Source organism: Rossellomorea sp. YZS02 (assembly GCF_033963925.1).
GTDB lineage: Bacteria > Bacillota > Bacilli > Bacillales > Bacillaceae_B > Rossellomorea.
The window spans coordinates 226,327-283,232 of record NZ_JAXBLY010000002.1 but is presented as its reverse complement, the minus strand read 5'-3'; the positions used below and the strand labels follow the sequence as shown (position 1 = coordinate 283,232).

Annotated in this window: 61 protein-coding genes and 1 pseudogene (2 of these 62 only partly in view); 44 read left to right on the top strand and 18 right to left on the bottom strand. The window is 46.5% G+C overall.

The window, feature by feature from the left end; all coding sequences use genetic code 11:
* Together SLH55_RS03810 and SLH55_RS03805 are read right to left on the bottom strand one after the other, a co-directional pair.
* Window positions 1-638, bottom strand: partial view of a Gfo/Idh/MocA family oxidoreductase gene (locus tag SLH55_RS03810; protein ID WP_320322696.1) — the 5' portion only. The gene continues 355 nt to the left of window position 1, outside the view; the window shows 638 of its 993 coding nt (coding positions 1-638); its start codon is at window positions 636-638; its stop codon lies beyond the left edge, outside the window.
* 96 nt (window positions 639-734) lie between these two features.
* Window positions 735-2,387, bottom strand: a complete 1,653-nt coding sequence (locus tag SLH55_RS03805; RefSeq protein ID WP_320322695.1) for an ABC transporter substrate-binding protein — start codon at window positions 2,385-2,387, stop codon at window positions 735-737.
* 100 nt (window positions 2,388-2,487) lie between these two features.
* On the opposite strand from SLH55_RS03805, the gene SLH55_RS03800 reads away from it, so the two are divergent.
* Complete coding sequence (locus SLH55_RS03800) at window positions 2,488-3,732, top strand: MDR family MFS transporter (RefSeq protein ID WP_219167392.1); 1,245 nt, start codon at window positions 2,488-2,490, stop codon at window positions 3,730-3,732.
* Window positions 3,733-4,049: 317 nt separating this feature from the next.
* On the opposite strand, the gene SLH55_RS03795 is transcribed toward SLH55_RS03800, so the two are convergent.
* The 4 genes from SLH55_RS03795 to SLH55_RS03780 form a co-directional block, all read right to left on the bottom strand.
* Complete coding sequence (locus SLH55_RS03795) at window positions 4,050-5,624, bottom strand: SagB family peptide dehydrogenase (RefSeq protein WP_320322694.1); 1,575 nt, start codon at window positions 5,622-5,624, stop codon at window positions 4,050-4,052.
* A gap of 20 nt (window positions 5,625-5,644) precedes the next feature.
* Window positions 5,645-7,591: a TOMM precursor leader peptide-binding protein gene (locus SLH55_RS03790; RefSeq protein ID WP_320322693.1), complete on the bottom strand. Its 1,947-nt coding sequence runs from the start codon at window positions 7,589-7,591 to the stop codon at window positions 5,645-5,647.
* Window positions 7,588-9,480, bottom strand: coding sequence for a putative thiazole-containing bacteriocin maturation protein (locus tag SLH55_RS03785; RefSeq protein WP_320322692.1), 1,893 nt, complete (start codon window positions 9,478-9,480; stop codon window positions 7,588-7,590). Before SLH55_RS03785 ends, SLH55_RS03790 begins: the two co-directional genes overlap by 4 nt.
* Before the next feature lie 129 nt (window positions 9,481-9,609).
* Window positions 9,610-9,879, bottom strand: a complete 270-nt coding sequence (locus SLH55_RS03780; protein WP_320322691.1) for a heterocycloanthracin/sonorensin family bacteriocin — start codon at window positions 9,877-9,879, stop codon at window positions 9,610-9,612.
* A 290-nt stretch (window positions 9,880-10,169) separates the two neighbouring features.
* Here SLH55_RS03780 and SLH55_RS03775 point away from each other — a divergent pair, with 290 nt between their 5' ends.
* A complete protein-coding gene (locus SLH55_RS03775; protein ID WP_320322690.1) occupies window positions 10,170-10,367 on the top strand; it encodes a hypothetical protein in 198 nt (65 codons plus the stop codon).
* Between the two features lie 106 nt (window positions 10,368-10,473).
* Here the strand turns inward: SLH55_RS03775 and SLH55_RS03770 are convergent, their stop codons facing one another.
* Window positions 10,474-10,947 carry a GNAT family protein gene (locus tag SLH55_RS03770; RefSeq protein ID WP_320322689.1) on the bottom strand — a complete coding sequence of 158 codons (474 nt, stop codon included), beginning with the start codon at window positions 10,945-10,947 and terminating at the stop codon, window positions 10,474-10,476.
* 131 nt (window positions 10,948-11,078) lie between these two features.
* Here SLH55_RS03770 and SLH55_RS03765 point away from each other — a divergent pair, with 131 nt between their 5' ends.
* From SLH55_RS03765 to SLH55_RS03720, 10 genes are all read left to right on the top strand, one after another.
* A complete protein-coding gene (locus SLH55_RS03765) occupies window positions 11,079-11,570 on the top strand; it encodes a GNAT family N-acetyltransferase (RefSeq protein WP_320322688.1) in 492 nt (163 codons plus the stop codon).
* Window positions 11,560-12,099: a GrpB family protein gene (locus tag SLH55_RS03760; protein ID WP_320322687.1), complete on the top strand. Its 540-nt coding sequence runs from the start codon at window positions 11,560-11,562 to the stop codon at window positions 12,097-12,099. Before SLH55_RS03765 ends, SLH55_RS03760 begins: the two co-directional genes overlap by 11 nt.
* On the top strand, window positions 12,096-12,701 hold the full coding sequence (locus SLH55_RS03755) for a hypothetical protein (RefSeq protein WP_320322686.1): 606 nt from the start codon (window positions 12,096-12,098) through the stop codon (window positions 12,699-12,701). The genes SLH55_RS03760 and SLH55_RS03755 overlap by 4 nt, the downstream gene beginning before the upstream one ends.
* A gap of 14 nt (window positions 12,702-12,715) precedes the next feature.
* Complete coding sequence (locus SLH55_RS03750) at window positions 12,716-12,895, top strand: hypothetical protein (RefSeq protein WP_320322685.1); 180 nt, start codon at window positions 12,716-12,718, stop codon at window positions 12,893-12,895.
* 36 nt (window positions 12,896-12,931) lie between these two features.
* Window positions 12,932-13,522: a VanZ family protein gene (locus SLH55_RS03745; RefSeq protein ID WP_320322684.1), complete on the top strand. Its 591-nt coding sequence runs from the start codon at window positions 12,932-12,934 to the stop codon at window positions 13,520-13,522.
* 95 nt (window positions 13,523-13,617) lie between these two features.
* A complete protein-coding gene (locus tag SLH55_RS03740) occupies window positions 13,618-13,893 on the top strand; it encodes a hypothetical protein (RefSeq protein WP_320322683.1) in 276 nt (91 codons plus the stop codon).
* Between the two features lie 121 nt (window positions 13,894-14,014).
* Window positions 14,015-14,218, top strand: a complete 204-nt coding sequence (locus SLH55_RS03735) for a hypothetical protein (protein ID WP_219167379.1) — start codon at window positions 14,015-14,017, stop codon at window positions 14,216-14,218.
* A gap of 54 nt (window positions 14,219-14,272) precedes the next feature.
* Window positions 14,273-14,620: a hypothetical protein gene (locus SLH55_RS03730; RefSeq protein ID WP_320322682.1), complete on the top strand. Its 348-nt coding sequence runs from the start codon at window positions 14,273-14,275 to the stop codon at window positions 14,618-14,620.
* 145 nt (window positions 14,621-14,765) lie between these two features.
* On the top strand, window positions 14,766-15,554 hold the full coding sequence (locus tag SLH55_RS03725; protein ID WP_219167377.1) for a hypothetical protein: 789 nt from the start codon (window positions 14,766-14,768) through the stop codon (window positions 15,552-15,554).
* A 3-nt stretch (window positions 15,555-15,557) separates the two neighbouring features.
* Window positions 15,558-16,049, top strand: a complete 492-nt coding sequence (locus tag SLH55_RS03720) for a hypothetical protein (protein WP_320322681.1) — start codon at window positions 15,558-15,560, stop codon at window positions 16,047-16,049.
* A gap of 119 nt (window positions 16,050-16,168) precedes the next feature.
* On the opposite strand, the gene SLH55_RS03715 is transcribed toward SLH55_RS03720, so the two are convergent.
* Complete coding sequence (locus SLH55_RS03715) at window positions 16,169-16,444, bottom strand: DUF4190 domain-containing protein (RefSeq protein ID WP_219167375.1); 276 nt, start codon at window positions 16,442-16,444, stop codon at window positions 16,169-16,171.
* Window positions 16,445-16,627: 183 nt separating this feature from the next.
* On the opposite strand from SLH55_RS03715, the gene SLH55_RS03710 reads away from it, so the two are divergent.
* From SLH55_RS03710 to SLH55_RS03655, 13 genes and pseudogenes are all read left to right on the top strand, one after another.
* Window positions 16,628-17,098 carry a MarR family winged helix-turn-helix transcriptional regulator gene (locus SLH55_RS03710; protein WP_320322680.1) on the top strand — a complete coding sequence of 157 codons (471 nt, stop codon included), beginning with the start codon at window positions 16,628-16,630 and terminating at the stop codon, window positions 17,096-17,098.
* Window positions 17,095-18,819, top strand: a complete 1,725-nt coding sequence (locus SLH55_RS03705) for an ABC transporter ATP-binding protein (protein ID WP_320322679.1) — start codon at window positions 17,095-17,097, stop codon at window positions 18,817-18,819. The genes SLH55_RS03710 and SLH55_RS03705 overlap by 4 nt, the downstream gene beginning before the upstream one ends.
* Entirely contained in the window at window positions 18,816-20,675 is a 1,860-nt protein-coding gene (locus tag SLH55_RS03700) for an ABC transporter ATP-binding protein (protein WP_219167373.1), read from the top strand. The genes SLH55_RS03705 and SLH55_RS03700 overlap by 4 nt, the downstream gene beginning before the upstream one ends.
* A 445-nt stretch (window positions 20,676-21,120) precedes the next feature.
* A pseudogene (locus SLH55_RS23220) lies at window positions 21,121-21,258 on the top strand (DUF1648 domain-containing protein); the annotation flags it as partial.
* A gap of 60 nt (window positions 21,259-21,318) precedes the next feature.
* Complete coding sequence (locus SLH55_RS03695) at window positions 21,319-21,558, top strand: hypothetical protein (protein WP_257474976.1); 240 nt, start codon at window positions 21,319-21,321, stop codon at window positions 21,556-21,558.
* 24 nt (window positions 21,559-21,582) lie between these two features.
* Window positions 21,583-21,972 carry a DUF3021 family protein gene (locus SLH55_RS03690; RefSeq protein WP_320322678.1) on the top strand — a complete coding sequence of 130 codons (390 nt, stop codon included), beginning with the start codon at window positions 21,583-21,585 and terminating at the stop codon, window positions 21,970-21,972.
* A 139-nt stretch (window positions 21,973-22,111) separates the two neighbouring features.
* A complete protein-coding gene (locus SLH55_RS03685; protein WP_307513836.1) occupies window positions 22,112-22,291 on the top strand; it encodes a VOC family protein in 180 nt (59 codons plus the stop codon).
* Between the two features lie 87 nt (window positions 22,292-22,378).
* Window positions 22,379-22,573, top strand: coding sequence for a hypothetical protein (locus SLH55_RS03680; protein ID WP_307513835.1), 195 nt, complete (start codon window positions 22,379-22,381; stop codon window positions 22,571-22,573).
* Between the two features lie 226 nt (window positions 22,574-22,799).
* Window positions 22,800-24,173 carry an MDR family MFS transporter gene (locus SLH55_RS03675; RefSeq protein ID WP_320322677.1) on the top strand — a complete coding sequence of 458 codons (1,374 nt, stop codon included), beginning with the start codon at window positions 22,800-22,802 and terminating at the stop codon, window positions 24,171-24,173.
* Window positions 24,174-24,621: 448 nt separating this feature from the next.
* Window positions 24,622-25,863 (top strand): ATP-binding protein, encoded by a 1,242-nt coding sequence (locus SLH55_RS03670; protein WP_219167370.1) that lies wholly within the window; start codon window positions 24,622-24,624, stop codon window positions 25,861-25,863.
* A gap of 379 nt (window positions 25,864-26,242) precedes the next feature.
* A complete protein-coding gene (locus SLH55_RS03665; protein WP_219167369.1) occupies window positions 26,243-27,739 on the top strand; it encodes a spore germination protein in 1,497 nt (498 codons plus the stop codon).
* 27 nt (window positions 27,740-27,766) lie between these two features.
* Window positions 27,767-28,882, top strand: a complete 1,116-nt coding sequence (locus tag SLH55_RS03660) for a GerAB/ArcD/ProY family transporter (protein ID WP_219167368.1) — start codon at window positions 27,767-27,769, stop codon at window positions 28,880-28,882.
* Window positions 28,879-30,006: a Ger(x)C family spore germination protein gene (locus SLH55_RS03655; RefSeq protein ID WP_320322676.1), complete on the top strand. Its 1,128-nt coding sequence runs from the start codon at window positions 28,879-28,881 to the stop codon at window positions 30,004-30,006. The genes SLH55_RS03660 and SLH55_RS03655 overlap by 4 nt, the downstream gene beginning before the upstream one ends.
* A gap of 40 nt (window positions 30,007-30,046) precedes the next feature.
* Here SLH55_RS03655 and SLH55_RS03650 read toward each other — a convergent pair whose 3' ends face one another.
* Together SLH55_RS03650 and SLH55_RS03645 are read right to left on the bottom strand one after the other, a co-directional pair.
* Window positions 30,047-30,253: a capping complex subunit for YIEGIA gene (locus SLH55_RS03650; RefSeq protein WP_219167366.1), complete on the bottom strand. Its 207-nt coding sequence runs from the start codon at window positions 30,251-30,253 to the stop codon at window positions 30,047-30,049.
* Window positions 30,254-30,259: 6 nt separating this feature from the next.
* The gene (locus tag SLH55_RS03645) at window positions 30,260-31,177 is read right to left on the bottom strand and encodes a YIEGIA family protein (protein WP_219167365.1); all 918 of its coding nucleotides are present in this window, start codon (window positions 31,175-31,177) and stop codon (window positions 30,260-30,262) included.
* A 459-nt stretch (window positions 31,178-31,636) separates the two neighbouring features.
* Here SLH55_RS03645 and SLH55_RS03640 point away from each other — a divergent pair, with 459 nt between their 5' ends.
* Both SLH55_RS03640 and SLH55_RS03635 read left to right on the top strand, forming a co-directional pair.
* Entirely contained in the window at window positions 31,637-32,260 is a 624-nt protein-coding gene (locus tag SLH55_RS03640) for a DUF421 domain-containing protein (RefSeq protein WP_219167364.1), read from the top strand.
* A gap of 17 nt (window positions 32,261-32,277) precedes the next feature.
* Window positions 32,278-33,411 (top strand): zinc-dependent alcohol dehydrogenase, encoded by a 1,134-nt coding sequence (locus SLH55_RS03635; protein WP_219167363.1) that lies wholly within the window; start codon window positions 32,278-32,280, stop codon window positions 33,409-33,411.
* Between the two features lie 125 nt (window positions 33,412-33,536).
* Here the strand turns inward: SLH55_RS03635 and SLH55_RS03630 are convergent, their stop codons facing one another.
* Window positions 33,537-34,052 (bottom strand): DUF3231 family protein, encoded by a 516-nt coding sequence (locus SLH55_RS03630; RefSeq protein WP_219167362.1) that lies wholly within the window; start codon window positions 34,050-34,052, stop codon window positions 33,537-33,539.
* 393 nt (window positions 34,053-34,445) lie between these two features.
* Complete coding sequence (locus tag SLH55_RS03625; RefSeq protein ID WP_320322675.1) at window positions 34,446-34,721, bottom strand: hypothetical protein; 276 nt, start codon at window positions 34,719-34,721, stop codon at window positions 34,446-34,448.
* A 329-nt stretch (window positions 34,722-35,050) separates the two neighbouring features.
* On the opposite strand from SLH55_RS03625, the gene SLH55_RS03620 reads away from it, so the two are divergent.
* The 4 genes from SLH55_RS03620 (at window position 35,051) to SLH55_RS03605 (ending at window position 36,983) form a co-directional block, all read left to right on the top strand.
* Entirely contained in the window at window positions 35,051-35,284 is a 234-nt protein-coding gene (locus SLH55_RS03620; protein WP_219167361.1) for a spore coat associated protein CotJA, read from the top strand.
* Complete coding sequence (locus SLH55_RS03615) at window positions 35,281-35,541, top strand: spore coat protein CotJB (protein ID WP_219167360.1); 261 nt, start codon at window positions 35,281-35,283, stop codon at window positions 35,539-35,541. Before SLH55_RS03620 ends, SLH55_RS03615 begins: the two co-directional genes overlap by 4 nt.
* A 27-nt stretch (window positions 35,542-35,568) precedes the next feature.
* Window positions 35,569-36,138 (top strand): manganese catalase family protein, encoded by a 570-nt coding sequence (locus SLH55_RS03610; protein ID WP_320322674.1) that lies wholly within the window; start codon window positions 35,569-35,571, stop codon window positions 36,136-36,138.
* Window positions 36,139-36,257: 119 nt separating this feature from the next.
* The gene (locus SLH55_RS03605) at window positions 36,258-36,983 is read left to right on the top strand and encodes a DUF421 domain-containing protein (RefSeq protein WP_320322673.1); all 726 of its coding nucleotides are present in this window, start codon (window positions 36,258-36,260) and stop codon (window positions 36,981-36,983) included.
* Window positions 36,984-37,202: 219 nt separating this feature from the next.
* Here the strand turns inward: SLH55_RS03605 and SLH55_RS03600 are convergent, their stop codons facing one another.
* Entirely contained in the window at window positions 37,203-37,763 is a 561-nt protein-coding gene (locus tag SLH55_RS03600) for an XRE family transcriptional regulator (protein ID WP_320322672.1), read from the bottom strand.
* Between the two features lie 120 nt (window positions 37,764-37,883).
* Between SLH55_RS03600 and SLH55_RS03595 the strand changes: the two genes are divergently transcribed.
* The gene (locus tag SLH55_RS03595; RefSeq protein ID WP_219167356.1) at window positions 37,884-39,167 is read left to right on the top strand and encodes an MFS transporter; all 1,284 of its coding nucleotides are present in this window, start codon (window positions 37,884-37,886) and stop codon (window positions 39,165-39,167) included.
* A 174-nt stretch (window positions 39,168-39,341) separates the two neighbouring features.
* On the opposite strand, the gene SLH55_RS03590 is transcribed toward SLH55_RS03595, so the two are convergent.
* A complete protein-coding gene (locus tag SLH55_RS03590; RefSeq protein ID WP_219167355.1) occupies window positions 39,342-39,539 on the bottom strand; it encodes a hypothetical protein in 198 nt (65 codons plus the stop codon).
* Window positions 39,540-39,640: 101 nt separating this feature from the next.
* Window positions 39,641-40,246: a lysozyme inhibitor LprI family protein gene (locus SLH55_RS03585; protein WP_219167354.1), complete on the bottom strand. Its 606-nt coding sequence runs from the start codon at window positions 40,244-40,246 to the stop codon at window positions 39,641-39,643.
* A 141-nt stretch (window positions 40,247-40,387) separates the two neighbouring features.
* Here SLH55_RS03585 and SLH55_RS03580 point away from each other — a divergent pair, with 141 nt between their 5' ends.
* Window positions 40,388-41,299 (top strand): phosphotransferase family protein, encoded by a 912-nt coding sequence (locus SLH55_RS03580; protein WP_320322671.1) that lies wholly within the window; start codon window positions 40,388-40,390, stop codon window positions 41,297-41,299.
* Window positions 41,296-41,754: a DIP1984 family protein gene (locus SLH55_RS03575; protein ID WP_320322670.1), complete on the top strand. Its 459-nt coding sequence runs from the start codon at window positions 41,296-41,298 to the stop codon at window positions 41,752-41,754. The genes SLH55_RS03580 and SLH55_RS03575 overlap by 4 nt, the downstream gene beginning before the upstream one ends.
* Before the next feature lie 534 nt (window positions 41,755-42,288).
* Here the strand turns inward: SLH55_RS03575 and SLH55_RS03570 are convergent.
* Genes SLH55_RS03570 through SLH55_RS03560 form a run of 3 tightly spaced genes read right to left on the bottom strand, consistent with a single transcriptional unit; the run spans window position 42,289 to window position 45,663 of the window.
* On the bottom strand, window positions 42,289-43,686 hold the full coding sequence (locus tag SLH55_RS03570; protein ID WP_320322669.1) for a sensor histidine kinase: 1,398 nt from the start codon (window positions 43,684-43,686) through the stop codon (window positions 42,289-42,291).
* Window positions 43,676-44,380 carry a response regulator transcription factor gene (locus SLH55_RS03565; protein WP_320322668.1) on the bottom strand — a complete coding sequence of 235 codons (705 nt, stop codon included), beginning with the start codon at window positions 44,378-44,380 and terminating at the stop codon, window positions 43,676-43,678. Before SLH55_RS03565 ends, SLH55_RS03570 begins: the two co-directional genes overlap by 11 nt.
* A 44-nt stretch (window positions 44,381-44,424) precedes the next feature.
* Entirely contained in the window at window positions 44,425-45,663 is a 1,239-nt protein-coding gene (locus tag SLH55_RS03560) for a hypothetical protein (RefSeq protein ID WP_320322667.1), read from the bottom strand.
* Between the two features lie 174 nt (window positions 45,664-45,837).
* Here SLH55_RS03560 and SLH55_RS03555 point away from each other — a divergent pair, with 174 nt between their 5' ends.
* The 10 genes from SLH55_RS03555 to SLH55_RS03510 form a co-directional block, all read left to right on the top strand.
* The gene (locus tag SLH55_RS03555; RefSeq protein WP_320322666.1) at window positions 45,838-46,797 is read left to right on the top strand and encodes a polysaccharide deacetylase family protein; all 960 of its coding nucleotides are present in this window, start codon (window positions 45,838-45,840) and stop codon (window positions 46,795-46,797) included.
* A gap of 20 nt (window positions 46,798-46,817) precedes the next feature.
* Window positions 46,818-47,708 (top strand): LCP family protein, encoded by an 891-nt coding sequence (locus tag SLH55_RS03550; RefSeq protein ID WP_320322665.1) that lies wholly within the window; start codon window positions 46,818-46,820, stop codon window positions 47,706-47,708.
* A gap of 172 nt (window positions 47,709-47,880) precedes the next feature.
* The gene (locus SLH55_RS03545; RefSeq protein ID WP_320322664.1) at window positions 47,881-49,146 is read left to right on the top strand and encodes a S1C family serine protease; all 1,266 of its coding nucleotides are present in this window, start codon (window positions 47,881-47,883) and stop codon (window positions 49,144-49,146) included.
* A gap of 141 nt (window positions 49,147-49,287) precedes the next feature.
* The gene (locus SLH55_RS03540; protein ID WP_320322663.1) at window positions 49,288-50,175 is read left to right on the top strand and encodes a peptidylprolyl isomerase; all 888 of its coding nucleotides are present in this window, start codon (window positions 49,288-49,290) and stop codon (window positions 50,173-50,175) included.
* 85 nt (window positions 50,176-50,260) lie between these two features.
* Window positions 50,261-51,124 carry a hypothetical protein gene (locus SLH55_RS03535; RefSeq protein ID WP_320322662.1) on the top strand — a complete coding sequence of 288 codons (864 nt, stop codon included), beginning with the start codon at window positions 50,261-50,263 and terminating at the stop codon, window positions 51,122-51,124.
* Window positions 51,125-51,279: 155 nt separating this feature from the next.
* The gene (locus SLH55_RS03530; RefSeq protein ID WP_219167845.1) at window positions 51,280-51,981 is read left to right on the top strand and encodes a response regulator transcription factor; all 702 of its coding nucleotides are present in this window, start codon (window positions 51,280-51,282) and stop codon (window positions 51,979-51,981) included.
* A complete protein-coding gene (locus SLH55_RS03525; RefSeq protein WP_320322661.1) occupies window positions 51,971-53,374 on the top strand; it encodes a HAMP domain-containing sensor histidine kinase in 1,404 nt (467 codons plus the stop codon). Before SLH55_RS03530 ends, SLH55_RS03525 begins: the two co-directional genes overlap by 11 nt.
* 157 nt (window positions 53,375-53,531) lie before the next feature.
* Window positions 53,532-54,653, top strand: a complete 1,122-nt coding sequence (locus tag SLH55_RS03520; RefSeq protein ID WP_320322660.1) for an NAD(P)/FAD-dependent oxidoreductase — start codon at window positions 53,532-53,534, stop codon at window positions 54,651-54,653.
* Window positions 54,654-54,667: 14 nt separating this feature from the next.
* Window positions 54,668-55,543, top strand: a complete 876-nt coding sequence (locus tag SLH55_RS03515) for a sigma-70 family RNA polymerase sigma factor (protein WP_320322659.1) — start codon at window positions 54,668-54,670, stop codon at window positions 55,541-55,543.
* A 347-nt stretch (window positions 55,544-55,890) separates the two neighbouring features.
* A protein-coding gene (locus tag SLH55_RS03510) for a HAMP domain-containing sensor histidine kinase (RefSeq protein WP_320322658.1) crosses the window boundary here: on the top strand, window positions 55,891-56,906 show its 5' portion. The gene runs 307 nt beyond the window's last position; the window shows 1,016 of its 1,323 coding nt (coding positions 1-1,016); the start codon lies at window positions 55,891-55,893; its stop codon lies off the right edge, out of view.

The window sequence follows — 56,906 nt, the reverse complement described above, 5'->3', positions numbered from 1 at the left end:
ACTCCGTTTTGAAACTCGAGGGTGAGACATTGTGAGATATGTGGTCCCTCACTATTCTTGAACCCTTTCACATTCCTTACTTCACCGAACAAATAACGGGTAAGGTCGACTAGGTGGATCGCCGCAAATTTCAGATACTCCTCATCGTTTTTACAAAACGGCGTGCTGTCGACGGCGAAGCGGGCGTCGAATGACCGAACCGACCCCAGCTCTTCTTCCTGGATAAGGGTATGAAGGGTTTCGTAGACCGGTGCATATCGTTTCATAAAGCCGACCATGACCTGAACCCCTGCTTCTTCTGCCGCATCTGCGATGACCTGAGCTTCGTCCTTTGTCATTCCCAGTGGTTTCTCTACAAACACGTGCTTTCGGAATTTGATGCAATCCATGACGAGTCGGGCTTGATCTTGGGGCTGAGCGACAACGATCACTCCATCGCACTCTTCTTCTTCAAGCATCGTGATGTGATGATCATAGGCATTCCCTGTACTGCCAAATCGAAGCAATGCTCTTTTGGAATTATCCTTGTTCCTGGTTGCTACAGCCTTGATGGTCGCGCCTGCTTCTATCAAAGATGGATATATATTGGTAGTGGCGTGAAATCCTGCTCCTATCATACAGATAGATGGTGGTGTCATCATGATCTCCTCTTTCATTCAGCAATGGTTTCTTCTTTCTTACGATACCCGTTTTTACGTTAGGAATTAAAGGACATATGTCCGATTCAGTTCACTCTATACCTCGGGCCGCACCCACAGCCTCGAAAAGTCCACATACCCAAAATGCTTGAATTCGATATTCATAATATCCGTCGAAAACGGGATGTAGCGTTTCTCATAATATAGAGGAATCATGATTGACTCTTCCATGAGCTTCTTCTCCAGGGTCATGTTTAGTTCGTTCCATTTTTCAAAAGGAGTATGGCAGTACTTGTCCAGGTATGCCTTCCAGGGGCTGCCTTTCTCAAAGAGTCCTTGAAGAGGTGAATATCCATTTTTCAAAAAGTGATAAAACGAAAAATCCTGGTTGGATTCAAAGATTTCCCCGTGAACGAAGAGATCCACATGAAAGGTCTCCGGCTGCCTTGTCAGCGTGTCGGCAAACGAAAACCACTGGACGTCGACGGGGATTTCCTCTTTTTTAAAGATCTCCACGAGCCACTCGGTGGTCTTCGCTGTATGGTTGGCGCAGCGGATCACGAGGGGTTCGGTGAACAGGGGACGGTCCACTTCGGTGATCGTCATGCCTTGATCCTGACCGACGATAATGCTTTTCCCATTCGGTGTCAGGCGGGGATCGAGGTCACGGAGGGTATGGCGGTATTTCGCAATGACCCAGTGCAGATAATCCCGGACTTCTTTTCGTTGAATCTGGGAGTCTCGTCCCGGAAGTGCATTCATGACGATAATCCCGAACCCTGAGTCACTCTCAACCTCAACGGAAGTAGATTGATTATCATCTATATGAGAATGATAGATTCCTTTGAAATCCTTTGGGACTTGGACAAATTCCACGGCATCAAGGAGTGGCCTCTCCTGAAAATGTTCCTTGAAGGCGGTGAGGGTCGTCTTTGAATCGGTATTTTCCTCAAGAGAGAAACAGCCTGTTCCGAAGGTCCGTCCCTTGGTTTCTTTATAGATGCTCGCACACATCATCGTGAGCATGGGAAGGATGTAACTGCAGCCCCCGGGATGGTGGATGTCGATGATGAGAGGGCCTTTGACCTCGATTTCTTCGATCGGTTCCCATAGCTCCTGATAGTGATGGCAGTTCTTTAGCTGTTCGAGACAGTGGACAACATCTCTGGCGGTCAGGATGGAGCCGTCGTGGAACCGGACATCCTTTTTTAAATAGAACCGAAGTTTACTTGTAGAAGAATCCCAGCTGTGAGCAAGTTCCGGTAAGATGTCCCCGTCTACTGTAATGGAAACGAGGCGGTTGAAGACGTTTGCCACCAGATGAGCGCTCATGACGTCGGCCGCCTCGAGTGGGTGGATGGAGAAAAAGGGATAGCGCTTCGGCACGATTAGCTTATCTTTGGACTCCTTCACGAACCCGAGCTTACTGTGGAAATGCGTCATGAGCCTCATCTTGCTGTCTGTAGACCAGTTGTACATGAGATACTTGCTGCTCTCGTCGATCGGATCTTCATCCATCCGCCTCACGACTTCTTCTTCGAACTCTTCCTCCACATCTTTCTTCCATTTCAGGGTCGATACATTCCCACGTCCGCGGCCTGGGGTGAAAGCGATCCAACCTTCTTCATTCCATTTTTTTAAGTAGCGGGAGGTCTGCTTATGGCTTAATTGCAGGGTTTCAGAGATTTCCTCGACGCGGATGCTGCCGGAGGGATAGTACCTCCAAAGGGTGAGTAATTTGTTCTCCATGCGGGTTCTCCTCCTAAAAGGGGACATCAATTTGAAAAGTGTCTATTTTTAAATTTTTCCGTCTAGTTTACTATACAGTAAATAGAGGAGGGGGAACAACATGAAGTGGAAGGAATTACCTCAAAATATTAAAGTACGGATGATCACGTCATTCTTCAATCGTGCCGTCTCATCCGCCGTCATGCCATTCATGGCGCTGTTCTTTGCACAGGAACTGAATAAAATCTGGGCAGGGATCTTCCTGATCGGGACTGTCGTGATCGGATTTTGCGTCAACCTAGTCGGGGGATACATATCAGACCGTTTTCCCCGGAAAAAAGTTTTGCTGACGACGTCGTGGCTGAATGCCTTGTTTTTCTTGGTGATGACGGCAAGTTTATTTCCAGAAGATAATCTGATCCTGCTGTTTGCAGGTGCTTATATCGGGTTCATCATCACGAGCAGCCTCGGCCGTCCTGCGATGCATGCGATCATTATCGACTCGACGACGCCGGAGAACCGGAAAGCCGTCTATGCTTTGGATTACTGGTTGATTAACTTGTCCATGGCGATCGGTGCCGCCCTTGGGGGACTGCTGTACCTGAACCATCAGACAGAGCTATTCATGATGCTGACCTTCACATCGACAACGATTCCCGTTGCGTATGGGATTTGGCTTCAGGACAACTTTAAGGACCAGCTTCAGAAAAAGCATGCGAATGTGTTCGTCGATCTTGTGAACAACTACAGGGTCGCCTTTAAGGATTCGGCCTTCGTGAAAGTGGTGGCAGGATCGACTTTCATCTTCGCGGCGGAATTTTCCTTGAACAGCTATATCGGGATCCGCCTGGCGGAAACGTTTGAGGCTGTGAGTATAGGGAGTTTCGAGATCGTCGGGGTGAGGATGCTCAGTATCTTGAACATCGAGAATATGCTCTTAGTTGTTTGTCTTACTTTTATCATCAATCGCTATACCGATACGTTGAATAAAAAGCATGCTTTGTTGATCGGGTTGATCCTGTATGGCATCGGCTATGCGACGGTCACATCCGCCAATACGTGGTATCTCCTGATCGCTTTCAACCTGATTGCGACGATGGGGGAACTGATTTACTCGCCGATCCGGAATGCAGAACAGGCGAATATGATTCCGAGCGACAAGCGTGGCTCATATTCTGCTTTTTCCAACCTGTCCTTCAGCGGAGCGGACCTCGTCGCACGATCAACGATCATCATTGGTGCCTTTTTGATGCCAACGATGATGAGCGTCTACATCGGTTTCATCGTCATGATCGGAACAGTCCTCGTCTATACCGGTTTATTCGGCCGTAGCTGGGTCAAGACGAAAGTGCTGGAAGTGAAGTGAGGGACGGACCTCCAAATGAAGCATACGTTTCATTGAAAGTGTGGTGTTGGAGGTCCGTCCCTCTCAAAAAGGGAAGCACGGGAGCGATCCCGTGCTTTTGATGTAAAGAAAATTCGATCAAACCGGATCAATTCCAAATCCACGCGGATATTCCGCGGCACCTCTCTCACCACCCCTCACATCTACTATCAAGCCAGGAACACTCCCCAGCTAAAATAGACAATCTACCGACTCTTTCCTGCGTGAAAAAAGGGAGGGACGGACCTCCAAATTCCCCCAGCCTCAAAATCAAAACGGGAAAATAAAGGTCCGTCCCTCTAATTCATTAAACTACCTTTGAGCCAGGCGCGCTGACGGGAGGGGCCGATGGGTAGTTGGATGAGGGTGGTTTGGTTTTCTGAGTTTAGTTTGTAGATGTGGTCGGTCCGTTTGGTGTCGAATCCAAGGAGTGGATGGCCGCCGAAGCCGAGGGCGGATGATGCGAGGAGGAGGCGCTGGACGAGCATGCCTGCTTCCATTTGCATGATCCGGTAGCCTCTGTATCCTAAGGTGTCCTGATAGGATTTTCGGTTCCCGGTGATATGAAGGCATAGTGGCACCTGAAGCAGGTTGACGTTGTCGAGTGAGAGCCCCTTCTGCAGCTCCAGGCGGAAATCCCCTGTCTGGATTTCCCGCAGGGCATGACGGCTGCTTTCATAGGCGTATGCTCCGTCAGGTACACCTTCTACGTTATAGAAACACCCGACAATCGAAACTCCGTCCCCATTATCATAAGGCACCTCGTCAAGATCACTCCGGTAAGAATAGCATTGAAGGGCTGTTTTCAATAATACCGAAAGCTTCTCCAGGCTGACCTTTCCCATGACAAAATCCATTTCCGGGGAATGGCGATTCCTGCACGCCTCCGCGAAATCATATGCAAAGGACTCCACTTCAGGTAAGAGGATTTCGGTTCCTCTGCTCTTATCATCACCGCACGGTTTTCCACGTTTATGAAATTCCCCGGTTGACCGGATTTGAGAAGCCTCATTCACCGCCAACAACTTGGGGAACTCTCTCACTCTTTCAGATTTTTCATAGACTTCGAGATCGACTAGGGGAAGCTCCCGACACAACTCTTGAGACATGACTACCCGATCGCTCCCGCTTCTCCCCACTGCCCAATTCGTTGCCCCAACCGAAAGGGGAATGACGGCATAGACACTTTCTTCTTCATCAGACACCCCGACCAAACGGTTGATGCTAGCATCCAGAAATTGAGCATACACCCCCGACTCGAATCCGAACTGTTTGGACGTTTCCAGCAGCTGCCCCATAAGGACGCCGGCATCGAGTCCCTGCAGCCGGTAGGAGAAATTATTGTATTTGAAATAATTTTTCCAAAATCTCGTTGAAATTAAGGCGGTGGCAAAGCAGGATGATATGTCACAGCGGTTGCCGAGTGCCCGTTCCACATAGGAATCGACATTGCCTTCCCGGAGGAGGACAAGCTGATGGTGGAGAGGATTATAATGATAGATTCCATGGGGCAGATCATCGAGCTTTAAGTAGATGTACAGCTCATTCGGATACAGGGCCCCTCCCGATGGAGCGAACCGCCGGCTGGAGTGGATGGGGGAGGATTCTTCGTCCCCGGTATCATCGGGATACAGCGACTCGCTCACCCCGCTGATGCCATACACATACCAGAGGAAGTGACCGATTCGTTCCAGGCTAACAGGTCCCGGTCTTCCAGAAAGCGACAAGGGTACTTCCAGGGACAGTGGGACAGCCGGCAATCCCCTATACAGCTTGTAGGGGAGAGGGGCATCCTCCCAGTCCACTTCAAAACCAGGAAGATTCGCCCGGTTGATATCAAATTGCAGATTGTGCAGAAAGGATTCGAGACTCATCCTTTTCACCTCTTCCTCCGTTAAGGAAACGGATGGGGTTTCTGGTTAAGCTCATCAAACGTCAGCGGCCGGTCGGCATATCCAAGTTCCGCCGGTACGTTCAGGACCCGATCCAGACCGGTCAGGCGGGTGAGATGGTGCCCGAACGTCATGGGGAGCATGCCGGGAATTAAGACTTTCACACAGTGCAGTCCGTTCTTGGTAAGTTCCGGTGCGGTCTGGTCGACGACGATCACATCAAGGTCACGATTCCGGAATGTATCGAGAATCTCCTCCAGATCCTCCGTTAGGTCGATATGGGCAGACGGCTCTTTGAAGGCATCTTGGAAACTCTGCAAGGGACGCTCCTCATTCTGTAAAAAACCGAATCGCTTCTCAGCCTGAGGCAGACCGTACAGCATGCCGTGGTCATCCATCTGCCTGACAAGGGAATCATCATCCAGCATTTTTTCATAATCAGCTTTGTTTTTCTCCAATTTTTCATCAAGATTCAGCATCATCCCGGCGAGCTCCTGGATCGCACTTTTCGCCGCTCTGACGGGATCCAGGTGGGCACCGGCCGCGAGGATCAGATTCAATCCCGTGTCTTTCCTGTTTTTCGCCATGGCAAAAATGCTTGGAATGCCGTGCTCCATCGTGGAGTTATACAAATACAGATCGTACCCGGCAACCGCCCTCATCCGCTCGATCATGAGCTGAAGCTCTTCATCCTCCGCCGTAACGGGGTCTAGACGCGGCAGACTGAGTTCGGCATACCAGGTCATGAGGAAGGAATCCCGTTCGACGACCTCCATGATGCCGTAGAAGATCGCTTCCTCCCGGCTGCCGCCGAGGGCACAGCCATTGGACGTTTCGTACACAAAACCGGATGAGCTGCAGCCTAGGCTGTAATAGGAAAGAAGCTCAGGGACGAGAATCGGTCGCTCATCGATGAGGGAATAGCCCCACACCCAGTCGATGGCACGGTCAGGATCAAACTTTTCAAAAGGAAAACCTTCCATCCTGTACTGTTCATCGCTGTGAACCCCGACCTTGAGGGGATTCAGGGCATGTTCCTCCACGTTCCGGTAGCTCTCACGGACGACGGTCCGTTTGCCGCGGGGCTGCAACCCACAGTGCCGCTCCAACCCTTCAAGGATGGCCGTCAGTTCACTATCCGAGTATACCTGTGTCCGGCCAGCCGTCCCTTCATCACCCGAGAGCATCGGCATGTTCACGCTCGCATCGGCAAAGGGGGTGACAAGGTCATACATTTTGTTGTTAAAAAGGCCGGTCCGGTTATCCAGGTAGTCGCTGACAAGGACCTGCTTCAACTCATCGAGGGGAGTGCACCGGAAACTGTCTGACCGGATCTTCCGACTGGGCTGAAGGGTGATTCGTGCGTGTTCCGGTGCATCGTCCGGGATCCCACTGCACACCGGACAGAGGGAATCGGGAACGAATGAGTGCCACGAGGTGTTCAATGTTTTTAAATCGGTGAAGCATACCCGTCCCTCGGCGGATGCCTTTTTCCCTTGGAGGATCCGGGAGGCTTCTGCTGACACGATATGAGTCAAGTGAAGGAAACCGATCCCGGATGCCCATGGATCTCTCGTCATACCGCCTTCTTCCGCGAGCTTTTCCTGAACCTGCCGCATCTCATGCCGTTCCTTGCCGCCAAGGAGACGCCTTAGATCGGCACATTGGGAGCAGCCTGGTTTGTCCGGCAGAACCAGTGGTCCGATGATTCCTTCTCCAAACGCCACGAAGCCTCTCAGCCATGGGATTGAAAGCTGCCTCATCACTTCTTCGGTCCGTTGGTGAACAGCCGGATTCCACGCGTCATCCAGGACGAGGGCCAACTCCGTATTGGCCGGGAATGTTGCTTCCACATTTTTTTGCCGGAAAACGGGGTAGCGGACCGATAATTCGGAGCAAACCGAGTCCGCCAGCATCCCGTCCCCGACGATTACGACGAAAGAGCTCATGTCGTTCCCTCCTCTCGCAGCATTACACCGAACACCCCTGTAAGCTCCTGTTTTAAAATGGGTTCGATATTCAGTTCATACATGACGAGTCTTAAGTCATTCCGTTTCAGGGTGTTGATTGCTTCTCTCACAGACTCGTCGCTCGGCGGTATGCTGATTCTCTCCGCATTTCCTTCTGCCAGAGTAACGGCAACAAGCTGTGTGTCGCGGGCATCATTTTGAAGCTGAAAGAGTGCATGCTGAAGAGCGTTCCTCAGGGCGAGGGTAACGTTTAACCCCGTATGGCCATACCAGCCATTTTTTCCACGAACATAAAGGACAGGGAAACCAGAAACCTCTTCCCCCAATCCGATTTCCGGGGGCTTTCCACCAAGTGTGGTCAAGGCCTTCAGATAAAATTGGCATTTCTCATCCTCGACATGATCAAGCTCAAGACGGCACACCTTATTGCTCCGAGCAGATTCCCTCTTTCTCAATCGATCCGTCAGGCACGTCTGAACACCGCGTCCGACACATTCTGAAAACGTCGCTCCGGCAGCAGTGGCCATGAATTCCCCGTTCTCATGGGGAACGAGTAATCTGCCGAGACCCGATGCATACATTTCAATGCCCCTTAACCCGGCTTCCCGTCGCGCCTCTTCATGAGTGAAGCCGCTGCAGATCACGTCATCGAGGAGCTCTGCTGGTCCAGGGGACATGACGTCCACCGCCTGGACGCGGCATTGGGCGAGGGGAAGCTGCTTCGTGTCTCCTTCTTCCCAAACATGAAGAATCCCCGTTTCTTTTGACGAGAGGCGTGTAAAGAGATACAGCACTTTTTCTGGATCGGTTCTTTCAGATGTTTGTTCCAGACGCGCTTCCGGACTGTGAATCGCTTCGGCTTCCATCAATCCCGTTTCAAGGGGATGGGGGAGGAAGGTATGCCAGCTGCCTTCAAGGGTTTCGGTATCGAGCAGATAGATTCGATTTCTCTGTGTGGATGTTGAAACGCCTGTTAGCTCCTTGAACAACTCAAAGACAATCATGTTCGCAAGCATAGCTCCAGGAACCGCCGATTCAACCTGCGTATGGTGCTCGTTCCGCAACGCAGAGGAATGGAGCCGTCTCCATGCAGATTCCCATCCGGCCTCAGAGTCAGCATGGATGATGGGTCCAGCGATTCCTTTCTCCCGGTGGCAAAGTGCCGGAATAAGCAGCTTCTTATCTGTTCTGCACAGGGCATGGATGAGGTCGAGTTCTTCCTGGTCTTTCTTTTGACTGACATACAAAATTGAATCGAATGGTTTCAGTGTCTCTCGCCATCCCCCTTGGCTGAAGGGGATTTCGAGGAGGTCGACGTCTGGATCTGATTTACGGGCATGTTTCACAAGCTCTGTCAGCCGGCGTCTATTCGTCGGACATTCATCGGTTATCAGCACCTGTACCTTCGGGATCCCCGATTCCAACAGGGAGGAAACAAGAGAAGTCAGGAATGGGCCGGATCCGACTGCAAGGGCATTGGCCCCGCGGTACGCTTCGAATCGTGAAGCACCTGAGCCCGCCAGACTGTCGACAAACTCGATTTGTGAAGCAAACTTCTGCACAATATGGGGAGGCAGCTCATGAGGCTGATCCCGGCTTACGTCCCGAACAAATCCGTTCTCGAGCAACACCTCCGCGATTTCCATGACTCTATTTTGATAAGGCTCGGGCAGTCCGTTGGTTAAATACTCAAGAGAATATTCTCCGTTGAACATCGGCAGCAGCTTCTCCACCCACTGATCAATCCCGCTTCCCTGCATCCGGAAAGAGCATTGGTTATTCCTGAAGTAAACACCGCTGTTTGGTTCAGGGAGGTAAAACGTGTCCCTTTTCACTTTTAACATCATAGAAGGGTCCAATTTCGTCATAGTGCTCCTCCTTACCTCCACAAATGTGACTATCATTATCATCGTATGACAGCCAATTTGTCCCTTATGTATAAAGAAAGACCCCTGCATGGACTCATGCAGGGATCTCTTTGAAGTATTAACCACTGACTAACGACCGCAGCGTCCGCATCTGCCGCATCCGCCACATCGGCCACAGCCACCACATCTGCCGCACCCTCCGCAACGGAAGCATCCACCACAGCCACCGCATCCGAAACAGCTGAAGAAGCAAGCAAACCCAAATCCGAAACAGCCCCCAAATCCAAGGAATAGCCGCTCATCATTCGGGTCATACATATTCTGATCCCAGGAAACCGGCTGTGTCGCCTGGAAATCACCTATATTCAGACTTTGAAGTTCATTATGAAAATTATTCATTCTCTCCATTACCTCCCACGCAAAATACCCAATGGCTCTCAACACAAAAGCAATACAAAACTAGGTAAATGCACCAAAAACGTGAACACTCATCATCAACTTATGTCACGAGAGTGGGGAGTGTGAATGATAAATGAGAGGGACGGACCTCCAAATCAGGAAATCAAACTATTAAAAACGGGATGCAGGAGGTCCGTCCCTCTAAGTTGGGTTGAAAAATATGGGGAATGAGTTTATTCCGTTCAACAAAGGGAATGGGAAGGTAAATGAGGTGGAAGAGGGTGGAGGATATGAACACGAGTCCTTCGTTATGGATGACTTTAATGATGACGATCTTCATGTTTGCTCTTTGCGTATATGGAGTATTCAATCCCCGTAATCAGGGGAAATACAAAGAGGTGATTCATTTTCTCTTTGTGTTGGCATCTATATCCTCGTTACTTCCTATTGGCGTTCTCGTCTTCATCATTGTGACGACAAAAAATTAACCGTGCATAATTCCCTTCTAGAGGAGCAGCCGATCAGTAGACACAAAAGGATGGATAGAATGAATAGTACGTTTTTCATGCGTAGAGGTCTTCCTTTCCTTTTCCACTAGTTCCAATCCTTCGCCATAATCACAAAACGATACTCCTGCCCCCTGATTTCATTCATAAATTCGTCCCTCACCCGGAATCCCTCTTTCTCATACGTCCGGATTGCCCGCTCATTGAAATCCGCGACGGCGAGTTCCAGATGAGTGAATTTCAGCCGTTCCCGACCCTGCTCGATGATGGCTTTCTCAAAGGCCGATCCATGTCCTTTGCCTGTCAGGGAAGGCTTCATTTGGACCCCGAGGACCAGGATATCTTTCCCGTCTTCTTCCACATCATAAAACTCACAGTTTCCGATCAGACTCCCGTTTTCGTCCACGACGGAAAAGGCTCTTTCCAGATGAACGCTCTGTTTTAGTCCTTCGATCTTTTCTATTTGACTATTATTATCGTAAAACGAATAGATTCCGTCATACGTCCAGGTAAGAAATTCATTGATATCCTCTTCGGTTCTTCTTCTAATGGTCAGTTGCATGCTGGTTTCTCCTTTTATAGGTGTTATAGACTTTTTTCTAGTTTATCATATGAATTTCTTTATTTTTCCTTTTTTTACAATTTGATCTGTGGTATCTTCCAGTAGAGTACCAGAAAAAGGGGAGAACACGGATGAACGTCGTGTCACTGAAAGAAATACGGAAAGAGAATTTGATTGCATTTTTCCAAGAGCATTGGGGAAGTCCTGAGATGGTCATTTCAAGCGGAATCTATAACTGTACTACTCTAGACGGTTTTGCCGTTTTAAATGAAGATACCGTGATCACAGGTTTGATTACATATGTACGTAAAGACGAGGGATGCGAGATCATTTCTCTTGATAGTTTAGAAGAAAAAAAGGGAATCGGCACGGCCCTCATCAAAGAAGTAGAGAAAATGGCTGCAAGGTCGGGCTGCAGACGAATCACGCTGATCACCACCAACGACAATCTGGCGGCACTGAAATTTTACCAAAAGAGGGGATTCGTGATGACGGCGATTCACCGGAATGCCGTGGAGAATGCGAGAAAGATCAAGCCGGAGATTCCATTGATCGGGAATGATGGGATTCCGATCAGGGACGAGATCCAATTGGAGAAGGTGGTGACAGGTGATGGAAAGTAGAGATTGGCCGAAGTGGGCGGTGGAATCGATTGAGATTGTGGCACCAGATCCAGGATGGCATGAAGCGGGATGTGTGGAAGTAACGAGACTCTTAGACTCTTTACGTTCATTCGGTGTACATGAAGTAGAGCATGTAGGTAGCACGTCGATCCACGACCTTCCAGCAAAACCGATCATTGACGTCATGGCGAAGATTCCATCCTTTGATGCCATGGACGAAATGGCCCTGAAACTTGAAGAGGATGGATGGCATTTCGTTCCGGTTGAGCTGGATGACCGGCCGTGGCGGAGATTCTTCATCAAGGTTGAGGACGATAGGCGTGTCGCCCATCTGCACCTTATGCTTGAAGGGGAACCCCGTTGGGACGAGCAGCGATTATTCAGGGACCGGTTGAACGGAAACCCTTCATTAAAAGAAGAATATGCCGAGCTGAAGATTCGTCTGGCGGACCAGTTCTCTGACGATCGGGAAGCGTATTCGAAAGGGAAGGAATCATTTATTAGGAAAGTATTGGGGGATGGGGAATGAAGAAACGATTGTTATATATCATGATACTCGCCATCGGTTTTCTGCTGATGGCGTGCAGCGGTGGAAAACAGGAAGTGGTGGAACAGGCCCAGCCCGAAGAGGTAAGTGAAAGTAGTGATAGCGGGGAAGATGCATCTGGAGAAACGGATGAAGAAGTGGATTCGGTAGATTTACAAGAAGCGACGTCCGAAGAACAATCGGACACAGAGGAAGACCCTCTTTCTTCCTACCCCTCAGATAAAATTGAATATGCACGCGTCTGGCTGCAGGTGACCGGGAATCAGGACGTAGGAGAGCTGAACGTGGAGCATATTTCAGCAGGGGAGAAGCTGAATCCTTATGATGAGGAAAGCGTCGCGTATCCGGAAGACGTCATCGTGCTAAGCGGCAAAGCCATGGCTGATGGCACCGTCATCTACAGCGGCAATGGGGACGGGACGATCAATGTGTACGATGTTCCGTCGCACTGGCCGAGTAGTGAGCAGATCGAGGAATCGATGGAGGAGTATACGAAGAAGATTGTGGATGGGACGGAGAATGTTTCGGTTGATGCTGGGGATGATGAAGCGGTTGTGGCGTTGATTGAGAAGATTAGTGGGTAGAGGTGAGAATGAACTTGAAGAAGGGATTCATTTTTTTAGGTCTGTTGATACTTACCGGGTTTGGGACAAGCTTTCTCATTCGTTTTCTCCGTGATGGTGAAGTTTACCCGGTTGAATTAGTCACGAGTTTTGTGGGAGTAGTTATGATTGGTTTTGGTTATTTTCTACAAGAAGGCGATAGGGACGGTTCCTAACATACAAAAGAATATATATATAACGAGGTCAAAAGAATGATTCTAGTGAATGGAAATGTCATCATAATCCCGGCGGTTATCCTGTATATGACGATACGGGGCATTGTAGTTGGGAGGAAATATAAGAACCATGTTCCAATCCAATGGCTAAAGGAAATGATCCACTTGCTTTTTATTGTATATATCGGATTTGTCGTATCGGTGACGTTATTTCCTTTCCCAATCGGATTTCCAACACAATCCCATCACCTATTATTTTCGATTAATATAGTTCCCCTGCTATCAGTAGTCCATGATATTAGTCAAATTGGAACCGCTTATAGTGGAGACGTATTCTTCATGATTAAACTCATTGTTCGAAACGTGGGAGGGAATATTTTAATGTTTATGCCGTTAGGGTTTTTGGTTCCTTTATTATGGGAAAAAGCAAAATCCCTAAAGGTGGTTATCCAAATTGGACTTGTTATGTCAGTCACGATTGAATGCTTACAGCTACTCGAATCCTTCAGTGGTGGATGGGGACGGGTCACAGACATTGATGATGTCATTTTTAATGTGTTGGGTAGCATATTGGGGTACATGGTGTACGTTCTGATTATGAGAATCGGAGGTAGGAATCAGATTTAATTGATGAAAATGAAGCCGCGGGGACAGGTCCCCTGGCCCCATTTCAGTAATAGAGCCGAGGGATCTGTCCCCATGGTTCCGGATAGGAGGATCGTATGAAGAGTGAAACGAAAGAAACGAAAAGGAATCTCTTGCGGATCGTCCCTCTTGTGATCATTCTCCTTATATCTTTAAGGTATTTATTTGATGAAGATCCTTTCAATGACAATGTTGGCTGGTTAATGATGATCCTGTTTTGGATGTATAAGGGTTTGTTCGATCTGTTTGAGGATAAAAGAAATGGGAATACGAAGTCGATGGTTGGGAATATCATCTTTGTCGTCGCTGGATTTGGAATTTTGCTTTGGAAGGGTGTTACATCCTTTTCCTAATAAAGTGAAGCGCACCTTTGCTTATTCGGTGTATTCTTCTTGTGGTTCAATGGATGATCCATTGGTATGATAGAATGAAAGGTTCAGTTGGAAAAACTGCATCTAAAGGAGCGAGTGCAAAATGGCCATCATCACCTTTCTACTCATCGCATGGATCCTCACTTGGTTTAAGTTCCAGCATTTATTCATCCAAGCCTTCAAAGAACTCTTTAAACTGGACATCACGAATGCGAGCTATTATTTTGTTTTCTTTTGTATCGGTTCATTCGGAGATCTTATTTTATTCATTCAAGGTTCTTATGAAGTGATTTTGCTTAATGGATGATTCTCAGATAGATGGGGAATTCTTCTTAATAGGAATTCAAATAGGAGTGGACGTATGGAATTAGATGGAAGGAAGTTAAAAGACAAAGCCTGGGCCGCTATGAGTAAGTTGAAGGATAATGTGAAGGGGACGTACTATTCGATGGCAGATATCCCCTCATCGTCTGTTCAGGAGTTGGCGTTTTTTATCCAGCTGCACCCGGAGTCCCAAGCAACGAAAAAGGATCTCCTGGGGAACTCATTTTCCTTTTTTAGATTGAATCTAAATCAGTATGATTTCTATCTGGAAACGAGGGCCGGTCGTATACTCCATCTGGATGGATCGAAAGATGGAAAGCGATTTGTTTCGTATCGGTCCTACCGGGATGCCGGAAAGTTACATTCTCCAGTGAAATTGAGTTGAGAATCGGAAGGACCCTCTTATGTAAAGAGGGTCCTTTTTTAGAGCAGAAGCAACAGAACCGTCCCCATGCTTCCCCCATGCTTCCGTATAAAAGAAGCTCCCTATGGTAATAAAGGTTAGGGACGTCTTATTCTGCAGGTGATCTATGCAAAATTACTCGAACGATAATACTGCCCGATGGTACCGGGCCCATGTAAGTCTTCTGGGTACCACTCAGATTCATCTCAGAAGTCCTTATATCGTTGCCTGGTGGAGTGCGGCTTTTCCAGGTTTCGGTCATCTTCTGCTATCAAAATATCTCAGGGGATTTGTTTTGGTCGTGTGGGAGGTTATCGTCAACATTCAATCAAATGTGAATCTGGCCATGATCTATTCATTCCAAGGAGAAATCGATAAGGCAAAGGATATACTGGATACGCAATGGCTATTGATTTATATCCCGGTGTATATTTTTGGCATCTGGGATAGCTACCGGACGACTGTTGATCTGAATAATGTGTTTATCCTTGCCGATCGTGAAGAACACCGGTTTAACACCTTTAGTATCGGGGCTTTAGAGATTAATTATCTGGATAAACGGAATCCGGTGATGGCAGTGATTTGGTCACTGTTTATTCCGGGTTTGGGACAGCTGTATATTCATAGGATTGTGACGGCTTTCTTTGTCATTGTGTGGGCGGTTGTGTTTTTTTACTATTCTCACGGCCTGGAGGCGATATCCTTATTGTTCTTGGGGGATATCAGTGGAGCTACAGCAGTGATCCACCCTGAATGGCTGTTGTTTTTCCCATCGTTGTACGGTTTTTCCATTTATGATTCATACGTTAACACGGTTGAAAACAATAAATTGTATGAAAAAGATCAGCGTAAGTATTTTTTGGAGAATTACCAATCCCCATCGTTTAACGTATTAAAAGGACAGAAGGTGAAGTGAACGATGCAGCTCTTTTCAACATTCGAGCACACGATACATATCGAGTTGGTGGTTGCCACGCTGGAGAAAAAAGGCATCCCGCAGGAAAACATCTTTGTTGTGCCCCTTGATAACATGATGGAAGAACGGAAAGTATTCGACACGGTGCAGCGATCAGATGGAACGTCATTAATTGACATTGGAGCCGCATTGTCGACGGCCTTTGCTGTCATCGGAGCTAGCATCGGGTTTGAGCTGACATGGGGTCCCATTTACTGGGGGCTGGTCGGGGCAGCAGTCGGATTTCTTGTAGGGTTCGCCATCCGCCTCTTTACAGAATTCGTGTTGAAGAAGAGAAGAAGGGTACTCAAAGGCTTTCACTCCGAACTGATCATGATTGTCGAATGCAAAGAGGATGAAGGCGAGTTGGTTGAAAACATCCTGTTCCGCCACTTTGCCATGGGCGTGGCGAAAGTAAAGCAAGTCGACGGTTCGGCTTCCGCGGGGCAGGGGTGAATTCGTTTTAAGCTCAATAAAAAAATGGATCCTGTCCCTCTTTGTGTGTTATCAAAGGAAGGACAGGCTCTTTTATATGGACGTCCTGGGATGCAAGAGAACCTTCCCTCTGAATCCCGTCAAGAAAACGTCATATACGCCATCATCACCCAACAGATGGAAAATAGGATGCCGATGAAACTGAATACAACTCCTGCAATGGCGATATTCCTTCCCTCCTGGTTTGTACCCTTCACTTCATGTCGGGCAATCAACCCCAATATGACACCCACCAACCCCAGAACCGCACCTATCAAAGGAATGATCACAATCACAATGGATACGATACCCAATATGAATGACGCCACCGCTTTTCCATTCAAGCCCTTCCTTTCAAGCTCGTTACCAGCATTCATTCGTTTCTCCCCCCTCTAAAGAAAAGTATATGACTCCACCCTATTGAAACATGAGGGACGGACCTTCACCTTTTTTTTTATGTCGAAATCATTCCTTTGACTAACTCACCAGAAAGGAATAAACTAAGATAGTTCCATTATGAACAGTTAACTATATTAATAATTAGAAGTGAGGGCATATAGATGGAAAATGGAAGGATCACTCCAGCGCAGCAATTATTGCGTTCCTTTTCACGGGTGAATAAGACCATGATGCGGTTTGTCCAGAAGACGGCAGCAGACAATGACTTATCCGTCCCACAATATACGATTTTAGTGACGATTGCCCCAGTGAAAGAGATGACTCAAAAGGAAGTGGGAGAGAAGACGTTTCTCCCGAAAAGCACGTTGAGTCAAGCCGTCGAAGGCCTCGTTCAGGCAGGGTATCTGGAGCGGCAGCAGGTGGAGGATAATCGCCGGGAAATGCTTCTTTCCCTGAGCCATGAGGGGGAGACGATGTTAAAAGGCATTCACAAACAGGAAGGAAGCATCCATCAGCTGACGGCAGGGGCTGTCGGGACGCTTTCGGAAGAAGAGTTTGCCGGTTTGTTGCGTGCACATGAGCAGATTGCCGACTTCTTTGATGAGAAAGCGAAAGAGGAGGATGCCACATGATCAAGCTCTTGAAACACTTATCTGCGTATAAATGGATGGTTGCGGGGATTTTCGCGCTGATCTTCATTCAATCCATGTCGACCCTTTATTTACCGACGCTTATGTCTGACATCATCGACAAGGGTGTCGTTGTCGGGGACATCCCTTATATATGGAAGATTGGCGGATTCATGCTCGTCGTGTCCGCTCTCGGTGCAGTGGCTTCCATTGTGGCGAGTTACTACTCGTCTAAAGCGGCCATCGGGTTGGGACGTGACGTCCGTCGAAAGCTCTTTTATCATATTGAAAAATTCTCGCTTCAGGAATTTGATGAAGTCGGGACGGCTTCCCTGATTACGAGAACAACGAACGATATCACACAGGTGCAGCAGGTCGTGATCATGATGCTCAGGATGATCATCAGTGCGCCAATCATGCTCGTCGGCGGGATCATCATGGCGGTGTTGATGGATGCGAAGCTATCACTGGTCATTATCCTGACGATGCCGGTGTTAGTCGGATCGATCCTGCTGATTTTATATAAAGGGATTCCGTTGTTCCAGACCGTTCAGAAAAAGCTCGATCAATTGAACCTCGTGCTTCGTGAAAACTTGACGGGTATTCGCGTCATCCGCGCCTTTAACCGTGAACCGGAAGAAAAGGAGCGCCTGAAGCACACGAACAAGGAACTGACGGATGTGTCGATCAAGGTCAATAAAATCATGGCCTTCATGATGCCGGTCATGATGCTTGTCATGAACATGACCGTCGTCGCCGTCATCTGGTTCGGGGGGGTCCGCATCGATAACGGCGGGATGCAGATCGGGGATTTGATGGCCTTTATTCAATACGTCATGCAAATCATGTTTGCCCTCGTGATGGCGTCCATGATGTTCGTCATGGTGCCACGTGCCGATGTATCGGCGAAACGGATCAATAAAGTACTTGAAATGAAGCCTTCTTTTGAAGATAAAGGAACAAAACAAGCAGATGTGAAACAGGGAACGTTGGAATTCGATTCGGTAACGTTCCATTATCCTGGTGCCGAGGAACCAGCTCTCTCAGATATCAGCTTTACTGCGAATCCGGGTGAAACGACAGCCATCATAGGCGGTACCGGTTCTGGGAAAACGACGCTCATCAACCTGATTCCGCGCTTTTATGAAGTGGCGAGTGGAACCATCCGGGTGAACGGCGTGGATATCAGAGATGCTTCCCAGGAGGAGGTTAGATCGAAGCTCGGACTCGTACCACAGAAAGCGACTCTCTTTACCGGGACGATTGCCGAAAACATCCGTTTCGGAAAAGAAGATGCGAGTGATGAGGAGATAGAAGAAGCTGTTCGGATCGCCCAGGCGGAAGAATTCGTCAGCCGCATGGATGGAGGCTACGGTGCCGAAATCGAGCAGGGCGGATCCAATCTCTCCGGAGGTCAGAAACAAAGGCTTTCGATTGCACGGGCACTGGTCCGGAAGCCGGATATCTATCTCTTTGACGACAGCTTCTCGGCCCTGGATTACAAAACCGATTCCAGGCTCCGTGCCACGTTGAAAAAAGAAACCGGGGACGCAACGGTGCTCATCGTCGCCCAACGGGTCAGCACGGTGGTTGATGCCGATCGGATCATTGTTCTGGAAAAAGGAAGAGTAGCGGGGATCGGTACCCACCAGGAGCTGCTTGCCACCAATGAAGTGTATCAGGAAATCGTCTCATCACAGCTTTCAGAGGAGGAATCTGCATGAGTAAGGAACGAAAACCTCAAAGAGGCGGAGGTCACGGCGGATTCGGTCCTGGCGGTGGAAACATGATGATGATGGGGCAGAAGCCGAAGAATTTCAAGGCAACGCTTAGGCGTCTCATCGGTTATCTAAAGCCTCGCCGCGGACAATTGATTGCCGTTTTATTTGCTGCTATCCTGAGCACCGTCTTTGCCATCATCGGTCCGAAGATCATGGGGAACGCCATCACAGAGTTATTCGAAGGCGCCTATGCAAAGTTTAAAGGAGTGCCCGGTGCCGGGATCGACTTTGGCAGAATCGGTGAAATCCTGCTGTTGCTTGCAGGACTTTATGTGTTCAGCAGCATCTTCAATTTTATCCAACAATATATCATGTCAAGCGTTGCCCAGCTGACGGCGTATGACTTAAGGGAAGATGTGAATCAGAAGATTGAAAAGCTACCCCTGAAGTATTATGACGGCCGTCCGAACGGAGAGACCTTGAGCCGGATGACGAATGATATCGATACGATCTCAAGTACGCTTCAGCAAAGTCTGACCCAGTTCATCACGTCGATTGTGACGATTGTCGGGATCATCATCATGATGCTCTCCATCAGTCCATTGTTGACGCTCATTTCTGTGGTAAGCTTACCGGTTTCCGTGTTCGCGATCCGTCCGATTTTGAAACGGTCACAAAAACACTTCGCCGATCAACAGCGAACGCTTGGTCAACTGAATGGGCATATTGAAGAAATGTTCACAGGTCATCAAGTGGTGAAAGCGTTCGGCCATGAAAAGAAAGCTGGTGCCGAGTTCGATTCGGTGAATGATGAATTATATGAAGCAGGAAGCAAAGCACAGTTCATTTCCGGTATCATCATGCCGATCATGATGTTCATCGGAAACATCAGCTATGTGCTCATCAGTGTCGTCGGGGGGATCCTCGTCACGAATCGGGCGATTTCCATCGGGGATATCCAGGCGTTCATCACGTACACGCGCCAGTTCACCCAGCCGATCACCCAGACGGCGAACATCGCGAACATCATCCAATCAACGGTGGCAGCGGCTGAACGGGTATTTGAACTGCTCGATGAGGAAGAAGAAGTGAAAGAAGAAACCGTCGCACACCTTTCCCGTCCGAAAGGCGAGGTTGTGTTTGAACAGGTCGACTTCGGGTATGGCGAAAATCTGTTGATCAACGATATGAACATCCATGTGAAGCCTGGCCAGACGGTTGCCATCGTCGGACCGACCGGAGCGGGTAAAACGACTCTCATTAATCTATTGATGCGATTCTACGAACTGAATGATGGAAAAATCAAGATCGATGGCATTGATACGAGGTCCGTCCCTCGAAGTGAACTGAGAAAAAGCTTCGGGATGGTGCTGCAGGATACGTGGCTCTTTAAGGGGACGATCAAGGAGAATATTGCTTATGGTAAGACGGGGGCAACGGAAGAGGAGATTATGCGGGCGTCCGAGATGGCTCATGCCGATCATTTCATCCGTACGCTTCCGGAAGGCTATGATACGGTCCTGAATGAGGAAGCATCAAATATCTCACAAGGTCAGAAGCAGCTGATCACCATCGCGCGGGCGATACTGGCTGATCCGCCAATCATGATTCTGGATGAGGCTACGTCAAGCGTCGATACCCGTACCGAGCTACTAATCCAGCAAGCCATGAACCGGTTGATGGAAGGCAGAACAAGTTTCGTCATCGCGCACAGGCTTTCGACGATTAAGGATGCCGACCTGATCCTCGTCATGGATCAAGGATCTGTCATTGAACAGGGAACGCATGCAGAACTTCTTCGGGAGAACGGTTTTTATGCGGATCTGTATAATAGTCAGTTTGGTGAAGTGGCTGGATAAGGAAGCACGGGGACGGTTCTCCTGCTTCCAAGAAGCAAAGAATGAATTGAATAGTTTGGTGCCTGGCTTTCGGTAGCGATATCGAGGATCAGGCACCTTTTTTTGTTCTTGGAACTAAAGAGAATTCGACACGGCGGCATGATTATGGGGATACTCGCATTATTCCTCTGGATCTCGCACGATTATTCTGAGAGTGGCATGATTTTTCCGAAATCCACATGATTATGTTCTATTTCGGCATGAATCCCTGGCTATATTCCTAGTTCGAGACAGGAGTGGTGGATTGAAAGGTGTTATGAGAGCAAGTTTTAAAAATAATGAAACGAAATACCGAGTGAATCGTATATGGATATAGACAAATATTTCAATTTTTATCCTTTTAGTGAAATAAAGTCCAGAGGGGGCGGTACAAACGAAAAAAGAGACTCTTCAGTGGACACTTCCCATTATCTCAACGACCATTCTCATCTATCATGCTTTTCATTTATTTTCTCTTTGGCCCGAGATTCCAGCTACCATCGCAATCCATTTTAGTCATGGAGAACCCGATTACTGGGGCTCAAAATACATTCTGTTCCTGATGCCGATTGTGAGCCTCTTAATCTGGTTCCTTATTGGGTTTTTAGTCAGAAACCCGGAGAAGTTGAACTACATTCATTTAACAGAGGAAAACGAAAATATCCAATATGAACAAGCTGAGAGAGTATTGGTACTTATTCAATACCTTGGTTCTCTTACCTTTGTTTTCTCTAATGAAGCATTATTACATGAGGCAGTTGGAATGGAATCAAGTTGGCCATTTTCCATCGCCATCGTATTATTGGGGATCTGTTTTGTGACACCTATTTATCATTTATTCTGGGCGGCAACATTGAAAAAATAGAAGAGGAAAAGAAAGGACGGTACAATGAATCTATTAAAAAGAGGGCTCATCAGAGGAAGTATCCCATTTATGATCCTGACCATCATTTCGATCTTGCTTACCTTTCAAGAGTCAACTGCTCCCGCGAACGATTACTTTAGCTTAGGTGTTATCGCTTTTTTCCTGGGATTCACAAGTGTCATCTATGAGATTCAACAGTGGCGATTCCTGAAACAGATCATCGTTCATTATCTGGTCATGCTGGTGACGGTTTTCCCTACGCTGCTTTTGAGCGGGATGTATTCCATTGATTCCTTTGAAGAAGTGATAAGCGTTTATGTCCTGTTTAATAAGGTTGGATTATTTTTGTTTTTGATCACTTATTTAATTTCTAAATGGCGTAATCGAGTATATATGAGAGCCCACAACCAATAGGATTTGGTTTTTTTTACTGTGAAAGGGAAGAGCGGAAACCTCTCTTCTCCTTCCATCAAAAGTCTTAGAAAACTTCAACCCAATCTCTGAGGCATCTCCCAAGTGATCAATGTACGATAGATCCAAGGAGGTCGATGACATGATCAAAGGACTATATGAAGCCCATTTACCCGTAAGGAACATGCAGAATACTCTCCATTTTTATCAAAAGCTCGGGTTGGAAGTCGCCCATGAATGCGAGAAGGTTTCATTTGTCTGGATTGAAAAAGGGAAGAGCTGGCTTGGTTTGTGGGAAGCTGATCAAGTGAACATCCCGTAACATCCGTCCATTAGGCATATTGCCTTTCGGGTTGAAGCGGAAGATATCATCGCTACGAAGGAGTGGTTAAAGGAAAGAGGGATAGAGGTGAGGGAAGCGTTTGCTTTCTCGCCTGATCGTCAACCTCTTGCGCTGCCAAATCATCCACAGGCCCATGCTTGTCTTTATTTTCAGGATCCAGATGGAAATTCCCTGGAGTTTATTGCTCCTCTGAGGTTAGATGATGAAGAAGAGTTTTCAATGATGTCGCTGGAGGAATGGTGTAGCAGGAAAAAATTATAGGGACAGGTATCTCGGACTCTGAGGTACCTGTCCCTGTGGTTTCATTCTATGCAACGGAAGCATGGGGACGGTTCTCTTGCTTCTAAAAAAGAATATCTTCTCTGCACTTCCCTCGAATTCTATCATCTGCCTCTTACTCATTTAAATGATAAGATAAGAATGAGATTTTTTACCGATTTAATATAGAAAGAAACCGAAGTTTAGCAGAAGAAAGGGATAGGACAAAATGAATCAAGAAACCAAACAAAAGTCTGTTGTCTTTGCTTTATTAATTGCCACGTTTCTCACGGCTATTGAAGGAACGATCGTCAGTACAGCGATGCCGAAGATTGTTGAGGATCTCGGAGGAAGTGAGCTGTATACCTGGGTCATCTCTGTTTATCTGCTCGCCATTGTGATCAGTACGCCTGTCTTTGGGAAGCTGGCTGATTTATTCGGAAGGAAGATTATGTTTACCATCGGTGTGAGTATTTTTCTAGCTGGTTCCATGCTTTCGGGATTATCGCAATCCATGGAGCAGCTGGTTCTGTTCCGCTTGATCCAAGGGATTGGAGCAGGGGCGCTCACTACCCTTCCGTTTACCATCATCGGTGATGTGTTTACATTTGAAATGCGGGCCAAAATGCAGGGATGGATGAGCAGCGTGTGGGGGATCGCCGGAATAACGGGTCCCCTCGCAGGCGGTTTTATTGTCGATACGATTTCATGGCACTGGATCTTCTATATGAATCTGCCGTTTGGAATTGTATCCCTCTTCCTGTTATGGACGTCGTTAAAGGAAAATATAGAAAAGAAGAAACACAGAATAGATTATAGCGGGATCTTCACGTTTGCCGTCAGCATAACCGCTTTTCTGTATGCGTTAACGTTATTGAAGGAACAGAAGCAGGTGACAGGAGGAATACTCACGTTACTGATTATAGCTGCCATTGGAATCAGTTTATTTCTTTGGATTGAATCCAAGGCGGAGGAACCAATGCTACCACTGACGCTGTTTAAAAATCGTTTTATTACGATTTCGACGATTGCCGGGTTTATGCTTGGCTTCATTCTGGTAGCCGTTACGTTCTATATCCCATTATGGGTTCAGGGTGTCACCGGTTTAAATGCAACCATGTCCGGTGTGACGATGCTTCCGATGTCGATTACCTGGCCGTTTGCTGCGGTGCTGTCGGGAAGATTAATGGCCAAAACCTCCATCGGAAGAATTACCGTTATGGGGATTTCCGTCATTACGGCAGGATGTCTGGGATTAGTCTTATTGACTGAACATACGCCCGTTCCTATGATGATGGTTGTCACGGCCTTCATCGGATTTGGATTTGGATTGTCCCTCACTGCCTTCACAGTGGCGGTTCAGTCCTCTGTTGAATGGAAGGTGCGCGGAGCTGCCATGGGGACGTTCAACCTTATGAGGAACCTCGGACAGTCCATCGGGATTGCGGTTTCCGGCCTGTGGCTGAGCGATCAGTTAAGCGGCCATGTCTTAGAGGCAAGTCTGCACACCGTCTTTATGATTCTGGTGGCATTAGGACTGTGCGCAATCGTGACAGCAGGTATGCTGCTCGGTGAGAAGGGGAGACAGCTTTCATTGAATTAGGAGGGAGCATAGGGATGGTTTGTACGATTCTCCTGCTCCAGGGTCTATCAGTGCCGGATCTCAACATAGAGATCCGGCACTTTTTTTATGATCACAATTGAAGAATGTTCGGCAAAACGGTAGGATTGAATTCTTACATTTCTCTAAAACTTCTAATTAGACCGCATTCTGCATAATTTGTAATCCTATCGCTTTCTAGTAGTGGATCACGGTTGAAAGTGTATAGCTGCTTTAGAGCTTTCAAGAACTGTCCAGTATCATTTTTCAACATTTCCCATCAAATCTGTAAATCTGAGGCGAATGTATTCTTATACAAAGGAAGCACCAGAACCGTCCCCTTGCTTCTTTTGCTTCTTATTGTCGAATTATCACAAGAAATGGGAGGTATTTCCCAGGAAAGTGTCGAAGGTTAGAGGTAAAGTTGCTTTTTTCATAAAGGAGATCCCATATGGTAGAGAATGTCCATCATTTAGTTTTACATGTTGTATTTATCCTGTTTGCTATTCTTGTTTCTCACATGTTCATGGATGAATCGGACAGGGGGACAAGAGGGTTCACCTTTACGTTTATTATGATGAATAGTGTTGTGTTACTATTTACGATGGCCTTTCCGTTGGTGTTTTCAAGCGGTTATGTATACGATTTCAAAGTGATTCCGTTCATCCTTGCCTTTCTCTATGGCGGAAAGAGAGTGGGGATTGGAACGTTTATCGCCATGCTTATTATCGGCTTCCTTACGGATCATGTCTTGGTTTTCTTACTTGTCAATTATGCTATTTATGGTTTACTGCTTATTCCTTTGTCGTATAGGTATCGTCGTATGACCTGGAAAAGCAAGCTGATTCTGATTTCGCTTTTTTATTTATTCGTGCCAGTTACACGATCTCTTTATTTGGTTCAGAAAAATGAATGGGAGCAGCTTCCCCTTGTAGTCAGCTCCACGGCTATTGTATGGGTGACGCTGATCTTGTCTATCTACCTGATTGAAAATCGGCTTGAGCAAGTCAGGGTCAAAAAAGAGCTTATCAAAGCTGAGAAGTTCAACGTCGTCAGTGAGCTTGCAGCCTCTGTTGCACATGAAATCCGAAATCCAATGACGACGGTAAGAGGGTTTATGCAGCTATTGCAAAAAGAGACACTGACAGAGCAACAAAAGAGCTTCATCGATATTTCCATACAGGAACTCGATCATGCCCAGGGCGTCATTAATGAGTATCTTTCCCTGGCGAAGCCTCAGACGGAGGAATACGAGGTGTTCAGCCTGACCGATACGATGAATGAATCCGTCGATGTCATGTCTACGTATGCTGTGATGAACAGCATTTCAATCCATAAGCATATTGAAAATGATTTGATGATCAAAGGGATGAAGATTGAGGTAAAGCAGGTCTTACTTAATCTTCTCAAAAATGCCATTGAGGCTATAAAAGAAAATGGGGAAATCACGGCGTCAGCAACCCGTCATCGCGATGGACGGATGATGGTCATGATTCAAGATAATGGATCCGGCATGTCTCCGGAGCAGCTCAGGTTAATCGGCAGACCTTATTATTCCACTAAGGAAAAAGGGACGGGACTTGGGTTGTCGGTTTGTTATCAAATAGTGAAACGAATGAAGGGGGAAATAAAGGTAGAGAGTGAGGTTAAAGGTGGGACGACATTTAGAATTTTCTTCCCAGAGGGGAGGTGAAGCAACTCTGACAATCAATCAGAGTCGTGCTCCAACGAATTCCCTGCCGGTTTATTTTAGTCGCTCGTTGATCCTGTTCAATTTATTGATCATCACGGCACTGAATAAAGAGGATAATACCGTACTGACAATCAGCATCCAAAGTACGAGGGGACTATTGGGCTTCATGGGTTTCACACTCCATTCCATTTTTTGTTAGTATGTGTGTGGAAAGTGAAATTATCCTTACAAATATTTACAAATATAATTAATGGCTAAACCCGGCATAATCATGCCGGGTTCTTTTATATTGATCAAATGGGTTTGCAGGCTACCTAATGGTATATTTTAATCCTGATCAGACCATGATGGTAATACTACTTCATGGGAGGGGCTACGTATGTTTTTCAGCAAGAAACAAAGAAGTCCCGAGGAAAACAGCGGGGATACAGAATCAAAGGTAGACATTCCTGTCTCAAGCTCTGGTGAATCGTTTACGAGAGATATCAAGGACATCTTTCATGAAAGTGCCGACCTTATCATGATGAGTCCAAGGCAAGGTGTGAGCTTCGTCTATTTCGATATGTTAATTGATAAATCGATGCTGAACCGTGACATCATCAGTCAGCTGGGCGGCGACGAGTGTACACCAGACCTCTTGGAAGAGAAGATCAATGTAGGGAATATAGAGCAGTATGTCACGGTGAATCCGTGTGTTAGTGCTCTTCTCAGCGGTGCTGTATTGATTCATCTTGAGGGCTATTCAAGCGTGTTGGTTGTCAATATCCGTTCCGGGGACAGCCGCTCCCTATCGAAGCCTGAAAATGAATCGATTGTTATCGGGCCACAGCTGGGATTCAATGAGAGTTTATCTACGAATATTTCTCTAATCCGGAGATATTTGGTGAATCCGAACCTATGCAATAAGTCCATTACAATGGGAAAGCAAACACGTACGGCTGTATCACTGTTATACATAGAAGGTGTTGCGTCGGAACAAATGGTACAGACCGTCACCCAACGAATCTCCAATATCAAGATAGACGGGGTGTTGGATAGTTCCCTTTTAATGCAATTGATTGAGGATAATGGTTTGAGCATATTTCCTCAATTGATCTTAACGGAGCGCCCGGACCGGGCCTGTTCATGGCTCTTGAATGGGAAGATCGTCATTCTTGTGGATGGAAGTTCCCTTGTGATTGGGTCTCCCCAATCATTTGTTGAGTTCTTTCAGAGTATGGAGGATCAGAATGTAAAGTGGCAGGTGGCCTCCTTCTTAAGAATGCTTCGGTTCATAGCGATGTTACTTTCTGTATTCTTTACAGCCATCTATGTTGCCTCTCTGACATTCCATTATGAAATCATTCCACAGCCTCTTTTGATTCCCTTAAGTGAATCCCGTTCAAGGGTCCCCTTTCCTCCCATCATTGAGGCACTGTTATTGGAATTCATTATTGAATTGCTGAGGGAGGCAGGGGCTCGGCTGCCGACGAAAGTGGGACAGACAATGGGTATCGTAGGAGGTATCGTAATCGGGACGGCAGCGGTGCAGGCGGGATTCACCAGTAACATCTTGATCATCATCGTCGCTCTCGGGGCTTTGGCCTCCTTCACCACACCTAGCTTCATGATGGGGAATGTCATTCGTATTCTTCGTTTCCCCATCATCATCTTAGCGGGGTTTTGGGGGTTTTATGGAACGATGTTTGCCTTCTGTTTTTTACTGATTCATCTCTTAAGGCAAACAAGCCTTGGTAGCCCGTTTCTGGCACCCTTTTATCCTATTCGCATAAAAGATTGGGCGGATAGCATTATCAGGCTGCCGCTTAAATACACATCAAAACGTCCTTATCAAGCGAGACCAATGGACTCGGATAAATACAAGGTAGACGATTAAGTCCCGCTAAGGAGAAGGGAGGGTGCTATGAAGATACAAGTTCATCCACAGCCACAATCACTCCTCAATGCTTTCATGGTGATGTTCATCATCCATTCGGTTCAATTGGGTGTGGGGGTGCAGGGGTTTCAACGGATCATCTATGTGGATGCAGGGCATGATGCCTGGATATCGGTGATTCTTTCCGGTGTTGTGACCTGTGTTGTCGGCTTTGTAATGGTTAAAACCCTTAACTACTATGAAAGTTCGGATATATACGGTATCCAGGAAGATGTGTACGGAAAATGGTTAGGCACATGCATGAACGCACTTTACGTCATATATTCTATGGGTGCCTTTCTGGTGGTTTTACGAAATTACATCGAAGTGCTGCAGGCATGGGTGTTTCCAGAAGTTCCTACCTGGTTCATCAGTCTGACAATTCTAATGCTGGTGCTTTATGGAGTACTCGGAGGATTTCGAATCATTGCCGGCGTATCGTTCTTCAGTGTGTTCCTGTCGTTTTGGCTCTTGAGCTTACTGGGATATCCGGTTCAATTCAGTCATTGGTCAAACCTCCTTCCCATCCTGGAGGCGAAAGCAACCGAGATCCTTAAAGGTGCTTATTCAATGACGTTCACCGTCATCGGATTTGAACTCATTTATTCGTTTTATCCTTTTATTAAAGAGAAAAGGAACGTTCAAAAGTATATGCAGATTGGACTGCTATACACGACCCTTTTATATGTAGCGGTGATGATCATTTCACTCAGCTACTTTAGCGGTGGCCAATTGGAACGGACCATTTGGGGGTCACTCTCCCTGTTTAAAATCGTCCGACTGCCATTTATCGAACGATTTGAGTATGTCGCCATTACCTTCTGGTTGCTCATCATCCTGCCGAACCTGATGCTGTACTTATGGTCAGCTTCCAGAGGATTGGCCCGGATATTTGGAAAGAAAAAGACAAAGGGAATGACATGGGGATTAGCTCTTATCTTGTTTGGTTCCATCCAAATATTTGTGACTAGACAGCAAATAAACCAATTGAATAATTATTTTGCCCAAATCGCCTTTATAGTTGTTTATTGTTATCCACTCTTATTGTTCCTATTGGTATGGATAAAGAGAAAAATCTTTCGGAAAGAGGAGGTGAAATCATGAAGCGATTCTTCCTCGTGACACCATTCTTCTTCTCCCTTCTCATCCTCTCCTCTTGTGCGGAAACCAGTACGCTTGAGAAAATCGGGATGATCACGACGGTGGGATATGATAAAGGAGAAGACGAAAAGATTGATACGACGACATTGATACTCGAAACAGACCCACAGTCCATGGACAGTACAAATGTCATTTCAAGCCGTTCCCTCACAAGCAAAGGAGCGAGGATCGAAAGTAATTTGAAATCGCCCAAGAAGTTGGCATCAGGTCAGCTTCGTGTGGCCCTATATGGAGAGGACTTGGCGAAAGACGGATTGATCAACCTCGCCGATACGCTTTCCCGAGATCATTCCATCAGTGATTTAACCTTTTTGGCTATAGTGGAGGGGAGCGCAGGTGATCTCCTGAAGCATAAATATTCCCAGTTCTCTGATGCCGGGCAATATGTGTACAAGGAAATAGAGCAAAATATAAAAGGAGAAGTCATTCCTTCACCCACCCTTCATGAAACGCTCCATGATTATTATTCGATTGGGGTGGACCCTTTATTGCCTTTACTAAAATTAGAGGATGACATGATTAATATCACGGGCATGGCGATACTTAAGGGAGATAAGATGGTGGGAAGGATATCCCCAAGCGACAGCTTTTATGTAAAACTGGTGAGCGATCGATTTAAAGCGGGGAACTTCGAAATTACCTTCAAAAATGGGGAGAAAGAAGCACTCATGCCTTCCCTTCCTGCTTCAACTGACATTGCGATTGCGTTGGATACGATCAAAAGTAAAAGCAAGATCGAACTAAAGGATCAAAACTCTTTGGCATTCAACCTGAATATTCATATCAATGCCCGCTTGCAGGAAATCAACCGGGACATTGACTTAAAGAACAATGAAAATCTAGAGTTGATTGAAAAGAAGCTGAGAAAAAAAATCACAAAAGAAATTGAGGATCTCATTGCTTACTCACAGTCTAAATCATCCGATGTGTTTGGATTTGGTGAAGAGTATCGAACGAAGGCCATTCATTCCAATCTGACCGATGATGAGTGGCATGATATGTTCAAAGACATCAAAGTGAAGGTCAACACGGATTTCGTCATTATCCGGACGGGTGTGGTGGAGTAGAGAATGCCCGGGGATTGGCATACCCGGGTGTTTTCCTTTGTTAAATCCGTATGACCAGAAAATCACCATTTGTCATCTGAACCACGTCTGCTTTTAACCCCTTCGCAATATCAACCGTCATCTGCTTTAATTCATCCAGATCAGAACTGTATAAAAGCAGTGGTCCCCCGTTTATGACTCTGTCGCGGTTGGACGTTAAGTAAGCGAGTATCTCGTAAGGTGGCTTCATCGAACCTTCCCTTCCCATCTTTCATCACCCTTTCAAGTTGGTTTTCATCACGGAATGGGATTTTTTCGTGCTTTCGAGCAACGGACATTTCTTAACGGCCTCAATGAAGGCATCTATATCCTTCTTAATGGGGACAAGCGCAATCATGACTTTCCCATCCTCATAATCCTTCCTCGTAAATTGATATCGCTTAACCCCCAATGCCCGGCATGCTTCAAACAGTGCAGCCTGTCGCTGACCGAAATGATCCAGGTTGATCCGGAAGTGATTCTCCTTCGGGAAGATGACGACGGCCATTCCTTCCTCTGTAAACAGCTTCTCGGCGTTATCTGTTCCAAGGAGATTGCTGACGTACATATCATCCACATATAAGGAAGAATCCTTGACTGCTACCTTACCTTCTTTAACCTCTGCAATATCCCCGATTGTCTTGCCTTTTGTGAACCGCTGTAAATAATATAGAAGGCCAAACCCAACCAGTGCACCTCCTGCGATACATAAAGGGAGATTTTCTACTTTGAGGGCATTTTGAAGAACGGAAATCGTGAGAGAAGTGGTGAGTGCCACGATGAAAGCAAGGTAATTCCTTGCTTCAAAGGTTTTGGCAATGCCATCTATGTATGCCTTCCCGCGGTAGGTGAATTCCGTTTCCTCCAAGTCGCTCAAACTCTCTTTCTCCATTTTACGAACATCCCTGAACTGCTGGAGGGCAAGAGTAAGGAACGTCACGGCAACGAAGTTTTTACTTAATAAAGCCGGGATGGCCACTGCGCCAAGGGCTGCAGCTACGAATCCCGTGATGATCTGAATCAGGTAGCCATTCGGATAGCTGGGATATTGTCTAAAATCCTCTTTAATGGTAATGAGTCTTGCCAATGTTCCGAGTACGATAGCGCTTATGATGGTGATTAATTCGTTTGATGTCAATTCGGTAGGATCCATGGAGCGGTTTCACCTCTTTGTCCATTTTCCTTAGTGTAAGGAATAGAGATGATCATTATTCTTTCTTTCTCAAACAGGTTACCTGCTGTAAGGTTGCTTTGCACGGTTAATGTGCCACTTATTGGGTCATATTCAAGATATTCATAAGGATAACTAGCTTCCTGCAACCCAATACTTATAAAATAGTACTTTTTTAAAAGGATGGATAATTTGAAACAACAAGGTGAGAAAGTAAGAAATTCGTGTGTGGTAAGACTACCCTATACTACCTCGGAAGGACACGTGGGAATTCTTTGTTGGTCCCTGTCCTGCTAAAGGTTCATAAGAAAAAGAAACCTGTAGCATGGACTGAATTCATTCAGAAGACGAAAAAGATTTTCAAACATGAAGGAAATGGATCTTTATTGTTTGATGAAGTGGCAATGCCGCATTAAAGAAAGGAAAGGAGCGGAAGTTATTATGGATTTTGATTGGATTTGGAAAGCCATCCTTATTGTATTGGCTGGAACACTTTTATTAAGAATCGCTGGGAGGAAATCAATCTCCCAGATGACCCTGGCACAAACGGTTATCATGATCGGTATCGGGTCATTGCTCATTCAACCTGTTGCCGGGAAGAACATTTGGACGACAATCGGTGTAGGTCTCATCCTTGTCTTCACCCTCATGATCATGGAGTATCTCCAGGTGAAATCAGATCGAGTGGAACAATTTATTACCGGAAAAGCTAAGATTTTAATTGAAAACGGCACCATACAGGAAAAGAATTTCAAAAAGCTCCGCATGACCGTCGATCAGCTTGAGATGAAGTTAAGACAGCAGGGAGTCAGCAAAATTTCGGATGTGAAGTGGGCGACGCTTGAACCGAATGGTCAGGTGGGAGTGGAATTGATGCCTCAAGCAAAGCCTGTGACCATACAGGATCTTAACCAGCTTCAGGCAAAGGTAGATCGATTGATCAATATGCTCAACGTTGCCCCGGCGGCGACGAGGCCGGTGAGTCAGAAAACAGGCGGGGAAGATATCTTTAAAGAAATTCAGCAGAGTGGCTCCGTCAACCCTCCGCCGAAACATCTTCAATAAACTGAAGGAGGATCATCATGAAAGCTGTCACGTACCAAGGAAAGAATACTATTGCCGTTAAGAAAGTAGAAGATCCCCGGATTCAAGACACACAGGATGTCATCATCAAAATTACCTCCACTGCCATTTGCGGATCTGATCTCCATTTGTATAAGGGTAACTTCCCGCTGCCGATTGGGTATGTCATCGGTCATGAGCCCATGGGCATCGTAGAGGAAGTAGGGAAGGATGTCACCAAAGTGAAGAAGGGAGACCGCGTCATCATCCCGTTTACCGTCGCATGCGGGACATGCCCGTATTGTCACAATCACCTAGAGAGTCAATGTGACAACTCCAATCCCCACTACGACTCGGGGGGTCTCCTTGGCTATTCGGAAAAATTCGGGAATTATCCGGGAGGACAAGCGGAATATCTGCGTGTCCCATTTGGGAACTATACCCCTTTTCTTGTACCTGAGAATTGTGAACTGGAGGATGAAGACATTCTTCTGTTATCCGATGTCCTTCCTACCGCCTACTGGAGTGTGGAAAATGCAGGTGTTAAAAAAGGAGATACGGTTATAGTCCTGGGCTGTGGCCCTGTAGGATTGATGACCCAGCAGTTTGCCTGGAAAAAGGGGGCGAAAAGAGTCATTGCCGTGGATTATTTCGATTACCGCCTCCGCCACTCCAAGAAGATGAATCAGACGGAAACGTTTGATTTCACTCATTACGATGACATGGGGGAGACACTGAAAGAGTTGACCAAGGGTGGCGCCGATGTCGTCATTGATTGTGTCGGGATGGACGGGAAAAAGTCCCCACTTGAATACATGGAGCAAAAATTAAAGTTGCAAGGAGGGACCCTCGGACCGATCCAGATTGCCACAAAAGCCGTTCGGAAATGTGGAACTGTTCAACTGACCGGCGTATATGGCGGCCTTTACAATATGTTCCCGCTTGGAGCCTTCTTTGCCCGTAATATCACGCTGAAGATGGGGCAATCTCACGCTCGTGCCTATATGGAGCCCCTTTATGACCAAATCGTCAAAGGGGAAATCGACTCCACTTCCATCATCACCCACAAACTGAAACTTGATGAGGCGGCGAAAGGGTATCAACTATTTAACGACAAAGATGATGACTGTATCAAAGTGATATTGAAGCCATAAAGAAGAAGGTTCGTTCCAAAGGACGGACCTTCTTCTTTATATATAAAATGCATGGTGAAACAAAAAAATTCTCAGGCTGATTAAATGGTTAAACAACCTGAGAATTCTCCTAAATAGATACCAAATTACTCACAATGTTCATTCTTGTTTTTGTGAAGGGGCGGAGGGATCAACCATCCCTTTTCTTTGTTCAATTTGAGTACTTTCGCTCCCATTTGGGCTTTTTGCATATGGAATTGCCCGAACATCATGGCCACATCTTCACGGATGCTTTGTCCCATAATCGTGCTGCATGCAACTAAGCCTGATGCTATATCCGCAGAAAGAGCAGCGGCAATAGCCGGATCGGGCATGCGTGCACCGGTCGGGATATCATCCAGGCAAGCATGGGGTGGCTCTGGAGGAGTAGGCGGGAGGCCGATCCCATTTTCTTTCAATAGTTTCTCCACCTGCTTGATTTCCTCTTGACCGTCTTCAACTGAATCTTTCAATAACTTCTTTAGGTCATCATCTCCAGCGTGATTTAACTGCATCTGATAACCCGCCACAGCAGCTTTTGCTGTTAACAAATAACTCCAGCTTCCAAATACCTCTCCAAAATGCAACGGTTCTTCTTGTGGGTTACCACTTAAAATTCCCATGATCATCCTCCTGAGTGTCATATTGTGCCCGCCTTTCATGAACTGGAATAAGCACATTGATTACTCTTCCCGTAGCCAATCAGATTATGTAGGGTATCTCCTTTAATAGGTGTGAATGGTTGGGATATTTCATATGTAGAGTGGAGACGCTATGCCTGAGTCTGGCAAGACTTCAGAAAATCCCTGAGCTCTTTTGATTTGAGGGTTTTCATCTAACGGAATTTTTTTCAAAACATAAACAAGCACTGGTGAATGCTTGTTTTTTTGTTTTCTTCAGTCTATCTTCTCGTACTCATCTCTTTTTGAAAGCCAATCGGCTACCAGGAAAATCACTATATAGATTGGTAAAGAGTATAAGTGCCTTCAGTTGGAAGGGTTATAGACTTTAATCCATTAGAAGAAAGTCTCCCCTATATAGGACAACAACAATCCGAATATGATTGATTTCACCCATAAAAAGACATGAGTTCTAAATTGAAACAATCCTATGACGACCACATGCATAAGAGCAAGGTTATTAGGTAAGTACGCCAGAATGAAGGGCAATACTTCAAATCCGTAAGACCATAATCCCAACTGAACACCGATTGAGCATCCCCACGTGATAAGAGAGGGGCACACACCAATTTGCTGCACTAATATTTGATCGATTCTGTGTATGGTTTTCACGGTTGGACTCCTTTCCTATCCAGTGAGATATATGTAAAAAAAACATGCCCGATTATCAGACATGTTTCCAATGGGTACAAGAGTTAGAGTTAGACCAGCAATCGAATTTCTGACCATCCCTCATAGTATGGAGAGTTATATAGAGTTTCTACCCATCAATGGACACCTATGACGATAAGCTCAGAGACTGTCATCGATCTTCCTCTTCATGGTCCTGCTTATAAGGGTGCACGTTTGACGATCGATTATGATTAAAAAACGAATATGAATGTTTCACGTGCTTCCTTCATACCTATAAAAAGATATGGCCAAAAACTGGAGGGAGTCTCTTGCAACAACATCAAAATTATAAAGTGTATTATCCGTATGTTAGTCCCTTTGATCCGTGTCCGCCCATTAAGAAGAAAGTGTACTCCACACCACCTAATTTATATATGGGGTTTCAACCTCCAAATCTGGAGCAATTTTCACCAAAGGAAGCCTTAAAGGCGGGAACGCTTTGGAAAGCATTCTATGATCCTTATTACAGTCCGTATGAATTAAAGGATGGTGATTCATCATGAAGCAGCTTCCCGCTCATTATTATGAGATCATGGAAGAACTTCAGACCGTCGATTTCGTCATTGTTGAACTCACCTTGTATTTGGATACCCATCCGGAGGATTATGAGGCCATTAAGCAGTACAACGAATATACCCGGATGAGGAAGCAGATCAAGAAGAAATTCGAGAAGGAGTTCGGGCCGTTGACCGGATTTGGTTACAGCTACTCAAATTATCCCTGGGACTGGAAAGACGCCCCGTGGCCATGGCAAGTTTAATGTAGAACAAAGGAGCGAATAGATAATATGTGGGTTTATGAGAAGAAACTACAATATCCCGTTAGGGTCAGCACCTGTAATCCGAAACTGGCTAAATTTCTGATCGAACAATACGGCGGTGCCGATGGGGAGCTTGCAGCGGCTCTCAGATACCTTAACCAACGCTACACGATCCCTGATAAAGTCATTGGCCTTCTGACGGATATCGGTACGGAAGAGTTCGCACATTTAGAGATGATTGCGACGATGGTCTATAAACTGATCAAAGACGCGACACCGCAGCAAATGAAAGATGCGGGACTTGATCCTCATTACGTGAACCACGATAATGCCATCTTTTATCATAACGCTGCTGGTGTCCCCTTCACGGCCTCCTATATCCAGGCAAAGGGGGATCCGATTGCCGATCTGTATGAAGACATCGCCGCAGAAGAGAAAGCCAGAGCCACGTATCAATGGATCATCAATATGAGTGACGACCCTGATCTGAATGACGGTCTCCGCTTCCTGAGAGAAAGAGAAATCATCCACTCCCAACGCTTCCGGGAAGCAGTCGAAATCCTGAAAGACGAACGAGATAAAAAAATCATATTTTAAATACCGAAAAAACGAGGTTCGCCCCTTTTAGAGGGACGGACCTCGTTTTTTCATATATTTGATTTCTTGAGGAACACTATGCGGGAACAGATATGCCATCAACATAAGGGGGACCATCTATGAATATTTGGGAATATATCTACAGTCCGATCATCATCTTCATTGCTTCCTATATATTGCTCCGGTTTGCAGGGAAGAAGGCAGTCTCTGAGATGAATAGCTTTGATCTCTTGTTTATTGTCGTATTAGGGACGATTGTGAGTGAACCATTGGTGGATAAAGGGATTCCGTCAGCCCTAAGCTATGGACTGGTGTTTACATTGGTGTATATCCTGTTCTCGATCCTTACCCTTAATAATAAGCTGCGCTGGCTCCTGATTACTACTCCCACCGTTCTGGTACGCAATGGCGATATTGATGAGAAAGGCTTACGGAAAGCCAGGATCACAACCGATGAGCTTCTAGGTACCTTAAGAGAAAAAGGGTATGCCACGGTGAAGGATATTGAAATGGCCACGATGGAAAATATGGGGAAGGTTAGCGTCATCCCGAAATCGTATGCAAGACCTGTACAGCCGTCTGACTTGAACCTGTTCCCCGGGGCTGCGTTCATTCCGATCCCCCTCGTTATGAACGGTCAGATCCTCATGCACAATATGAAATACTTGAAATTGGATGAAGAGTGGCTGAAAAGAGAGCTGACCAGGCAGAACATAGCCTTTGATAAACTGGATGATATCACCCTTGCCAGTTATAATGCGAAAGGCCAGTTGGATATCGATACCGATAATGATGAGGGGCATAACCATAATCCGTATATGTATAAGCCGGGAAATACGAATTGAAAAGGGGGCAGAGGGACCGTTCTCGTGTTCCTTGTAAATGATTATTTAAAGGGTATCCTCATTCAATCATAAACAGAAAAAATGACAGTCATGCCGAAAATCAATGAGAGGCGATTGCGGAGATCGGCAGGATTCTTCGTCCTGCACTAAACATTTTTGTCCCAGTCCCCACGGTTCTCCCAAAAGAAGAAACAGAATGCCACACCCGGCATTCTGTTTTTAGTTTGATTCTGAATAGTAAATGATCATGCTCAAATTCGTCATTTCGCTGCCGGGATTTGAATATGTATGAGGGGTGTCTGCCTTGAATTTAATGGAGTCCCCCGTTTGCAGCACATACTCCTTTTCATTGACGTTCAAAGAAAAGGTTCCGCTGAACACCGTAATGCATTCAATGGCTCCAGAGTGATGCGGATTGGCATCCAGGGTGGCGGCAGGCTCTAATTCGACTGAGTACATTTCAAATGGTTTTTGATCCTCGAGGCTAAAGTAAGGAAATAACCGGTACAATCCATTATCCTCGATCAACGGCTCGATCTCTGATTTCCTGATGATTTCCGTTTGGGGGATTTCTCGCTCCATCAAGGATGTGAAGGGTATTTTCAACCCGTCGGCGATTTTCCAAATGGTCGAGATCGTCGGGTTGGATTCTTCTTTTTCAATTTGACGTAAGAGGCTTTTACTGACCCCGGTCAGGCTGGAGAGATCATCCAGGCTTAACTTTCTTTTGTCTCGTATGTTCTTTAGATTATGTGAAATGATTCCATGAATTTTTTTCAAAAACGGATACCTCCTATATACAATATAATAACCATATTGTACACTATAATAAAAATATTATATTGTTCATTTTGTTCAATATAGTAATTATATCATTTTTTAAAGGATGTGGGAGGAAGCATGGGGCGGAATCGCATTCATTACAGCTGGATCATCTTGATGGTCGTTTTTTTCTCGATCATTGTAGCCGGAATTGTCAGGTCCTCATCCGGTGTGTTTATCGAACCTTTTGAAAACGAATTTCACTGGGATCGGTCCGTCATTTCACTGGCCTTTGCCGTTGGGTTATTCCTATACGGGATCTCAGGTCCATTTATGGCGGCGCTCATCGAAGTGCTTGGACTAAAGAAAATCATGTTGATATCCATGGCCACCCTGCTCATGGGTACGTTGCTTACCTTTTTGATGCAGCATTCGTGGCAGCTCATCCTCATATGGGGAATCATTATCGGGTTGGGATCCGGTCTGTTTTTAACCGTGCTGAGCCCTTATGTCGCGAACACATGGTTTGAAAAAAGAAGGGGTCTTGCATTAGGGATCCTGACGGCCAGTACGGCAACGGGTCAGCTCATCCTGCTGCCGATCCTCGCCATGCTGATTGATCAATATTCGTGGAGATGGGCGATTGCCCTCATTATGATCCTCAGTGTCATCATGCTAGTCATCATTTTTTTATTCATGAAGAACTCGCCAAAGGAAGTGGGAAGTCTTCCTTATGGTCTTGAAAACGAAGAAGCAATCACTGTTGATGAACAGAAGCATAACCCCATTGCGATTGCTTTCAAAGGATTATTTGAAGCGGTAAAAGTGAAGGAATTCTGGTTGTTGGCAGGGAGCTTCTTTGTGTGCGGTCTTTCAACGAGCGGGCTCATCGGAACGCATTTTGTGTCCTACTGTATCAGTTACGGTGTTCCTTTAGTCACGGCTGCATCGCTTCTTTCATTTATGGGGATTTTTGATCTTGTCGGGACCACCCTTTCCGGATGGTTATCAGACCGGTTTGATAATCGCTGGTTATTATTCTGGTATTATGCTTTGAGGGGAGCGTCGCTTCTGTTACTTCCGATTGCCTTATCGCAAGGGTCTTATCCGTTACTGATCATTTTCGCTGTTTTCTACGGATTGGACTGGATCGCCACGGTTCCGCCGACCATAGGGATTTCCCGGCAAGTATTTGGAGTGAAGAAAAGTGGGGTCGTATACGGATGGATCTTTGCCTCCCACCAGGCAGGTGCCGCCGTGGCAGCCTTTGGTGGCGGAGTGATCTTCCAAGCCTTTGATTCATACACGTGGGCATTTTTCTTAGCGGGCCTTTTTTGTGTCGTAGCGAGTTTGTTTGTGATTGTGATCAAGAAGGAGAGGTCTGTTGAACATGGGGCCGGTTCTCGTACATCTGTTTCGTAGAGAAAATTCGACACAGACGTTGAATATATGGGAAAACGGATTCATTATTTCTGATACGGTTTAATCATTCATATAAGTGATTCATTCTTTTGAATCCGGATTAAAAAGGGGGGAACCCGGATCAATTCCCCGATGTCCGTTTGCTGATAAGCACCTTTTTATAAAATAAGCGAATTATCGCAGAATCCCAAGGTGCCTCTCAATCCTTTCGACTCTTTGAGTTAAAGAATAAATCTTTCGATCCAGCATGTCATATTGTTTCCTGAGAATATCTATCTCCGTTTCATACCCACCTGGATACTGACGTACATGGGGATAGTATCCAGGTGGATTGCCATACACTGTTTGAGCGTTGCTTCTGTAAACAAACATTCTAGTCAACTCCTATTCAACAGACTGCCGTGCAAGCAGTGTATGTGCGAGAGCCTATTCAGGTGAAAAAAAGAGGGAAGTCCTGAAACTCACCTCGTGCTTTAGTTTCTCATATATTCCTCCACCAACTCATAGCACCGATCCTTCGTGGATTCATACAAGGAGATATACCACGCCACATTTTCAAACGTGCCGCCTTCATATTTCAATCTTTCTTTCTCCGCTTTTTCTTCTTTCTCCTCAATCCATTGCAATTGTTCCGTTTTTAACTCTGCCATGACTTCAGGAGACAGCTCTTTCTTCAGCAGGACATAAATCTCATTCAAGGCATCATCATACTTCTCATAAGACACGCCATAATAGTTTTTCATGGCGTTGGTGACACCTTTATCGGAATCTTTTTTATCCGGCATCGCATCCAGTTCCTTTTGGATGTTATCCAGTTTTTCTATATACGTTTGCTTTCCTTCCACTTTGGTGACGGGATCATCCTGCTCCGGCGTACTACTTTCAACGGATGTCTCCTTTGATTGATCCTTCCCGTTAGCGTCCGATGCGGTTGTACTATCCCCAGATGAGTCTACGGAAACAGCATCCGATTCAGGCTGATTGGCGGCATCCTCATCTGAAGATTGACTACAGGCGGACATTCCCACCAATAACATTGCGGATAAGGTCATCACGACGAATAGGTTCCTTCTCTTCATTGTTACAGCTCCAATCTCTTGTTAAAAATGCATTACTTGGGTTATTTTAACATATCTCTATCTTCTGAAAATACATACTGGTAAAATTAGGAGTGCGAAACAACTTATCAGGATATGTCCAATGCTCACTGGAGGTGCAGGATGCTCAATATCAAAACCGAATACCATTTTAAAAAAATCGACCCCATCACTAAAGGCTGGTCCAGTGACAAGAAATATTATGTTGAAGCCGAAACGGGTGAAAGGCTGCTGCTCCGGACGGCGGATGCTTCCGAATATGAAAGTAAGAAGAGCGAGTTCGAGGCGATGAAGCGTCTGGCCGAGTCGGGGATCCCGATGTCAAAGCCCCTCGAGTTCGGTGTGTGTGAAGATGATCAAGTGTATACGCTATTTACGTGGTGTGAAGGGGACGACGCGGCTGAGGTACTGCCCATGCTTTCGGATACAGTGCAGTATGAACTCGGTCTGAAGGCGGGTCGTTATCTCCGGGAAATTCACTCCACGCAAGCACCACCCGATCATGAAAAGTGGGAAACGAAATTCAATCGCAAGGTCGACAAAAAGATCCAGCAATATCATGATTGTCCTGTGAAAATCGATGCTGGCGACCTCATTCTTGAATACATAGAGGCAAACCGGCATCTTCTCGTAGGACGTCCGCAAACCTTTCATCACGGTGATTATCACGTGGGGAATATGGTGATTTCAGAAACAGGCGAACTCTCCGTCATCGACTTCAATCGCCATGACTTCGGTGATCCGTGGGAGGAGTTCAACCGCATCCCCTTCAGCGCATCTGTGAGCCCTTATTTTGCCACGGGACAGCTGAACGGCTATTTCAGTGGACGCCCGCCGGAGGCTTTCTTTAGGCTCATGGCCTTTTACATCAGCAGCAACATGCTGTCGTCCATTCCGTGGGCGATGATGTTCGGGGAAGAGGAAGTGGCTACGATGAAGAAGCAAGCGAAGGAAGTGCTCGGTTGGTTTGACGGGATGAAGAATCCGGTGCCGACGTGGTATGTGGAGGATTTTTATAAAGGGGTGAAAAGATGAAATTAGCAGAGGCACTTATAATGCGATCTGATTTCCAAAAGAGGGTGGAGCATTTACGGAATCGGCTCATCCAAAATGTTGTTGTCCAAGAAGGGGACCTTCCAGGTGAAGAGCCAAAGGAATTAATGAAGGATCTAACGAAACACTTACATCAGTTAAAGGAGTTGATTATTCAAATCAACAAAACAAACCTGCTTACGGAGTATGACAAGGGACTGACTCTGGCAGATGCCCTCACAAAACGCGATCTGCTTGGCAGGGAGAGACAGATTTACAGTGATCTCCTGGAACATGCCAACGTCCGTCATGACCGGTACTCCCGAACGGAAATAAAGCATGTCAGCACCATCGACATCAGGGAAACCCAAAAGCTTGTGGACGAATTATCCAAGAACTATCGATTGATTGATATGAAGATACAGGAGCTAAATTGGAAAACTGACCTATTAGAATAAGAGAAAGCTGGTAGCGAAATGAATAAGGCGAATACCAAACCACGCAACAGGTGTATGTTGTAATCCTGGCAGGGGTTTCGGGGTGACCCTCGAGGTTCAAATCCTCGTTTAACAACTCATACCCAGTACTGTCACATCAGAACAAAGAACATTAACCGATGACGACCAGGTATTGATTATCATTTCGTGAGGGTGGATAGGGGATATTTCTTTTAAAGAAGCCGGGTGACAGGCACCTTGGCTCATTCAAACAACGAAAAAAACTAGCCAGGGGGTCTGTCCCCTGGCTTTCTGACTTCGATCGACGAGGAATCCGGCCGGAATTTGTTAAAATCAAGCCGTTTAGAATGGAAAACCAGCGGAAAGTAGGAAGAATCAAGCCGTTTTGACAAAAAATCCAGCCGAAATCACCAAAAATCCAGCCATTAACCAAATATTAACAATGACGACCTAACAAATATACAGTGATTCATGCAACTTCGGCCACTCCACAAAAAAAGACAGACCCAACCGGATCTGCCTCTCTCCACACCATCAACCCCGCCGGCTATTCAAAAGCGGCAACGTAAATCCAACTGTCGTTCCTTCATGCTTTTTACTTCTGATAAAAAGCTCACCATCATGATGTTCAATGATTTGCTTGCAAATCGCCAGCCCAAGTCCGACGCCTTCTGTATTCTCGTTGGCTTTATAGAACAGGGTGGAGACATGCCGTAAGTGTTCTTTTGCGATTCCTTCGCCCTCGTCTTTCACTTCAAATCTCAGATCATTTTCGCCCTTCTCGTATCCAACCGTAATGATGCTGTTTTTACCGGAATATTTGATGGCGTTCTCGATCAGGTTGAGGAGCACCTGTCGGATTCTGTTCTGATCAGCAACCAGTTCGAGAGGTTCATCCTCCATCAGCATGATTTCCTGTTCTTTTTGCTTGCGCTTTTTATCTAGCTGTAATATGACTTCCTTCACCAGACGGTCAAAATAAAAGGGTGACGGGTTGATTTCAAAAGTCCCGTTCTGATAACGGGAGAAGTCCAGCAGTTCTTCCACCATGTCGATCAGTCTGTCTGTTTCTTTCGTGATGATGGAAAGTCCCGTTTTGGTTTCTTCCACATTCTCAGGGTCACCCGTCTGCAATGTCTCGCTCCAGCCCTTGATGGAGGTGAGGGGGGTCCGGAGTTCATGGGAAACGGATGAGATGAATTCGTTTTTCATTTTTTCCGTCCTGAGTAGTTCTTTCCCCATATTGTTGAATGTCTGGCTCAAGGTGTGGAATTCATCCTTGTACTGCCCGTCCACCCTTGCTTCCAGGTCTCCTTCTGCCATACGGTTCGAAACGTTCGTCAATTCGATGACGGGCTCGGTGATGATCCGTGAGAAAAAGGTACTGACCACGAAGACAATCCCAAGGATCCCGATTCCGATCGCTGACAGTGTGATCAGGATCGTTTGAAAATTATTATCCAGCGCTTCGAGTGAGGTGACGAAGCGGAGGATGCCGATCGTTTTATCGCTGGATTCCAGTGGAACCGATACGGCAAGGATGCGTTCTCCTGTTGCGGGATTGGTGCCGAACCAGGTTCCTTTTCCTTTTGAGAAGGCATCCTTTACATCCGGATAATCCTGTTTTTCCCCCGGAATGAACCCGCTGGAGGACGATAGGACACGACCGCTTCCGCTCAAAATTTGTGTTTCTGCCTGATCGATGGAGAAGTTGCTTTGAAGATCCTGCAGGTTCTCCCTCAGGTTGTAGGAAGATAAATGACTATAGCGCTTCGCGAATGAAGCTGAGTTCTGTGCATGATTTTGCAGGATTTCAGCCGTGCCATTGTAATAATAATGATAGATGCCGGAAGCGACGATTCCTAGAAACAATAGGATCGTCATGGTGATCAGCGTCAGATTCTGTATGAGTATCCGCCGTCTAATTCCCATTATGTTTTCCTTCCCCGGATTCATCCCAGCGGTATCCGTAACCCCACACCGTCAACAAGTACCGGGGGGAGGAAGGGTCTTCTTCAATTTTCCGCCGGATCCGCCTGATGTTGACATCGACGATCTTCGGGTCCCCCATATAGTTGATCCCCCACACCTGGTCCAAGAGGTCGTGGCGGCTGATGGATTTTCCATTTGCTTTCAGGATGGTGCTGATCAATTCATATTCCACCGGGGACAAATCGACGTCCTTTCCCTTCAACTTCAGGAGGCGCCTGCTTTCATCTAAATAGATTGATGGAGCAGGCTTTTCCGGTTCAACAGGACGGATTCTCCTCAGCAGTGCTTCAATTCTGGCAATGAGTTCATTCGGACTGAAGGGCTTCGAAATATAATCGTCGGCCCCGTTCATCAAGCCATGGACTTTATCCATTTCCTGTACTTTCGCCGTCAACATGATGATGCCGATGGATGAGTTCCATTCCCGGATCTCTTTGCACGCTTCAAATCCATTCATCCCCGGCAGCATCACATCGAGAAGGACGATATCGACGGTCGTATCTTCCTTCTTCAGCTGTTCGAGGCCGGACTCTGCATTGTCCGCCTGGAGCACACTGTATCCATATCGTTTTAAATTGATTTCAATGAAGCCTCTGATAGACTCTTCATCTTCAATGATCATGATTCGCTTCAATTCCAACACCTGCATTTCATTTGAAAATAAACCGGTGATCCCTATTAAGAAGACAACAACTGAACATACTTCTTGAATTCGGACGCCGGTGATTTCGTCAAGTAAACGAACTGATTGCTTTCCATCAGGACATTCCAGCCTTCGAGGGACTCCATATCGTCTTTGTCCGCGACATACACATCGAAAAGGAGGGAACCATCGTCTTCTGAGAGGAATTTGACATATCTCCGTCCGTCGGATGCTTCGATGATGATATCAGGCCAGTCTTCCGGCAGCATCAGTTCATACTGATACGGATAATTCTGATAGGAACGAAGGGTGAATTGCGGTTGGCCGTCATCGGATAATTGATAGTATTCATGAATGAATGGCATGTCCACATACGGTTTATCCGGGTTCGCCTCGATCAGGAGGGGAAACTCCAGGATGCCGTCCCCATTTTTGTCTTCGCTGTTCGCGGAAGTTGCCCTGAATAATTGATCTTTGAATTCTTTTGGGACGAGTTCCACGAGTTTCTCATTTTTCACACCGACGATGAACGAAGTCGAGGAATGGGCCCCTACAGTGGAATCGAATATCGACCCTTTGACAGACGGGGTGACATATCCGGATGCCGAGTTATAGTAGGGATAGACATACGGATCGAGCTCCAGTTCATCCACCTTCTCCGATTTTCCTTTTGAAAATGCATAAAGGGAGACGGTATGTTCTTGATTCGGTATCAAGGAAGAAAGCAGCAGCTCGGCCTTGCCGTTTTCATCGTAATCATCCGCGAAGAATGCGCTGTATTGGGACTCAAACAGTTTGTCAGGCTTTTTCCCTTCCAGATCATAAATGACGAGGGCAGAGTCAGATGCTTCTGCCGCATAGGAAAAGCCGATCAGGAGCTCTTTCGTGCCGTCCCCGTTCAAATCGGATGCTTCGACCTTCATCAGTTCCCTTCCGATATCTTTGATTCCGGCCATCTTCGTATATTTTCCTTCTTTATTCTCAAGGATGATCCCTTCCATTTGAGAGGTTTCTTCAGGAAGACGATAGAAGACAATTAACTCTTCTTCTCCGTCTCCATTGAGATCCGTCTGTTTGATGGTGTCTGCCGTCTTATCTTCGTTTGGTGAGAGCCACTCCGCCTGAGGAGGGACGAAGCTTTGAATGGCCTGCTTCAATTCCTGTTGTTCGACAGGAAGCTCCGGAGGCTTCATCAAAGAAGAGTTGGACTGAAATAAGGAACAGCCGCTTGTGACAAACAGGATCCCTGTTAAGAGAAAGATCATTTTTTTCATCTATTTTTCACATCCTAGCACTTGCTTTCAATAGTATAGTGTAAATTCATTCGACAAAAGTAACAAGAAAGTAACAAATTTCGCAGCCCGATTGTAACCGCCTAGTAACCCTTTCCCAGCTGTTTTCTTTTACGATGAAAGTACAACAAAACAGCCGGAGGAAAGGTGAAAAGCATGCGAAGAAAGAAAAGACGATTAAAGAAAAGTGTGCGGGTGACATTCGCACTGATGTCAGCTCTCTTCATCCTAGTATCGACCATTTGGGTGATGGATATAGGTGAAGCGAAAAGTAATGAAGGTCAGGAACGTTTAGAAAAGGTCATGGCAAAAGAAACCGGAGAACAGCAGCCTGCCAATAAGCAAACCGATGAAGTGAAAGAGGAAACGGCAGAGGAAAGCGGAGAGGTTCCTGAAGTTGAACCAATCGATTCCGTTACGGTTGATGAACCGGTTCAACAAGGGGGATCGACGGGCGATCAGCCTGGAGAGGAGTCACTTCAGGATAAACAAGCTCAGGAAGCACAAATCGTTCAAGAGGAACAACAGTCGGTCTACCTCACATTTGATGATGGACCAAATGAAAACACAGAAGATATCCTGAATGTCCTCGAACGCTATGATGCCAAGGCGACATTCTTCATGCTTGAACCGAATATGAGGAGATTTGAAGATTCCGTAAAGGATATGGCGGCAGAAGGACATGCGGTCGGCATGCACGGTGTCACCCATGATGCGGCGAAATTCTATCAATCTAGTCAATCGGTTGTGGGTGAAATGAAAAAGGGACAAGAGACACTGGAATCCATCACCGGTATTCACAGCAATCTGATCAGGGTCCCTTATGGATCGGTGCCGAATATGACGCAAGCTTACAGGGAGGCCGTTGACCAGGCAGGCTTCCACATGTGGGACTGGAACATCGACAGCGAAGATTGGAGGATGTTAAGCGAAGAATATGTCCCGAATGTGATGAATCAGATCAACGCATTTCCTTATGAAAACTCACCGAAAATCATCCTTCTTCATGAGAAAGATGTGACACTTGAGAACTTAGAGGAGCTTCTCATCGACTTGACAGAAAAGGGATACAGCATGAAGGCAATCTCACAACAAATGGATCCCGTAACATTTTAACGAAAGAGGAGCTGTAAAGAATGAATAAGAAATGGAAAGTAGGCATCACCGTCCTGATTGGATTGACCGTCCTATCGGGAGGGCTAATGTTCTTTGTTTTTGCAAAGGTGGGGGCGTTCTTCGATGAGACGTATGAACCGATTCAAGTTCCTGATGTAAAGAAAGAAAACGAAAAGGTAACAGATGATACAATCCACATCCTGTTGATGGGGGTGGACGAACGCCCCGATGATAAAGGAAGGCCGGATGTCATGATGGTTATGGAAATCGATCCGAAATCTGACAGTACCAAGGTCGTCAGCCTGCCGAGGGATACCAAGGTATCCATACCGGGCCGCGATGAAAGCACTAAGCTGAATCATACGTACACATATGGCGGGACCAGCCTCACCGTTCAGACCGTTCAACAACTTCTGGACGTCAAGATCGACTACTACGCAAAAGTGAATATGAACGGGTTTGAAGAAGTGATAGAAGAAGTAGGCGAACTGACCATCGATAATGAGCTGGACTTTTCTTTCGATGGATATCACTTCGCCAAGGGAGAACTGACGCTGTCCCCTGATGAAGCCCTTGCCTATGTCAGAATGAGAAAGCAGGACCCCATGGGCGACGAAGGCCGGAACGAACGTCAGCGGAAAGTCATCAAGGCATCCGTCGATAAGCTCCTGAAGCAGAACGACTACGGCAAAATCCTCGAGCTGCTCGATACGATATCTCCCTATCTCCAATGGAATATACAAGAGAAAGACTTGAAGGAGTTATACAGCCACTATTCACACGCCATGAAACAGATCCAGTCGTCGGAACTGCCGGGTGAAGGAAAGCTTGCAGAAGATGGATTATGGTATTTCATTGCTGAGGATCCAGAGGAGATATTTGCGGATGCTGAATCCGAGATAAATAGTTGAATCCTACAAAAGAAGAACCTTGTACGTGATCAAAACGCACAAGGTTCTTTTTTTATGTTCGTAAATCTTCCCACCCTGTACACATATTGTTAATAGTTTCGTAATATTTACCTTCTAAGATGAATGTAACAGCAAAGATTGACAGATCAAAACCACTTTAGGAGGTAGTGAAATGCTAGAACATAACAACCAAAACGAAGAAATGCAGCATATAGAGTCAGAAGAAGTTGAGAAGAAAGAGGACATGCAGAGAAGCCCGAAACTGAAGAAGACAAGGAAAGGTCGTGGGTTCCTGAATACGGTCGGAGCCGGAATCATCGGTTCGGTCCTGACGCTGACCGTATTGCCTCAAACGGATTACTATCAGAACCTGGCCCAGAACAGTATCGAGCAATCAGCTCATGAAGGACAGACCGATACGGCAGCGGATTCAGGAATCACGCCAACGACCGTATCCACTGCGGGCAGTGGGGATGTAGCGAGTATTGTGGAGGATGCCTCAGAGTCCATCGTCGGTATCGTCAACTATCAGCAGCAGAATGGCATGGGAGGATCACAGGAAGCGGCAGCCGGGACAGGATCCGGCGTCCTTTTTAAAAAAGAGGGGGACAGCGCTTATATCATCACGAACAATCACGTGATTGAAGGTGCTTCCAAAATTGAAGTGTCCCTCTATGACGGAGAAAAGACAGAAGGGGAATTGATCGGAGCCGATCCCCTGACAGATCTCGCTGTCGTGAAGATTGACGGCAAATATGCAGACAACCTGTTGGAAGTCGGGGACTCCAGCGCCCTGCGCGCCGGTGAACAGGTCATCGCCATCGGGAACCCGCTTGGCCTGGACCTATCACGGACGGTGACACAGGGAATCGTCAGTGCCGTCGACCGCACGATCCCGGTACAGACGTCAGAAGGTGAATCTGAACTTAACGTCATCCAGACCGATGCTGCCATCAATCCTGGTAACAGCGGTGGTGCACTCCTGAACGCCAAAGGTGAACTGATCGGAATCAACAGCGCCAAGATCTCGAACTCCGGTGTAGAAGGACTCGGATTTGCGATCCCAAGTAAGGATTTCATGCCGATTGTCAGCGAAATCATTGAAACAGGAAAGGTCGAGCGTCCATACATCGGAATCGGAATGAAAAACCTGTCCGATATTCCACGCTCCTACTTACCGAATCTGCCGGAGTCAGTCGAATCCGGTGTGGTCGTTGCGAATATCGACCCGACCTCAGCAGCTGCTGACGCCGGGATCAAAGAAGGCGATGCGATTTCTGAAATGAATGGCAAGGCGGTTGAGAATGTGGCCGACTTGAGAAGACAGCTGTACGGCGACCTGAAAGTAGGGGATAAGATCGACCTGACGATTTACCGTGACGGGAAGAAGATGACGGTTAGTCTGACGCTTACGAGTAATGCGATGATGAATGGGTAAGGACTTGCTTGGTGACCGGGGCGGTGTACCAGGTACAAATGGATGGGGCTGTACCAGGTACAAACCGTCCGAAATGTACCTGGCACCAAACCAACACCCAATAAAATACAAAATACATGAATCAAAAAGGAGTACGAATTCGTGACAAAAAAGAAACAAACCATAACAATTTGGAGCGTCATTGGAGGCGTTGTCCTCGTAGGGGCACTCTTAGCTGTTTTCGGTTTTTCGAAGGATGACGTAGTAGCAAAGGTCGGAAGCGAGTCGATCACGAAGGATGATTTGTATTCGACGCTGGTGGATCAATACGGGGATGGGGCGTTGGATACGCTGATCGCCGAAAAGATCGTGAAGCTTGAGAGTGAGAAGAAAGATCTCACGGTGAAGGATAGTGAAATCGATAAGGAACTTGAGAACATCAAAGGCCAATATGACAGTGAAGATGCATTCAATGAGGCCCTCGCGTCAAGTGGATCGAATTTAGATAGCGTCAAAGAAAATATTAAGACGTACTTGTTGACGGAAAAGCTGCTGAAGGACAGGGTCTCGATTACAGATGATCAGATCAAGGAATATTTTGATGCGAATAAGGATTCGTTTGCACAACAAGAGCAGGTAGAGGCAAGTCATATTCTGGTGGATGATGAGAAGACCGCTGAGGAGGTGAAGAAGAAGCTGGATGATGGAGGGGATTTTGCCGAGCTTGCGAAAGAGTACTCCACGGATACATCGAATGCTGAGACGGGTGGAGAGCTTGGTTATTTTGGCAAGGGTGAAATGGTGCAGGAGTTTGATGATAAGGCGTTTGCTATGAAAAAAGGTGAAATCAGTGAGCCGGTGAAAACCGAGTTCGGTTACCACATCATCAAGGTGACGGGCAAGAAGGAAGCGAAAGAAGCGGTTCTTGACGATCATAAAGACGAAATCAAGGATACCCTCTTTGATCAGGCACTCCAAACGGAATATGGAACATGGCTTCAGGAAAAGAAAGAGGACTATAAAATCGAAAATCTGTTAAAAGATTCATAATCCGGTCATGGTTTGTTCATGATTTGGTCATAAATGGTGGAAATACTGTTAGTGCAGCTGCAACCTATTAAAGGAGGAAAAATAGATGAATAAGAAAAGAAAAATATCGTATGTGTTAACAGGTGTATTGGCGGTCGGGATTCTCGGTTCCCTTCCAGCCTTCGCTGCCGAGGAGGATTCTGCGGCAAAGACGAATGATCAGGCGGCTGTCGGCGTACATGAATTTGGCAGACATGGCGGTGGACACGGGAAGTTTCATATGGATGAAGAACAGCTGAAGGCAAAAGCGGAAGAGCTGGGCATCGATATAGCCGATAAGGACACACGTGAACTTGCCAAGGAAATCATGGATGCCGAGCTTGAAAAAAGAGCGAAGGCACTAGGGATCGATACTGAAGGAAAAGATCATCGTGCCGTCATGGAGGAGATTCGTCAGGCTGAACTGAACAAGAAAGCAAAGGAATTGGGGATTTCCACTGACGGAAAAGACCAGGAGGAGCTCGCTCAGGAAGTGAGGGAAACATTGCTGAAGCAAAAGGCGAAAGAACTTGGGGTGGCCACCGACGGCAAGGATATTGAAACACTTGCCGATGAAGTAAGGGAAGCAGCCCTCATGAAGCAGGCGAAGGATCTTGGAATCGAGACAGAAGGAAAAGATCAACATGATTTACGTCATGAAGTGATGGAAGCGTCCATCCTGAAAGCTGCGAAAGAACTGGGAGTCGAAACGGATGGCAAAACATCGAAGGAACTGATGGAAGAAATCATGACCGATCATGCCGATGAAGCGAAGAAACTGGATTTCTTCCCTTTCAATAAAGATAAGGAAGAAGGCTTCTTTTTCCGCATGGGAGGTAAAGGGCATCACGGTCCGGGACACGGGCAAGGATTTCACGATGCTGATCAAAGCGATGAAACATCAGCAGAATCTGAAAGCGTAGCCTTATAAGTCAGGGAATCCCCGCCATATGAGCGGGGATTTTTCCATTGTAGAACGAAGCGGGAAAAACGACTATACTTGAAGAAGAGAGGGAGCCGTGGGGTACCGTGGCGAATGAGCCAAGGTACCTGTCCCCATGGTTCGATCGGAAAGGAGCGATGGTGATGAATGTGCTGGTGGTAGAGGATAATCAAAGTGTCACAAGCATGCTTGAGATGTTTTTTACGAAAGAAGATATAAAGGGTGAGTTTGTCCATGATGGTGCTGATGGGTATCAGCGTTTTAAGGAAGGCGAGTGGGATCTTGTGATTCTGGACTGGATGCTTCCGGGGATGGACGGTGTGACGATTTGCCGGAAGATCAGGGAGGAAGGATCACAGGTTCCGGTCATCATGCTCACGGCGAAGGACAGTGAGTCCGATCAGGTTCTCGGCCTTGAGCTCGGTGCCGACGATTATGTGACTAAGCCCTTTTCTCCTCTTGCCCTGATGGCGAGGATCCGTGCCGTGACCCGTCGTTATCAAGGGGAGAAAAGCAGTTCAGGCACTACGGATGTCAGCACATCGGATTTCCGGATCAGCAAGGAAACCCGTGAAGTCTATTTGAACGGTGCCCCCCTGACGAATCTGACGCCGAAAGAATTTGAACTCCTTTATTTCCTTTCCCAGCATCCCCGTCAGGTGTTCTCGAGGGAGCAGCTCCTTGAAAGGGTATGGGGATATGATTTCTACGGGGACGAGCGGACGGTGGATGTCCATATCAAGAGGCTACGGAATAAGATCGGCAGCAAGGACAAGCCTTATTTGCATACGGTGTGGGGCGTAGGCTATAAATTCGACGAGACGGCGGTCGGGGATGAAGTTTAGGTATCTGTATCAGCTGCTCCTCAGTCATACGAGCGTCCTCATCATCGCCTTCATGATCCTTGGACTCCTGTTTTCCCACTATGTAGAGAATCTTGTGTACGAAAATAAGGTGACGGAGCTCCGGACGTATGGGGATAAAATTTTATCAGATTTAGAGCGTCCCAGCCCGAGAAGGCCCCTGTATCTGGAGGAGTACAGCAACCTCCTTCATGCCCGGAACATCGATGTGATCACGTTCAATCGACAGGGGGAAGTCTCCTTCTCGAGGGGCGGGGTGTACCCGCGGATCGAGCTCTCGAAGGAAGAGTGGGAGAAGATTGAAAGTGGTGAAACGGTACCTTTGAAAAAAGATTTCGGTCGCTTCAATCAGGCGGTCTCCCTTGTCATCATGCCCCGGATTGTCAATGATCAGCTGACGGGTGGGCTGATTCTCATATCCCCGATCAGCGGCACGAGGGAAATGCTGAGTGAAATCAATCAATATCTGTTATATATCGTCCTGTTGGCGCTGGCCATTTCGGTCCTCGTCAGCCTGTTCTTATCGAAGCTCCACGTGAAGCGGATTCAGCGAATCAGGGAGGCGACCTCAAAGGTGTCATCGGGGGATTACGATGTTCACGTCCCAAGCTCCAACTTCGATGAAATTGGGGATCTCGCTGAAGATTTCAATGAAATGGTCACGAAACTTCAGGCATCCAAAGAGGAAATCGATAATCTTGAAAGCAGGAGACGCCAGTTCATGGCGGATGTGTCCCATGAATTGAGAACGCCGCTCACGACAATCCGCGGTGTCATCGAAGGCATCCGGAACGACATGATCCCGGAAGAACAGAAGGAGAAAAGCTTCGGACTCGTCAGCGAAGAAACGAAGCGACTCATCCGACTCGTGAATGAGAATCTGGACTATGAAAAAATCCGCTCCAATCAAGTGGTTCTCAACAAAGTCACCCTGCCGATCCTTGATGTCTTCGAAGTCATAAAGGAACAGCTCGATTTTCAGGCCGAGGAAAAAGGGAATGACATCAGAATCCTTGCCCATGACGAAGCTAGGATTCATGCCGACTACGACCGATTGATCCAAATCCTCATTAACATTACGAAAAACAGCATCCAATTCACGTCAGGCGGAACGATCACGTTAAAGGGCTCTTCAGATGAGAAGGAAACTCTCATTGAAATCGAAGACACCGGCATCGGCATGGACCCGGATGAAATCAAGTCGATCTGGCGCCGCTTCTATAAAGCCGACCTGTCACGGACAAACAACCCTTACGGCGAATTCGGCATCGGACTTTCCATCGTGAAGCAGCTCGTGCTCATGCATGAAGGGACGATCGATGTGTTCAGCGAAAAGGGAAAAGGGACGAAGTTTGTCATTCGGTTGCCGATTTGAGGCCAGGGGGAGGCCAGGGGGACAGGTCCCTTGGCCTTTTTTTATTTAGGAGCCGGGGTACCTGTCCCCATGGTCTTTTTAATCTTATTTTTTTCGTTTGGTCACATTTCGTATCCCTGAATCGTTCTATTAGTAGATACGGAGGGATGGATGTAAGATGAAACATATTGTGATTGTAGGCGGAGGATATGCGGGTATTAATACGCTGGAGCATCTAAAGAAGCAACTTGGAAATAGACTGGGTCACGACATACGGATGACGCTCATTGATAAGCAGCCATACCATTTAAGGAAAGTCCTTTTGTTCAGACGCATTTCAGATAAGGACTTCAATTTGCATATACCCCTTACTTCTTATACAGGAGAAGGTATTTCGTTTGTGCAGGGAGAAGTGGAAGAAATCAGTGAGAGGGAACAGGCGATTGTCGTAACACGTGATGGATTGAAGAGGGAGAATATCCCGTATGATCAACTTGTCCTAGCAATGGGGAGTTCATCCCGTCATCAGGAGGATCAGGGCGGAATTCCCCTTGAATCAAGTAAGACTGCCGATTTAATCAGGTCCAGAATTGAAGAGGGGATCAAGGCCGGAAAATCGATTCACATAGCCGTTGTGGGAGCCGGTATTTCTGGGGTTGAAACAGCTGCGGAAATGGGATGCTGGCTTAAGGATTCTGGAGCAGTCAAGGTTACTTTGGTGAACGCAGATCGTCGATTGTTGAGCTCAGCTCCTAAGAAGGTATCGGCGCATATGGAAGAAGAACTCACAAAGGTGGGTGTGAATGTGATCCATGGAGTCAAGGTTTGTCAGTATGATGATCAGGCAAAAACGCTCTATTATTCAGATGGAACAACAGAAACGGTTGATGTGTGTATCTGGACGACTGGTTTGAAATCCAATGTATTATCCGCGAGCCGAGAAAAGGGCAGGATCGTGGTGGATGAGTCTTACCATGTGAAGGGGATGAAAAATGTTTACTCGATAGGGGACTGTGCACTCGTTACAGATGCGAAGACTGGCAGGATAGACCGCATGACGTGCAAAGAAGCTGTTCTTCAATCGGGAAAATTAAGCAGGATCATGGTGAAGGATATGACCGGAAGTGGGAAGAGACTCGTCCACAAGAGTATTCCGGTTGAATTTTACTGTGTGAGCCTCGGGCAAAACAGAGCGTTAGTGTGGATGAAAAAGGGGAAGTATAGCATGTTGATTCGAAACAGGCTGGCTCTCTTTATTCGAAAATCCACGTGGGATTCAGCCAGTCTGATAAAAAAATAGATAAGGAGATTATCATGAGTGAGATCGAAACCATCTATGAAGAGAACAAGCGTCTGCTAACTCATATCGCCTATCACATGCTCGGTGACATCAACGATGCGCGTGATGCAGTTCACGATGTATTTACCCGAAATCTAGGTCTGGACACATTTGACAGGGTGGAAAACATCCAGGCCTTCCTTTGCAAAAGCGTGACCAATCGATGCCTTGATGTCTTAAAATCAGGCACTCGAAAACGGGAAGTATGTGTAGGGACATGGCTTCCGGAACCTCTTTCTGTAAACGAGGATCCATTGGATGTATTGATCAGGAAGCATACGTTATCCTATTCGTTCATGTTCCTCCTGGAACGCCTTTCACCAGTGGAAAGGGTGGTGTACATCTTACGGTCGGCATTTGAATATCCCTATGAACAGATTGCGGAAATCCTTCATAAATCCAATCCGGCTGTAAGAAAGATCTTTAGCAGGTCTAGGCAGAAAGTACAGGAAGGATCAATGCGGGAAGAAGAAACAGAAGTGGAAAATGAACTGAGCGAAGCTTTTATCAAAGCATTGGAAACAGGTGAGACGTCGATCTTCCTGAAGTTGCTGACAGAAGATGTCACGTACTATGCAGAAGGCGGAGGGGAACTGCCCATCGCCCGCAAACCACTTCCTTATAAAGCATTTGTCCAATTATTTACCTATCTCTCTCAACAAGTCCAACATAGTAGCTACAAGGACCTTCAAATGGTAAGCGTAAGAATCAATACCGGTTATGGGGTGCTTTTAAAACGCAACGAAGAACCTCTTGCCATTGTGACTTTCAAAAGCGAAAACGGGATGATTGTGGATATCTATAACCAGACCAACCCTATGAAACTAAAAATGACGGGAGCAGCCCTTTGAGCATGTGGGGGTGAAAAGCCAAGGGGACAGGTCCCTTGGCCTTTGTTGTATAAAAGCGGAGATACCTGTCCCCTTGGTTCCCTACAATTCTACAAAACTTTCCCAAGTTCCCCGTCTTGACAAGTCCCCTCCGTTCAAAATAAAAGAGCAATTTCGTTATTGAATCACGACTCACTAGGTATTTTTCAGTGTTTTCCTCTCATCTCTCCATCGAAACCGGCCGATTTATGAAAAAAGATGGGACTATCTAATGGTGATTCACATTCAACCAAATTCAGTTATAATAAGGAATGAGGAATTATTTTTTTAATTTTAAAAAAATAATCGAAAGTGGGGATGCTATTCCGATGGATCATTTAGATTTATTGACCGGTCTGCTGATTAATCTCCTTGTCATTCTGATTGTGATATTGCTGTTAAACTTTCACTATCTATCAAGAAATAAAGTACATAAGCTCCAGATGTCATCTTTTTCGATCTACCTGATCAGTTCGTTTCTCATGCTCGTCAGTATGGGGTTGTCAGTTCAGTTGGAAGATGGGTTCTTATATGACCTGCGCTGTATTCCCTTTTTACTTGGAGGGATCTACGGCGGCAGGAAGGTCATGCCGTGGCTTGCCGTTACGATGGTTGCGATCCGGCTGCCGATGATGGGGACGGGAGTGATCATTACTATGATCATTGCGATCCTATTCACTGCCATCATTTTGTATGTGCGCCCTAGATTGGAAAACAAGGCATTGAAGGCGAGGGTCTATACGTATTCGGCTCTGTCTTTCGGATACTCGGTTCTTTCCTTTTGGCTGCCGTCTGTCATCTTTGATTTCGGCGAGCTAAGTTCATTCCCAATCTACTCAGCGGTCCTGACCGGGTCTACGTTCTTTGTGTTCTACTTATGTGAAATCATCCGGACGATCTATATTCTTCAATTGAAATCGATAAAATATGAGAAGATGCAGGTGGTCAGTCACCTCGCTGCAAGCATGAGTCATGAAGTCCGGAATCCATTGACGACCGTGAGGGGATTCCTTCAGCTGATCAATGAAGATCCATCTAATATTACCAACAATAAAGAACTTTCAGAGGTCGCCGTCAGTGAAATCGACCGCGCGACGGAAGTCATCAATCAATACTTGAACTTTGCAAGGCCACACCCCGAGCTTGAAGAGGAAGTGGCGATTCGGGATGAAATCAACCGATCGAAGGAAATCATCATGCCCCTTTCGATCAAAAAAGGAATCACCCTGAAAGCGAATATTCTTCATCACCACTCTATCAAGGGTGATCCGAACAAACTTCAGCAGGTCCTCATCAACGTCATGAAGAACGGCCTGGAAGCGATGGAAAACGGAGGTACTCTCCG

Coding starts and splice junctions, on each gene's coding strand:
- SLH55_RS03725 (WP_219167377.1), top strand. CDS start 14,766: ATGCAAAATTACTCGAACGATAATACTGCCCGATGGTACCGGGCCCAT.
- SLH55_RS03605 (WP_320322673.1), top strand. CDS start 36,258: ATGAATATTTGGGAATATATCTACAGTCCGATCATCATCTTCATTGCT.
- SLH55_RS03515 (WP_320322659.1), top strand. CDS start 54,668: ATGAGTGAGATCGAAACCATCTATGAAGAGAACAAGCGTCTGCTAACT.
- SLH55_RS03765 (WP_320322688.1), top strand. CDS start 11,079: ATGAACGTCGTGTCACTGAAAGAAATACGGAAAGAGAATTTGATTGCA.
- SLH55_RS03800 (WP_219167392.1), top strand. CDS start 2,488: ATGAAGTGGAAGGAATTACCTCAAAATATTAAAGTACGGATGATCACG.
- SLH55_RS03675 (WP_320322677.1), top strand. CDS start 22,800: ATGAATCAAGAAACCAAACAAAAGTCTGTTGTCTTTGCTTTATTAATT.
- SLH55_RS03550 (WP_320322665.1), top strand. CDS start 46,818: ATGAATAAGAAATGGAAAGTAGGCATCACCGTCCTGATTGGATTGACC.
- SLH55_RS03570 (WP_320322669.1), bottom strand. CDS start 43,686: ATGGGAATTAGACGGCGGATACTCATACAGAATCTGACGCTGATCACC.
- SLH55_RS03785 (WP_320322692.1), bottom strand. CDS start 9,480: ATGACGAAATTGGACCCTTCTATGATGTTAAAAGTGAAAAGGGACACG.
- SLH55_RS03770 (WP_320322689.1), bottom strand. CDS start 10,947: ATGCAACTGACCATTAGAAGAAGAACCGAAGAGGATATCAATGAATTT.
- SLH55_RS03560 (WP_320322667.1), bottom strand. CDS start 45,663: ATGAAAAAAATGATCTTTCTCTTAACAGGGATCCTGTTTGTCACAAGC.
- SLH55_RS03660 (WP_219167368.1), top strand. CDS start 27,767: ATGAAGATACAAGTTCATCCACAGCCACAATCACTCCTCAATGCTTTC.
- SLH55_RS03545 (WP_320322664.1), top strand. CDS start 47,881: ATGCTAGAACATAACAACCAAAACGAAGAAATGCAGCATATAGAGTCA.
- SLH55_RS03690 (WP_320322678.1), top strand. CDS start 21,583: ATGAATCTATTAAAAAGAGGGCTCATCAGAGGAAGTATCCCATTTATG.
- SLH55_RS03640 (WP_219167364.1), top strand. CDS start 31,637: ATGGATTTTGATTGGATTTGGAAAGCCATCCTTATTGTATTGGCTGGA.
- SLH55_RS03585 (WP_219167354.1), bottom strand. CDS start 40,246: ATGAAGAGAAGGAACCTATTCGTCGTGATGACCTTATCCGCAATGTTA.
- SLH55_RS03590 (WP_219167355.1), bottom strand. CDS start 39,539: ATGTTTGTTTACAGAAGCAACGCTCAAACAGTGTATGGCAATCCACCT.
- SLH55_RS03790 (WP_320322693.1), bottom strand. CDS start 7,591: ATGAGCTCTTTCGTCGTAATCGTCGGGGACGGGATGCTGGCGGACTCG.
- SLH55_RS03775 (WP_320322690.1), top strand. CDS start 10,170: ATGAACACGAGTCCTTCGTTATGGATGACTTTAATGATGACGATCTTC.
- SLH55_RS03705 (WP_320322679.1), top strand. CDS start 17,095: ATGATCAAGCTCTTGAAACACTTATCTGCGTATAAATGGATGGTTGCG.
- SLH55_RS03555 (WP_320322666.1), top strand. CDS start 45,838: ATGCGAAGAAAGAAAAGACGATTAAAGAAAAGTGTGCGGGTGACATTC.
- SLH55_RS03805 (WP_320322695.1), bottom strand. CDS start 2,387: ATGGAGAACAAATTACTCACCCTTTGGAGGTACTATCCCTCCGGCAGC.
- SLH55_RS03645 (WP_219167365.1), bottom strand. CDS start 31,177: ATGGATCCTACCGAATTGACATCAAACGAATTAATCACCATCATAAGC.
- SLH55_RS03575 (WP_320322670.1), top strand. CDS start 41,296: ATGAAATTAGCAGAGGCACTTATAATGCGATCTGATTTCCAAAAGAGG.
- SLH55_RS03780 (WP_320322691.1), bottom strand. CDS start 9,879: ATGAATAATTTTCATAATGAACTTCAAAGTCTGAATATAGGTGATTTC.
- SLH55_RS03630 (WP_219167362.1), bottom strand. CDS start 34,052: ATGGGAATTTTAAGTGGTAACCCACAAGAAGAACCGTTGCATTTTGGA.
- SLH55_RS03730 (WP_320322682.1), top strand. CDS start 14,273: ATGGAATTAGATGGAAGGAAGTTAAAAGACAAAGCCTGGGCCGCTATG.
- SLH55_RS03700 (WP_219167373.1), top strand. CDS start 18,816: ATGAGTAAGGAACGAAAACCTCAAAGAGGCGGAGGTCACGGCGGATTC.
- SLH55_RS03655 (WP_320322676.1), top strand. CDS start 28,879: ATGAAGCGATTCTTCCTCGTGACACCATTCTTCTTCTCCCTTCTCATC.
- SLH55_RS03650 (WP_219167366.1), bottom strand. CDS start 30,253: ATGGGAAGGGAAGGTTCGATGAAGCCACCTTACGAGATACTCGCTTAC.
- SLH55_RS03615 (WP_219167360.1), top strand. CDS start 35,281: ATGAAGCAGCTTCCCGCTCATTATTATGAGATCATGGAAGAACTTCAG.
- SLH55_RS03580 (WP_320322671.1), top strand. CDS start 40,388: ATGCTCAATATCAAAACCGAATACCATTTTAAAAAAATCGACCCCATC.
- SLH55_RS03635 (WP_219167363.1), top strand. CDS start 32,278: ATGAAAGCTGTCACGTACCAAGGAAAGAATACTATTGCCGTTAAGAAA.
- SLH55_RS03715 (WP_219167375.1), bottom strand. CDS start 16,444: ATGAATGCTGGTAACGAGCTTGAAAGGAAGGGCTTGAATGGAAAAGCG.
- SLH55_RS03735 (WP_219167379.1), top strand. CDS start 14,015: ATGGCCATCATCACCTTTCTACTCATCGCATGGATCCTCACTTGGTTT.
- SLH55_RS03535 (WP_320322662.1), top strand. CDS start 50,261: ATGAATAAGAAAAGAAAAATATCGTATGTGTTAACAGGTGTATTGGCG.
- SLH55_RS03720 (WP_320322681.1), top strand. CDS start 15,558: ATGCAGCTCTTTTCAACATTCGAGCACACGATACATATCGAGTTGGTG.
- SLH55_RS03610 (WP_320322674.1), top strand. CDS start 35,569: ATGTGGGTTTATGAGAAGAAACTACAATATCCCGTTAGGGTCAGCACC.
- SLH55_RS03665 (WP_219167369.1), top strand. CDS start 26,243: ATGTTTTTCAGCAAGAAACAAAGAAGTCCCGAGGAAAACAGCGGGGAT.
- SLH55_RS03795 (WP_320322694.1), bottom strand. CDS start 5,624: ATGAGTCTCGAATCCTTTCTGCACAATCTGCAATTTGATATCAACCGG.
- SLH55_RS03760 (WP_320322687.1), top strand. CDS start 11,560: ATGGAAAGTAGAGATTGGCCGAAGTGGGCGGTGGAATCGATTGAGATT.
- SLH55_RS03685 (WP_307513836.1), top strand. CDS start 22,112: ATGATCAAAGGACTATATGAAGCCCATTTACCCGTAAGGAACATGCAG.
- SLH55_RS03755 (WP_320322686.1), top strand. CDS start 12,096: ATGAAGAAACGATTGTTATATATCATGATACTCGCCATCGGTTTTCTG.
- SLH55_RS03595 (WP_219167356.1), top strand. CDS start 37,884: ATGGGGCGGAATCGCATTCATTACAGCTGGATCATCTTGATGGTCGTT.
- SLH55_RS03740 (WP_320322683.1), top strand. CDS start 13,618: ATGAAGAGTGAAACGAAAGAAACGAAAAGGAATCTCTTGCGGATCGTC.
- SLH55_RS03520 (WP_320322660.1), top strand. CDS start 53,532: ATGAAACATATTGTGATTGTAGGCGGAGGATATGCGGGTATTAATACG.
- SLH55_RS03670 (WP_219167370.1), top strand. CDS start 24,622: ATGGTAGAGAATGTCCATCATTTAGTTTTACATGTTGTATTTATCCTG.
- SLH55_RS03525 (WP_320322661.1), top strand. CDS start 51,971: ATGAAGTTTAGGTATCTGTATCAGCTGCTCCTCAGTCATACGAGCGTC.
- SLH55_RS03710 (WP_320322680.1), top strand. CDS start 16,628: ATGGAAAATGGAAGGATCACTCCAGCGCAGCAATTATTGCGTTCCTTT.
- SLH55_RS03745 (WP_320322684.1), top strand. CDS start 12,932: ATGATTCTAGTGAATGGAAATGTCATCATAATCCCGGCGGTTATCCTG.
- SLH55_RS03530 (WP_219167845.1), top strand. CDS start 51,280: ATGAATGTGCTGGTGGTAGAGGATAATCAAAGTGTCACAAGCATGCTT.